This window comes from Sphingobium xenophagum NBRC 107872 (genome assembly GCF_000367345.1).
In the GTDB taxonomy this organism is placed as follows: domain Bacteria; phylum Pseudomonadota; class Alphaproteobacteria; order Sphingomonadales; family Sphingomonadaceae; genus Sphingobium; species Sphingobium xenophagum.
Genome location: NZ_BARE01000032.1, coordinates 1 through 54157 on the forward strand (window position 1 = coordinate 1; position 54157 = coordinate 54157).

General features: G+C 62.5%; 68 protein-coding genes and 1 tRNA gene (1 of these 69 cut by a window edge). 24 read left to right on the forward strand and 45 right to left on the reverse strand.

The genetic code is table 11. The annotated features are described in order from the left end of the window. The 5 genes from SX1_RS14415 to SX1_RS14435 form a co-directional block, all read right to left on the reverse strand. Positions 1–723, reverse strand: a 723-nt coding sequence (locus SX1_RS14415) for a DUF58 domain-containing protein (RefSeq protein WP_019053547.1), incomplete at its 3' end; no start/stop codon positions are given. A gap of 7 nt (positions 724–730) precedes the next feature. Continuing rightward, on the reverse strand, positions 731–1720 hold the full coding sequence (locus tag SX1_RS14420; protein WP_019053548.1) for an AAA family ATPase: 990 nt from the start codon (positions 1718–1720) through the stop codon (positions 731–733). Between the two features lie 138 nt (positions 1721–1858). Beyond that, entirely contained in the window at positions 1859–2554 is a 696-nt protein-coding gene (locus SX1_RS14425; protein WP_043145735.1) for a DUF4159 domain-containing protein, read from the reverse strand. Positions 2555–2570: 16 nt separating this feature from the next. Then, positions 2571–3905 carry a TldD/PmbA family protein gene (locus SX1_RS14430; RefSeq protein WP_019053550.1) on the reverse strand — a complete coding sequence of 445 codons (1335 nt, stop codon included), beginning with the start codon at positions 3903–3905 and terminating at the stop codon, positions 2571–2573. 20 nt (positions 3906–3925) lie between these two features. Beyond that, positions 3926–5560 carry a TldD/PmbA family protein gene (locus SX1_RS14435; RefSeq protein ID WP_026149784.1) on the reverse strand — a complete coding sequence of 545 codons (1635 nt, stop codon included), beginning with the start codon at positions 5558–5560 and terminating at the stop codon, positions 3926–3928. 507 nt (positions 5561–6067) lie between these two features. Between SX1_RS14435 and SX1_RS14445 the strand changes: the two genes are divergently transcribed. From SX1_RS14445 to SX1_RS14480, 8 genes are read left to right on the forward strand one after another with little or no spacing between them, the layout of a single operon-like run. Continuing rightward, complete coding sequence (locus SX1_RS14445) at positions 6068–6559, forward strand: hypothetical protein (RefSeq protein WP_019053552.1); 492 nt, start codon at positions 6068–6070, stop codon at positions 6557–6559. Beyond that, entirely contained in the window at positions 6556–7089 is a 534-nt protein-coding gene (locus tag SX1_RS22690; RefSeq protein ID WP_019053553.1) for an ASCH domain-containing protein, read from the forward strand. The genes SX1_RS14445 and SX1_RS22690 overlap by 4 nt, the downstream gene beginning before the upstream one ends. Then, positions 7086–7325, forward strand: a complete 240-nt coding sequence (locus SX1_RS14455; RefSeq protein WP_157410210.1) for a hypothetical protein — start codon at positions 7086–7088, stop codon at positions 7323–7325. Before SX1_RS22690 ends, SX1_RS14455 begins: the two co-directional genes overlap by 4 nt. Continuing rightward, entirely contained in the window at positions 7318–8430 is a 1113-nt protein-coding gene (locus tag SX1_RS14460; protein WP_026149785.1) for a phage Gp37/Gp68 family protein, read from the forward strand. Before SX1_RS14455 ends, SX1_RS14460 begins: the two co-directional genes overlap by 8 nt. Then, positions 8430–10421 (forward strand): DNA cytosine methyltransferase, encoded by a 1992-nt coding sequence (locus SX1_RS14465; protein ID WP_019053556.1) that lies wholly within the window; start codon positions 8430–8432, stop codon positions 10419–10421. The genes SX1_RS14460 and SX1_RS14465 overlap by 1 nt, the downstream gene beginning before the upstream one ends. After that, positions 10418–11665 (forward strand): phosphoadenosine phosphosulfate reductase domain-containing protein, encoded by a 1248-nt coding sequence (locus SX1_RS22695; RefSeq protein ID WP_255209766.1) that lies wholly within the window; start codon positions 10418–10420, stop codon positions 11663–11665. The genes SX1_RS14465 and SX1_RS22695 overlap by 4 nt, the downstream gene beginning before the upstream one ends. Next, entirely contained in the window at positions 11662–12093 is a 432-nt protein-coding gene (locus tag SX1_RS14475; RefSeq protein WP_019053558.1) for a hypothetical protein, read from the forward strand. The genes SX1_RS22695 and SX1_RS14475 overlap by 4 nt, the downstream gene beginning before the upstream one ends. Next, positions 12090–12668 (forward strand): DUF1643 domain-containing protein, encoded by a 579-nt coding sequence (locus SX1_RS14480; RefSeq protein ID WP_019053559.1) that lies wholly within the window; start codon positions 12090–12092, stop codon positions 12666–12668. The genes SX1_RS14475 and SX1_RS14480 overlap by 4 nt, the downstream gene beginning before the upstream one ends. Before the next feature lie 177 nt (positions 12669–12845). On the opposite strand, the gene SX1_RS14490 is transcribed toward SX1_RS14480, so the two are convergent. Beyond that, entirely contained in the window at positions 12846–13544 is a 699-nt protein-coding gene (locus tag SX1_RS14490) for an SOS response-associated peptidase (protein ID WP_255209767.1), read from the reverse strand. 9 nt (positions 13545–13553) lie between these two features. Here SX1_RS14490 and SX1_RS14495 point away from each other — a divergent pair, with 9 nt between their 5' ends. Then, the gene (locus SX1_RS14495) at positions 13554–13841 is read left to right on the forward strand and encodes a hypothetical protein (RefSeq protein WP_019053562.1); all 288 of its coding nucleotides are present in this window, start codon (positions 13554–13556) and stop codon (positions 13839–13841) included. Here the strand turns inward: SX1_RS14495 and SX1_RS24540 are convergent. From SX1_RS24540 to SX1_RS23515, 11 genes are all read right to left on the reverse strand, one after another. Further along, entirely contained in the window at positions 13838–13999 is a 162-nt protein-coding gene (locus SX1_RS24540) for a hypothetical protein (protein WP_019053563.1), read from the reverse strand. The genes SX1_RS14495 and SX1_RS24540 overlap by 4 nt on opposite strands. 9 nt (positions 14000–14008) lie before the next feature. Next, positions 14009–15337 carry an SGNH/GDSL hydrolase family protein gene (locus SX1_RS14505; RefSeq protein ID WP_019053564.1) on the reverse strand — a complete coding sequence of 443 codons (1329 nt, stop codon included), beginning with the start codon at positions 15335–15337 and terminating at the stop codon, positions 14009–14011. Then, complete coding sequence (locus SX1_RS14510; RefSeq protein ID WP_157410212.1) at positions 15334–15831, reverse strand: hypothetical protein; 498 nt, start codon at positions 15829–15831, stop codon at positions 15334–15336. The genes SX1_RS14505 and SX1_RS14510 overlap by 4 nt, the downstream gene beginning before the upstream one ends. Then, positions 15828–16421 (reverse strand): glycoside hydrolase family 108 protein, encoded by a 594-nt coding sequence (locus SX1_RS14515; RefSeq protein ID WP_019053566.1) that lies wholly within the window; start codon positions 16419–16421, stop codon positions 15828–15830. Before SX1_RS14515 ends, SX1_RS14510 begins: the two co-directional genes overlap by 4 nt. Next, on the reverse strand, positions 16411–16635 hold the full coding sequence (locus SX1_RS14520) for a DUF7940 domain-containing protein (protein ID WP_026149787.1): 225 nt from the start codon (positions 16633–16635) through the stop codon (positions 16411–16413). Before SX1_RS14520 ends, SX1_RS14515 begins: the two co-directional genes overlap by 11 nt. Next, positions 16632–16910 (reverse strand): hypothetical protein, encoded by a 279-nt coding sequence (locus SX1_RS14525; protein ID WP_019053568.1) that lies wholly within the window; start codon positions 16908–16910, stop codon positions 16632–16634. Before SX1_RS14525 ends, SX1_RS14520 begins: the two co-directional genes overlap by 4 nt. Before the next feature lie 84 nt (positions 16911–16994). Further along, positions 16995–18686, reverse strand: a complete 1692-nt coding sequence (locus SX1_RS14530; protein WP_019053569.1) for a hypothetical protein — start codon at positions 18684–18686, stop codon at positions 16995–16997. A 2-nt stretch (positions 18687–18688) separates the two neighbouring features. Further along, the gene (locus SX1_RS14535) at positions 18689–18904 is read right to left on the reverse strand and encodes a hypothetical protein (RefSeq protein ID WP_019053570.1); all 216 of its coding nucleotides are present in this window, start codon (positions 18902–18904) and stop codon (positions 18689–18691) included. Continuing rightward, positions 18904–20556, reverse strand: a complete 1653-nt coding sequence (locus SX1_RS14540) for a hypothetical protein (RefSeq protein ID WP_157410216.1) — start codon at positions 20554–20556, stop codon at positions 18904–18906. Before SX1_RS14540 ends, SX1_RS14535 begins: the two co-directional genes overlap by 1 nt. Positions 20557–20728: 172 nt before the next feature. Next, positions 20729–26803: an LPD22 domain-containing protein gene (locus SX1_RS14545; RefSeq protein ID WP_019053572.1), complete on the reverse strand. Its 6075-nt coding sequence runs from the start codon at positions 26801–26803 to the stop codon at positions 20729–20731. After that, positions 26803–28896 (reverse strand): peptidoglycan DD-metalloendopeptidase family protein, encoded by a 2094-nt coding sequence (locus SX1_RS23515; RefSeq protein WP_019053573.1) that lies wholly within the window; start codon positions 28894–28896, stop codon positions 26803–26805. The genes SX1_RS14545 and SX1_RS23515 overlap by 1 nt, the downstream gene beginning before the upstream one ends. A 38-nt stretch (positions 28897–28934) precedes the next feature. Between SX1_RS23515 and SX1_RS14555 the strand changes: the two genes are divergently transcribed. Beyond that, the gene (locus SX1_RS14555; protein ID WP_019053574.1) at positions 28935–29351 is read left to right on the forward strand and encodes a hypothetical protein; all 417 of its coding nucleotides are present in this window, start codon (positions 28935–28937) and stop codon (positions 29349–29351) included. Between the two features lie 6 nt (positions 29352–29357). Here the strand turns inward: SX1_RS14555 and SX1_RS14560 are convergent, their stop codons facing one another. The 26 genes from SX1_RS14560 to SX1_RS25055 all read right to left on the reverse strand — a co-directional run bounded on the left by SX1_RS14560 (position 29358) and on the right by SX1_RS25055 (position 46861). After that, positions 29358–29906: a virion core protein, T7 gp14 family gene (locus SX1_RS14560; RefSeq protein WP_019053575.1), complete on the reverse strand. Its 549-nt coding sequence runs from the start codon at positions 29904–29906 to the stop codon at positions 29358–29360. Continuing rightward, positions 29899–30363 carry a hypothetical protein gene (locus tag SX1_RS14565; RefSeq protein WP_019053576.1) on the reverse strand — a complete coding sequence of 155 codons (465 nt, stop codon included), beginning with the start codon at positions 30361–30363 and terminating at the stop codon, positions 29899–29901. Before SX1_RS14565 ends, SX1_RS14560 begins: the two co-directional genes overlap by 8 nt. Further along, entirely contained in the window at positions 30353–32176 is a 1824-nt protein-coding gene (locus SX1_RS14570; protein WP_019053577.1) for a phage tail protein, read from the reverse strand. Before SX1_RS14570 ends, SX1_RS14565 begins: the two co-directional genes overlap by 11 nt. Next, positions 32176–32826 carry a hypothetical protein gene (locus tag SX1_RS14575; protein WP_019053578.1) on the reverse strand — a complete coding sequence of 217 codons (651 nt, stop codon included), beginning with the start codon at positions 32824–32826 and terminating at the stop codon, positions 32176–32178. Before SX1_RS14575 ends, SX1_RS14570 begins: the two co-directional genes overlap by 1 nt. Further along, a complete protein-coding gene (locus SX1_RS14580; protein ID WP_019053579.1) occupies positions 32816–33466 on the reverse strand; it encodes a phage connector family protein in 651 nt (216 codons plus the stop codon). The genes SX1_RS14575 and SX1_RS14580 overlap by 11 nt, the downstream gene beginning before the upstream one ends. A 46-nt stretch (positions 33467–33512) precedes the next feature. Next, the gene (locus tag SX1_RS14585; protein ID WP_019053580.1) at positions 33513–33764 is read right to left on the reverse strand and encodes a spike base protein, RCAP_Rcc01079 family; all 252 of its coding nucleotides are present in this window, start codon (positions 33762–33764) and stop codon (positions 33513–33515) included. Positions 33765–33813: 49 nt separating this feature from the next. Next, on the reverse strand, positions 33814–34242 hold the full coding sequence (locus tag SX1_RS14590; protein ID WP_026149789.1) for a hypothetical protein: 429 nt from the start codon (positions 34240–34242) through the stop codon (positions 33814–33816). Beyond that, positions 34242–34691 (reverse strand): Bbp16 family capsid cement protein, encoded by a 450-nt coding sequence (locus SX1_RS14595; protein ID WP_019053582.1) that lies wholly within the window; start codon positions 34689–34691, stop codon positions 34242–34244. Before SX1_RS14595 ends, SX1_RS14590 begins: the two co-directional genes overlap by 1 nt. A 12-nt stretch (positions 34692–34703) precedes the next feature. Then, positions 34704–35720, reverse strand: a complete 1017-nt coding sequence (locus tag SX1_RS14600) for a major capsid protein (protein ID WP_019053583.1) — start codon at positions 35718–35720, stop codon at positions 34704–34706. An 11-nt stretch (positions 35721–35731) separates the two neighbouring features. Next, positions 35732–36550 (reverse strand): hypothetical protein, encoded by an 819-nt coding sequence (locus tag SX1_RS14605; protein WP_026149790.1) that lies wholly within the window; start codon positions 36548–36550, stop codon positions 35732–35734. Further along, positions 36516–36830: a hypothetical protein gene (locus tag SX1_RS14610; protein WP_019053585.1), complete on the reverse strand. Its 315-nt coding sequence runs from the start codon at positions 36828–36830 to the stop codon at positions 36516–36518. Before SX1_RS14610 ends, SX1_RS14605 begins: the two co-directional genes overlap by 35 nt. Then, positions 36827–38482 carry a portal protein gene (locus SX1_RS14615; RefSeq protein ID WP_255209768.1) on the reverse strand — a complete coding sequence of 552 codons (1656 nt, stop codon included), beginning with the start codon at positions 38480–38482 and terminating at the stop codon, positions 36827–36829. Before SX1_RS14615 ends, SX1_RS14610 begins: the two co-directional genes overlap by 4 nt. 317 nt (positions 38483–38799) lie before the next feature. Continuing rightward, positions 38800–39012, reverse strand: a complete 213-nt coding sequence (locus SX1_RS14625) for a hypothetical protein (RefSeq protein ID WP_019053588.1) — start codon at positions 39010–39012, stop codon at positions 38800–38802. Between the two features lie 64 nt (positions 39013–39076). Further along, positions 39077–39844, reverse strand: coding sequence for a hypothetical protein (locus SX1_RS14630; protein ID WP_167539643.1), 768 nt, complete (start codon positions 39842–39844; stop codon positions 39077–39079). Next, entirely contained in the window at positions 39828–40010 is a 183-nt protein-coding gene (locus SX1_RS14635) for a hypothetical protein (RefSeq protein ID WP_019053590.1), read from the reverse strand. Before SX1_RS14635 ends, SX1_RS14630 begins: the two co-directional genes overlap by 17 nt. Next, positions 40007–41608, reverse strand: a complete 1602-nt coding sequence (locus SX1_RS14640; protein WP_019053591.1) for a terminase — start codon at positions 41606–41608, stop codon at positions 40007–40009. Before SX1_RS14640 ends, SX1_RS14635 begins: the two co-directional genes overlap by 4 nt. Next, the gene (locus tag SX1_RS22710) at positions 41595–42107 is read right to left on the reverse strand and encodes a DUF2280 domain-containing protein (RefSeq protein WP_019053592.1); all 513 of its coding nucleotides are present in this window, start codon (positions 42105–42107) and stop codon (positions 41595–41597) included. The genes SX1_RS14640 and SX1_RS22710 overlap by 14 nt, the downstream gene beginning before the upstream one ends. A gap of 12 nt (positions 42108–42119) precedes the next feature. Then, entirely contained in the window at positions 42120–42764 is a 645-nt protein-coding gene (locus SX1_RS14650) for a putative metallopeptidase (protein ID WP_019053593.1), read from the reverse strand. After that, the gene (locus tag SX1_RS14655) at positions 42757–43206 is read right to left on the reverse strand and encodes a helix-turn-helix domain-containing protein (protein ID WP_157410218.1); all 450 of its coding nucleotides are present in this window, start codon (positions 43204–43206) and stop codon (positions 42757–42759) included. Before SX1_RS14655 ends, SX1_RS14650 begins: the two co-directional genes overlap by 8 nt. A 32-nt stretch (positions 43207–43238) precedes the next feature. Continuing rightward, entirely contained in the window at positions 43239–44288 is a 1050-nt protein-coding gene (locus SX1_RS23830; protein ID WP_081609963.1) for a DnaA N-terminal domain-containing protein, read from the reverse strand. Then, positions 44285–44728 carry a hypothetical protein gene (locus SX1_RS14665; protein WP_019053596.1) on the reverse strand — a complete coding sequence of 148 codons (444 nt, stop codon included), beginning with the start codon at positions 44726–44728 and terminating at the stop codon, positions 44285–44287. The genes SX1_RS23830 and SX1_RS14665 overlap by 4 nt, the downstream gene beginning before the upstream one ends. A 92-nt stretch (positions 44729–44820) precedes the next feature. Further along, on the reverse strand, positions 44821–45090 hold the full coding sequence (locus SX1_RS14670; RefSeq protein ID WP_019053597.1) for a hypothetical protein: 270 nt from the start codon (positions 45088–45090) through the stop codon (positions 44821–44823). A gap of 11 nt (positions 45091–45101) precedes the next feature. Beyond that, a complete protein-coding gene (locus tag SX1_RS14675) occupies positions 45102–45338 on the reverse strand; it encodes a hypothetical protein (protein WP_019053598.1) in 237 nt (78 codons plus the stop codon). Between the two features lie 181 nt (positions 45339–45519). Further along, positions 45520–46224 carry a DNA-methyltransferase gene (locus tag SX1_RS14680; RefSeq protein ID WP_019053599.1) on the reverse strand — a complete coding sequence of 235 codons (705 nt, stop codon included), beginning with the start codon at positions 46222–46224 and terminating at the stop codon, positions 45520–45522. Between the two features lie 112 nt (positions 46225–46336). After that, a complete protein-coding gene (locus SX1_RS14690; RefSeq protein WP_019053601.1) occupies positions 46337–46573 on the reverse strand; it encodes a hypothetical protein in 237 nt (78 codons plus the stop codon). Between the two features lie 48 nt (positions 46574–46621). Continuing rightward, positions 46622–46861: a carph-isopro domain-containing protein gene (locus SX1_RS25055; RefSeq protein WP_370670738.1), complete on the reverse strand. Its 240-nt coding sequence runs from the start codon at positions 46859–46861 to the stop codon at positions 46622–46624. A 46-nt stretch (positions 46862–46907) separates the two neighbouring features. On the opposite strand from SX1_RS25055, the gene SX1_RS23835 reads away from it, so the two are divergent. From SX1_RS23835 to SX1_RS14770, 14 genes are all read left to right on the forward strand, one after another. After that, positions 46908–47531: a LexA family protein gene (locus tag SX1_RS23835; protein WP_081609964.1), complete on the forward strand. Its 624-nt coding sequence runs from the start codon at positions 46908–46910 to the stop codon at positions 47529–47531. A gap of 391 nt (positions 47532–47922) precedes the next feature. Next, positions 47923–48333 carry a hypothetical protein gene (locus SX1_RS14710; protein WP_019053605.1) on the forward strand — a complete coding sequence of 137 codons (411 nt, stop codon included), beginning with the start codon at positions 47923–47925 and terminating at the stop codon, positions 48331–48333. Beyond that, positions 48324–48569 carry a hypothetical protein gene (locus tag SX1_RS14715; protein ID WP_019053606.1) on the forward strand — a complete coding sequence of 82 codons (246 nt, stop codon included), beginning with the start codon at positions 48324–48326 and terminating at the stop codon, positions 48567–48569. The genes SX1_RS14710 and SX1_RS14715 overlap by 10 nt, the downstream gene beginning before the upstream one ends. 139 nt (positions 48570–48708) lie before the next feature. Beyond that, positions 48709–49032, forward strand: coding sequence for a hypothetical protein (locus SX1_RS23520; RefSeq protein WP_167539644.1), 324 nt, complete (start codon positions 48709–48711; stop codon positions 49030–49032). An 11-nt stretch (positions 49033–49043) separates the two neighbouring features. Continuing rightward, on the forward strand, positions 49044–49205 hold the full coding sequence (locus SX1_RS24250; protein WP_167539645.1) for a hypothetical protein: 162 nt from the start codon (positions 49044–49046) through the stop codon (positions 49203–49205). Next, complete coding sequence (locus tag SX1_RS24850; RefSeq protein ID WP_019053608.1) at positions 49198–49779, forward strand: J domain-containing protein; 582 nt, start codon at positions 49198–49200, stop codon at positions 49777–49779. The genes SX1_RS24250 and SX1_RS24850 overlap by 8 nt, the downstream gene beginning before the upstream one ends. Continuing rightward, positions 49776–50222 (forward strand): hypothetical protein, encoded by a 447-nt coding sequence (locus SX1_RS14735; protein ID WP_019053609.1) that lies wholly within the window; start codon positions 49776–49778, stop codon positions 50220–50222. Before SX1_RS24850 ends, SX1_RS14735 begins: the two co-directional genes overlap by 4 nt. Continuing rightward, on the forward strand, positions 50215–50514 hold the full coding sequence (locus SX1_RS22720; protein ID WP_019053610.1) for a MarR family transcriptional regulator: 300 nt from the start codon (positions 50215–50217) through the stop codon (positions 50512–50514). The genes SX1_RS14735 and SX1_RS22720 overlap by 8 nt, the downstream gene beginning before the upstream one ends. After that, on the forward strand, positions 50507–50920 hold the full coding sequence (locus SX1_RS14745) for a hypothetical protein (RefSeq protein WP_019053611.1): 414 nt from the start codon (positions 50507–50509) through the stop codon (positions 50918–50920). The genes SX1_RS22720 and SX1_RS14745 overlap by 8 nt, the downstream gene beginning before the upstream one ends. Next, on the forward strand, positions 50913–51152 hold the full coding sequence (locus SX1_RS14750; protein ID WP_019053612.1) for a hypothetical protein: 240 nt from the start codon (positions 50913–50915) through the stop codon (positions 51150–51152). The genes SX1_RS14745 and SX1_RS14750 overlap by 8 nt, the downstream gene beginning before the upstream one ends. After that, the gene (locus SX1_RS14755) at positions 51145–51543 is read left to right on the forward strand and encodes a hypothetical protein (protein ID WP_019053613.1); all 399 of its coding nucleotides are present in this window, start codon (positions 51145–51147) and stop codon (positions 51541–51543) included. The genes SX1_RS14750 and SX1_RS14755 overlap by 8 nt, the downstream gene beginning before the upstream one ends. Further along, positions 51540–51827, forward strand: a complete 288-nt coding sequence (locus tag SX1_RS14760) for a Lar family restriction alleviation protein (RefSeq protein ID WP_019053614.1) — start codon at positions 51540–51542, stop codon at positions 51825–51827. The genes SX1_RS14755 and SX1_RS14760 overlap by 4 nt, the downstream gene beginning before the upstream one ends. Next, the gene (locus SX1_RS24255) at positions 51824–52195 is read left to right on the forward strand and encodes a hypothetical protein (protein ID WP_157410222.1); all 372 of its coding nucleotides are present in this window, start codon (positions 51824–51826) and stop codon (positions 52193–52195) included. Before SX1_RS14760 ends, SX1_RS24255 begins: the two co-directional genes overlap by 4 nt. 151 nt (positions 52196–52346) lie before the next feature. Next, positions 52347–53657 carry a hypothetical protein gene (locus tag SX1_RS14770; RefSeq protein WP_255209769.1) on the forward strand — a complete coding sequence of 437 codons (1311 nt, stop codon included), beginning with the start codon at positions 52347–52349 and terminating at the stop codon, positions 53655–53657. Between the two features lie 6 nt (positions 53658–53663). On the opposite strand, the gene SX1_RS14775 is transcribed toward SX1_RS14770, so the two are convergent. Together SX1_RS14775 and SX1_RS14780 are read right to left on the reverse strand one after the other, a co-directional pair. Beyond that, positions 53664–53740 (reverse strand) — tRNA-Pro (locus SX1_RS14775). A 102-nt stretch (positions 53741–53842) separates the two neighbouring features. Continuing rightward, on the reverse strand, positions 53843–54157 hold the 3' portion of the coding sequence (locus SX1_RS14780; protein ID WP_255209770.1) for a JAB domain-containing protein. 18 nt of this gene lie beyond the right edge of the window; 315 of the gene's 333 nt are visible here — the last part of the coding sequence; the start codon falls outside the window, past its right edge; it ends in the stop codon at positions 53843–53845.

The window sequence follows — 54157 nt, forward strand, 5'->3', positions numbered from 1 at the left end:
AGCCGCCAGCAATTCCTCGCCCGTTTCGGGATCGCGGAATCGATAGCCGCCGTCGAAGGGAAAATCGCGCTCGGCCACCGTCAGCATTTCGATCAGCAATGTCTCGCGACCCGCCGCCGCCAGCTTTTCCGCCAGTTCGACCGCGCCGGGATCGAAACAATCGCTGAGCAGAATGACCAGATCGCGCGCGCCGATCCGCTCCCACACGGGGCCAAGCTGGTCCTCCGGCGCAAAGCCGCCGACCGCGTTCACTCCAATCAGTTCCAGCAGCAGCCGGTCCCGCTGCCGCGCGCCGCTGGCTGGCGGTAACAGCGCCAGACCCTGATCACTCAGCGCCATCCAGCCAAAACGATCGCCCTGCCGCATCGCCAGATCGGCAATGCAGGCCGCCAGTCCTTTTGCGGCGTCGAAGCGGCTATAGTCCGGGCGCGCGGCATCGGCCTGCGTCATCGAAGCGCTGGCGTCCATCAATATCCACACCGCGACCGGGCTTTCGCGCTCCGCTTCGCGCACGAAGAATTTGTCGGACCGCGCGTAGAGTTTCCAGTCGATCTGGCGCAATTCGTCGCCGCGCTCATAGGCGCGATATTGGGCGAATTCGAGGCCCGCGCCCCGGCTGTGGCTCTGGTGCAGGCCGATGCCATGCGATCCCACCGCCCGGCGCGTGACGAGGCGCAGGCTTTTCAGCCTGTTCCGTACGTCTGGGGGGATGAGATCGACCATGCGCGGTTCAGCTAAGCGGTACGGCGCGCAGCAAGGCGGCCACGACATCATCTGCGCTACGCCCCTCTGCCTCCGCCGCGAAGGACAGGAGCAGGCGGTGGCGCATGACCGGCGCGGCGAGCGCAATAATATCCTCCCGCGTGGCGGCAAGCCGCCCATGCAGCAATGCGCGCGCCTTGGCCGTCAGGATCAGCGACTGGCCGGCGCGCGGTCCCGCGCCCCATTTTACATATTTGCGGATGTCGTCGGGCGCGCCATCGCCGGGGCGGCTGGCCCGCACCATGCGGGTGACCCAGCGCAGCAGATCGTCGCTGAAATGTACTTGACGCACCCAGGCCTGGAGGGCCAGCACTTCATCGCCATGCATCACGGCGGGTACGGCGTTCGCCTTCGCGCCTGTGGTCTGGGCCAGAATATCCTGTTCTTCCTGCTCGGTCGGATAATCGACGCGGATGTGCAGCAGGAAGCGGTCCAGCTGCGCTTCGGGCAGGGGATAGGTGCCGGCCTGTTCCAGCGGGTTCTGCGTCGCCAGCACGAAGAAGGGCGCAGGCAGCCGGTGCGTCACACCGGCATAGCTGACGGTCTTTTCCTGCATCGCTTCCAGCAGCGCGGCCTGCGTCTTGGGCGGGGTGCGGTTGAGTTCGTCGGCCAGCAGCAGGTTGGTGAACACCGGACCCTTCTGGAAGCGGAAGCTGCGATGGCCGGTGCCATGATCCTCCTCCAGCAGTTCGGTGCCCAATATGTCGCTGGGCATCAGGTCGGGGGTGAACTGGACGCGGCGGAAGTCCAGCTTCAGCGCTTCGCCCAGCGAGCGGACCAGCAATGTCTTGCCCAGTCCCGGCACGCCCTCCAGCAGGCAATGACCGCCCGCAAGCAGCCCAATCAGCAATTGTTCGACGACTTCACTCTGCCCAACGATCGCCTGGCCGATTGCGGCGCGCAACTCGGTCAAACGGGCAAGCTGGCCCTGAATATCGGCTTCGGTGATGCTGGTCATAGACGGTCCCTTACTGGGCAATTTCATGCTTACCGTTCACCCCGCGCCTGTCGAAGGGGCGTCCTTCTTGAAGGGAAGAACAAGGCTTCGACAGGCGCAGCCCGAACGGGGTTTAATTGGAGGCGTAAAAATTATCGATCACACCGACAGCGCATACATCACGATATTGACGCCGAACCGGGTGTTGTCCTCGGCCAGGAACCGCTTGTTGCGCCAGTCATAGTCCCATTCGCAGCCATAATCCTTGTTGCTGTAGAGCACGCCCAGCCGCCCCTCTATCTCTATCCCTTTCAGATAGTCATGAACCAGATCGTCGCCCCAGCCATTCAGTTCGAAGCCGGTATTGGGCGGGCCGTCAAATTTGAAGAAGGACCGGTAGAGCGGGTGCGTATTGGGCAGTTGCTTGAGCGCCTTGCTGCCGAAAATCTTGGCCATCTGCGCTTCGAACGACCGGGCGAACAGGCCGTCAATATCGTGGTTGCAATCATCGACCAGCACGAACCCGCCATTGCGGACATAACGTTCGAAATTGCGCCGTTCTGCCGCCGAAAACTCCACCAGCTTGTGCCCGGCCAGATAACAGAAGGGCGCGGTCAGCATCCTGGGGTCGGACAGGGCGATGACATGCTCCTTCGGGTCCACCCGCAATGTCGTATAGTCGATCAGCGACGTGATCAGGTTGGACGGCATCCGCTGGTCGACATCCCAGTCGCCCGAATCATATCGCAGTCGCGTGAACCAGAAATCATAGCCCCCCGCGGCCGCGAGCGGTCGGGCCAGCATTGCACTGGCCAGACCGCCCGCCATCAACCGAAGGAACTCGCTCCGCGTCATATCGCGCCAACGGGCCTCACACCGCGTCCGACAGCGACGTGAAGGTGAAATCGCGCAGCTTCATCGGCGGCACGATGATCGGCGTGTCCGCCTCGTCGCCCTTAACGCGGACGGGTTTACCCAGCTCTTCGACATTGTTGAGCATGATGACCGGGGATTCGTTGAAGCGGAAATTCTTGATCGGATATTTGATCTGGCCATTTTCGATATAGAAGGTGCCGTCGCGAGTCAGGCCCGTCAGCAGCACCGTCTGCGGATCGACCATGCGGATATACCAGGTGCGCGACACCAATATGCCCCGCTCGGTCGTGCGGACCAGATCGGCGGTCGATTTGGTGCCGCCGGTCATGATCAGGTTGCCGGGCTGCGCCATGGCGGGCTTGCCCTGCTTTTGCGACCAGTAGCGCGAATATTCCATGTTCACGAGCTTGCCATTCTCGACGATCGGCATTTTCGTGCGCGGCAGGCCTTCCTCATCCCACGGATAGACGGCCGCGCCCGGATAGGCCGGGTCGGCGAAGAAGTTCACCTGCGGCCCGAACACCTGTTCGCCCAGCTTGTTGCCGCCACCCTTTTTCGACAGGAAGCTGCGGCCTTCGTCGGCGGAGCGGGCATCGAAGAAAAAGAACATGAACTGAATGAGGCCAGCGGCAGCCGCCGGTTCCAGAATGACGGTATATTTGCCCGGTTCCAGCGCCTTGGCGTCCGCTGACGCACTGGCCTTGCGCATCGCGATGCGAATATCCTCGCTTGCGTTGAAGTTGGCGACGTCCTGCACATTATGCCCGACCCAACCGGAGCCGCGCCCGTCCTCGGTGCGGACGGTGCAGGTGTAATCGGCGCTCGTGCCGGTCTGATACCCGTAATTGCCCTTGCTGTTGAGGAAGGCGACGAACCCGGCCTGATCCTCAAGATAGCCTGCCGCGACCAGCTTTTCGGCGCGGCAGGGCGCGATCGAATCGCTCGCTACCTTGGCGCGATAGGCGGCGGTAATCCCGGCGGTCGCGGGGCTGAATGTCGGCGTCGGCGTGTAGGTCTGCTTGTCGACGGCGGGCATGAATTCCGGGTTTTCCGGGGCCAGCTTCGCCAGTTCCTCCGCCCGGCGCACCACGCGCTCCAGCGCGGCGTCGTCAAACTGGTTGATGGTCGCGATGCCGACCCGTTTGCCAAAGGCGACCTGCACAGACAGATCGATATTGTCGGTAATGCCTGCGGTCGACACATCGTTGCGGGCAAAGCGTACATTGCCGCGGGTCGAACCGGTCAGCTGCGCGGTGCATTCGTCCGCCTTGGAAAAGCCCACGACCTTGGTCAGGATCGCCTTGGCCTGTGCTTCGGAAAGGATGCTCATATTTTTCTCTCCCTGACCGATCAACCGAGCGAACGGGCGGTGTTGATGACGTTGATGCCGTTGAAACGCGCGGTGCTGGAGCCGTGCGATACGGCCGAAACCTGCGCAGGCTGGCCCTTGCCGTCGAAGAAGGAGCCGCCCAGGCGATAGTCGCTGGCGTCGCATACGCCCGCACAGGCGTTCCAGAATTCCGGCGTGCGGATCTGGTAGGCGACATCCTCGATCTGCTGGGTGATCTTGCCGTTCTTGATCTCGTAAAAGAGCTGACCGCCAAATTGCGCATTATAGCGCTGCTGGTCGATCGAGAAGCTGCCGTCGCCGATGATGTAGACGCCATCTTCGACATTGGCGATCATGTCGGCCACGCTCTGCTTGGCCTTGCCGGGTTCCAGACTGACGTTCGCCATGCGCTGGAACTGGACGTTGGACCAGCTGTCGGCGTAGCAGCAGCCGTCGCTCTCGCTCTTGCCCTCGATATGCGCCTGATCGCGGATCGCCTGATAGCCGACCAGCTTGCCGTCGCGGATCAAGTCCCACTTCTTGGTCTTGACGCCTTCATCGTCATAGGCGACCGCGCCCAGACTGCCGGGCTGGGTCTTGTCCGCGACGATATTCACCTTGTCGCTGCCATATTGGAAATGGCTCTGCATCTTGTCCATCGTGGCAAAGCTGGTGCCCGCATAATTGGCTTCATATCCCAGCACCCGGTCAAGTTCGAGCGGATGGCCGACCGATTCGTGGATGGTGAGCCAGGTGTGCGAAGGATCGAGCACCAGATCATATTTGCCGGGCTTGACCGAGGGGGCCTTGATCTTCGCGCGCGCCTGCTTGGCGGCGGCGATCGCATCCTCCTTCATGTCATAGCTGTTGCCATAGACGGTGACGCCATTGGGCAGCACGGTCTTGCCGGACGCTGCGCCGTCCAGATATTCAAAGCCCAGCCCCATCGGCGCGGACAGGCCTTCGCGGACGCGGAACTTGCCCGTCGTCTTGTCGACGGCGGTGACCTCCATCGGCGCCCAGATGCGGTGAACATCCTGGTCGATATAGCTGCCGTCGGTGCTGGCGAAATATTTCTGCTCATTGACCAGGAACAGGATGGAGCGGATGAAGTCCGCGCCCGCGTCCATGGCGGCGGCGTTCACGCCCATCAACAGGTCGACCTTGTCCTTGATCGGCACGGTCATGCTGTTCTTGACGATCGGCGTGCGCCAGCTGACTTCACCCGCGCCCTTGACCGGGGCAAGCTGAACCGGGGCGGACTGGGTGGGCGCATTGGCCTTTGCGATGGCGACGGCCTCGGCCGCTGCCTTGGCCACGGCTTCCCTTGTCATATCGTTGGTGGCGGCAAAGCCCCAGGCGCCGTTTGCGATCACGCGGATGCCAACGCCGGTCGATTCGGTGTTGACGACATTTTCGACATTGCGTTCGCGGGTGATGACGAACTGGCGCAGGTAACGGCCCACGCGCACGTCGCAATAGGTCGCGCCAGCGCTCTTGGCGGCATTCAACGCCGCGTCGGCCAGTGCCTTCTTCACGGTGACGTCGATGGCGCTGTTCAGTTCCTCCGCGGCAATTACCTTGCCGAACATCGAAGGCAGGATCAGGCCGCCTATGCCCATGGTGCCAAAGGCCAGGAAATCTCTTCTGTGCAAGGTTCGTCTCCACCTGCAAATGCCCGCGTCAAGCGGGTCGGATTGTGCTTGGGATGCGGCCGGTTGGCCGTACCGATGGGTTGGATCATCGCGGCAGGGCAGGGCTGGGTCAAACATCTTTTACGACTGCACAACTTTGCCTTGCCCGCTTTCGACATATGACATCTGTCGAAAGATGCTGGCCATGGCAGGGCAGGCCGCACGTTGCGTGGACGCAACAAATCGGGCCGCGCACGGCCTTTTCCCCTGACGGGGTGGATCATATCCGGATGCTGTGAAGAAATGTGGTCGGGGAAAGAGGATTCGAACCTCCGGCCCCTGCCTCCCGAAGGCAACGCCTAGCGCCGCAGGGCGCGGAAATCCTCATCTAGACCGCGATAACCGCGCGGACCATAGGGGGAACGACTCGGCAATGGGCCGGGTTTTCACCGGAGCTACACCGGAGAAGGAAACGGCGCAATCGCGTGGTTTCTGCACCTGCGCCCAGCCGCGCACCGGGGGTGCGGCATGAGCTACAACCGTATGGATCATGCCGGCTGGGTCGAAGAAAACAACAAGGCGTATAATCAGATCAACGCGAAACGCCGCGCGTGGAAGCCGGTGCCGGAGAAGCTGAACCGGTTCCAGTCGAAGGTGATGGACATCCTCGGGATGGTCGGCGGCGGCATCTACAACGCACCTATCAATTGGGAGAAAGTTGCCTGGAGCTTCGGAGGGCGAGGCCTGTCCGTGCCTTGGCGCGACGGGCGCATGGCGACGTTCGACTTTTACGCGCTGACCAACCTCGTACTGCTCTGCCATGAGTCTCGCATCCGTTGCGAAGTGCGTGCGAAAGCGACCGGCCACTTCGAGCTGACCTTCTTCCAGCGCTCGCATGAGGGCGGCATCGCCAGCCGTCACCCGAACATCGACGAAGCGGTGGCAGCATTTCGGGAATATCTGCCTGCTGATCATCCGATCATCTACCAGCCCGGCGACGCGCAGGAGTTGGCAGCATGAAGGCGCTCACCCTCTGGCAACCATGGGCCTCGCTAATCGTCGTCGGCGCCAAGCCGTTCGAGTTTCGCGGCTGGAAGGCCCCGCGCTCAGCGATCGGCCAGCGCCTCGTCATCCATGCGTCAGCCCGGCCGATGCGCGCCAGCGAGATCCGCGACATCGTGGACCATCTGAAATTCGGTGGCGCGAACGCGGCGGCGACCTGCCTGCATGTGGACGCGGCGCTCGATCTGCTGATGCCGCTCTACCACTTCAAGAAGCCGGTGGGCCTGCCGCTGTCGGCTGGCCTTGGCACCGCCATCCTTGGCGAACCCCGCAACGGCATCGAGATCGCGGTGCAGGAATTCGGCTTCCCTCAAGAGGCGGAGGACGAACTTCCCGGCCTGCCCGGCTTCGATAGCGATCGGAGCGAGCACGCCAATTGGGGCTGGCCGATGCTCGACATCGAGAAGTGGGACGAACCCCAGCCGATGCGCGGCGCGCAAGGCCTGTGGAATTGGCCCGGCGCTGCTCAATTTGCGGAGAAACTATGATGGCCCTTCTGAACAAGCCCAAATACGCCCAGCGCCAGGTCGATAACTGGAACAAGCACTATCCGGTCGGGCAGGCGGTCACCGTCCGCCGCGATAATGGCTCGACCATCACGACAAAGACCCGCTCGCCAGCCGAGCTGCTGTCAGGACATTCCGCAGTCGTCTGGCTAGACGGGATCAGCGGTTGCTACCTGCTCAACCGGGTCACGCCGGTGACGGAGGGCGCTCATGGGTGAGACCGCGATCGAATGGACTGAGCGGACATGGAACCCTATCGTCGGCTGCTCGCTCCAGTCCCCCGGCTGCACCCGTTGCTACGCGATGAAGATGGCCGGTCGGCTGGAGGCAATGGGCGTCCCCTATTGTCAGGGCACGACGCAGAAAACGAAGAACGGCTTTGTCTGGACCGGCAAGATTGCCGCCAACGACAATGCGCTGATGGAACCACTGCGCCGCCGTGCGCCTACCATGTGGTTCGTCAACAGCATGTCGGACCTGTTCCATGAGGATGTTTCGGAACAGGCCATTGACCGCGTCTTCGTGGTGATGGCGCTTAACCCGCAGCACACCTTCCAGGTGCTGACCAAGCGTGCGGACCGTATGCGTGCCTATGTCGAGGGGTTCAACTGGGAGCGCGCTGTCGAAAATTGCCGGGGCGCGGACGGCTCATCCATGATCCTGAAGCACAACATCGCCGAGTTGCGCCGCCTGTTCGGCCTCGCGCCTCGGTTCAGCTATGATCGCGATCTCAGCGCATGGCCTCTCCCTAACGCTTGGAAGGGCGTGTCGGTCGAGGATCAGAAGCGCGCAGATCTGCGCATCCCCGATCTGCTTGCCACACCTGCGGCCATCCGCTGGCTGTCCTGCGAGCCGCTGTTGGGGCCGGTCGATCTCCGCAATATCCCGGTTGCCGAAGGCGTCACGCTAGATGCTATGACCGGCTACCACACCGGATCCGGGCATAGGCCAGTGCGGAAGCTGCCCGCTGCTCTGAACAGCCTAGACTGGGTTGTGGTCGGCGGAGAAAGCGGCCCCGACGCCCGGCCGATGCACCCGGCATGGGCGCGCAGCATCCGAGAGCAGTGCAGCTTCCTCGTCGCCTTTTTCTTCAAGCAGTGGGGCAACTGGATCTCGATCTACGATCGTGACCGAGACGATCCTGATTGGCGCGACGTGCCGAAGCCGGGGGATTGGAATCGGAAGCGCTGGCTTAACCGTGCCGGTGGGCAGGGCTTCCACGGCGACAATCTCCACATGATGCGCAACGTCGGGAAGAAAGCAGCCGGGCGCGAGCTCGACGGACGCACGCACGACGACATGCCTAGTAGGAGCGCCGCATAATGTTTCAGGGTCTCTTCATCGATGGCTTCGCCGGCGGCGGCGGAGCAAGCACTGGCATTGCTCAGGCGATCGGCCGCGAGGTGGATATCGCCGTCAATCACAGCGAGACGGCTATCGCCATCCACAAGGCGAACCATCCCGGCACCGAACATTTCTGTCAGGACATCAAAGCGCTCTGGCCGTTGGCCGCCACGAAGATGCGGCCGGTTTCTGGCGCGTGGTTCAGTCCTGATTGCAAGGAATTCAGCAAGGCGAAGGGCGGGCCGGTCAAGGATCGATCGATCCGGGCGCTGTGTTGGGAAGTCGTCGCCTGGCTCAAAGAGGTCCGGCCGACCGTCGGCTATCTGGAGAACGTCGAAGAGTTTGAATATGCCGCGCCGCTCGACGATGAGGGCTTTCCAATCAAGGGGCAGGAGGGGCGCGAGTTCAAGCGCTTCGTGAAGGCGATCCGGGCGCTGGGCTATAAGGTGGCCCACAAGATCCTGCGCGCGTGCGACTATGGCGCGCCGACCAGCCGGAAGCGGCTCTACATGATCATGCGCTGCGATGGTCTGCCCATCATCTGGCCGAAGCCCACGCATGGGCGAGCGGATTCGCCGGGAGTGAAGAGCGGCAAGCTGCTGCCCTATCGCACGGCGGCTGAGTGCATCGACTGGTCTATTCCTTGCCCCTCGATCTTTGGGCGCAAGAAGGATTTGGCTGACAGCACCATGCGGCGGATCGCGCATGGCGTGATGCGCTATGTCGTGAACGCGGCCAAGCCCTTCATTGTCGGAACCGCTTTCACCAATACGCGCGCGGCGCGGGTCTTTGACCCGCAGGATCCAGTGCGGACAGTCACGACGCAGCCTGAGTATGGTGTGGTTGATGCTGTCTTGGCTCCGCACGTCACCAAATTCTACAGCACTGGCATTGGCTCGCCGATGGATGAGGCGATGCCGACCGTCACGGCCAATGGCCAATCTGCGCGACCGGCCGGGGCAACACCGCTTGGTCGGGCGGAGGCGGTGCTGGTCCCGCACATCATGACCAATCGCAACGCGCAAAAGCCTTTCACGGCAGCCGACGAGCCGACCCACACTATCACGGCGGGCGGAGCGCATCAGAACGTCGTGCAAGCTGCGCTGGTGACCTATGGCCAGCACGGCGGCCACAATCGCCCGGTGGATGAGCCTCACCACACCGTTGCCGCATCAAAGAAGGATACGAATGGTGTCATTGGCGCGACATTGATTGGTGTCGGGGGGCGGCGCGGCCAAAGCCCGCCAATGTCGTTGGTTGGCCCGTATCCGACCACGACGGCAAAAGCCGATGCCGCCGTTGCCACGGCTTTCCTCTCGCATTTCTATTCCAGCGGTGGAGGGGAGGGCCGACCCGACACCCCAGCCAAGACGATCACAGCCGATGGTCAGCACCACGCCATCGTCACCGCCCATATCGAGCAGGCAAATGGCGGGCCACGCAACACCCACTCTGCCGGGCGAGATGCACGACGGCCGCTATCGACTGCCACGACGACAGGATCGCAGCAGCGCATTGTTGAGACGATGCTGGTCGAGGAGGGGGATTTACCGCCTGAGTTGATGGCCAGCGCGGTCAAGGTCGCGTCGTTCCTCGTGAAATATTACGCGACGGATGGCGAGAACGAAGCATCTCAAAGCCAGCCTGTCGACCGGCCACTCGACACGATCACGACAAAGGCCCGCTTTGCCGTCGTCACGGTGACGATCGACGCGGTCACCTACATCATCGTCGATATCGGCCTGCGGATGCTCAAGCCGCGCGAGCTGGCCCGCGCCCAAGGCTTTCCCGACAGCTACGTCCTCAATCCTGAGTGCTGGTACACGACGGAGAAGGGCAACCGGAAGTTTGGGGCGCTGCCGATCGCCATGCAGATCAGCGCGATCGGGAATAGCGTCTGCCCGCCAGTGGCGAGGGCATTGGTGGCGGCGAACCAGCCGGGGCTTCCGGTGATGGAGATGGCGGCGTGATCCAGCTCGATCGCCTTTACTCTCTCGGTGCCGGCGAGCCGTCCCGATCCCAGCCCACCCTTTTCACCGGCGACCACCGCGCGGCCGTTGGTGAATGCGTGGAGCGGACTGTTGCCAACCTCCTCGCCCATGCCACCAGCTACGACCATTGGATCCTTGCCTATTCCGGCGGGAAGGATAGCAGTTGCGTTGTTACCGTCATCGTGACGCTGATCCAGTGCGGCGCGATCCCGGCGCCAAAGACGCTCACCGTCATGTATGCTGACACCCGCATGGAACTGCCGCCGCTCCAGGCCGCGGCCCGTGTGATGATGGGCCGGCTGCGCGCCATGGGTATCACCGTAATGGAAGTGGTCGCGCCGATGGACGATCGATTCTACGTCTATATGTTCGGCCGTGGCGTTCCACCGCCCAGCAACACATTCCGCTGGTGCACGCCGCAGATCAAGGTCGAGCCGATGACGGTTGCGATCGCCGACACCGTTGGCAGGCTGGACGGCAAATGCCTCACCATCACCGGCGTTCGGCGCGGGGAGAGTGATGCGCGCGACGCGCGGATATCGCTCTCCTGCACCCGCAATGGCGCAGAATGTGGGCAGGGGTGGTTGCAGACAGACCTGCCCGGCACGCTGACCGACACGTTTGCACCGATCGACCATTGGACCCTGTGCAATGTTTGGGACTGGCTGAGCGTCTTTGCCCCGTGGGGGGAATTCGGCGCTTGGCCGACGCGGATGATTGCAGAAGGCTATGGCGGCGTCGAGGACATGCGGACCGGCTGCACCGGCTGCAATCTGATCGCAACTGACGGCGCGTTAGGCGCGGTGCTGAAGCTGGAAGCATGGGATCATCTGTCACCGCTGCTTGGTTTGAAGCGCCTGTATCTGGAGTTGAAAAAGCCGAAATGGCGGAAGCGCCAGCCGGGCTTCCAGTATCGGAAGGATGGTACGCTCCAATCCAATCAGCAGCGCATGGGGCCGCTGACATTCGAGGCGCGGCTTATGGGGCTCGATACCGTGCTGCGCATTCAGGACGCCGTGAACAACGCGGCTGAGCGGCTGGGTCGGCCCGGGATGGTGCTGATCGACGCGGAGGAGGAGGCGCGCATCCGCGAGCTGATAGCCGCCAAAACATGGCCGAACGGCTGGAGCGGTGATGAACCAAACGCTGACGTCTGGCTGGATACCGTGAATAATGACGGATCTGTCCAGCCGATCCTATTCCGGGAGCTTGTCGGGCAATGATTCCCCACATCTGCACATTCAGCGAGCCAGAGGACTATCGCATCACAGACGGCACGACGGTCTGGCATTTCGATTGGAGCGAGCGGTTCGGACCGAGCCTGACCAATGGCAAAGGCGATATTCTATCCCGTCCGTGGCCGGGCCAGCGATCGCCCTTCTGGCGTTGCTTCGGTCTCTGGTCCAACCAGGGCAAGCGCTGGGAGCCATCAGGAACGAAAGGCGTCCGCCTCGCGATCTGGACCGAACCGCCAGCCGCACGGTACGTGATGGATGTGCGCGGCGTCATCATTGAGACGCACGAGCCCGAGTTTTTCGACGATCGGTATTCGCCGCGCATCTATGTCGACCAGGCAGGCCAACCTTACGACTTTCCGAAGAAGCGCAAGCGGGATGCGCAGATCATCAAACTGCTTCGAGGTTCGCAATGAACGCACCGCTTCCCCTCGACCTGTTCGGCCATGAAACCATGCAACGCGACGCGATATTCGTGAGCGGCGACCGCATCGAGCTAAGCCGCCGCTGGGGACCAGGCCCGATCGCGTGCGTGATCGGCTGCAATCCCTCGATGGCGGACGCCCTGAAGGACGATCCGACCTCGCTATGGTGGAACGCCTGGTTCCAGCTGTTCGGCTTTGGCGGCTATCGTGCAGTCAACCTCTACCCCTTCTGTACGTCCAGCCCGGCCGAGTGCCGCAAGCGCGCCGAATGGCACAAGACGGACGACTGGTTCGCGCGCGATCAGATGATCATGACCAACCTTCCGCACGTCGCGAAGGTGGCCAAGGAAGCAGACCAGGTCTTCGTCTGCTGGGGCAACATCGCGTGGGACGACATGTGGATCGAGCATGTCATCGAGGCGATACAGGGCGACGAAGAGCCGTATCCCGACTTGTGGTGCTGGGGCAAGACGAAGAGCGGAGCGCCCACGCACCCGATGGCGCGGGGCAAGCACCGCATCCCGCGCGATCAGAAGCCGATCCTTTGGAGGGCTACTAGCCCTTGACCGAATCACCCTCCCACGCGACGATCACGCTATGGAAGACCGCGAAATTGAAGCTGAATTGTCTACGTTGAGTGATGATGACCTGACGAAGGTCTGGCTCAGTGCAACTGATCCAGAACATCCGACCCGGCGTGAGGAACTCGCTTTGAGGATGATGGAGCTTCGAAACATAGATTTCTAAGGCATCCCCTTAGGCCGGAACCAGGGTGCGTCAGTCGCGTCAACAATCATGCGGTCTGCCGAATAGGGCCGGTCGAATTGATAGAGCGCTTCGAGTGGCGCAGTCAGCCAAGCGTTCCAATCCTGTGGATCGAGGATGACCGGCGACCGGTCGTGGATGTCAGCCAGCTCTGGCGCATTGTGGGTCATCACGCCGGTATAGACCGGGCCCCATTCGTCGCTCTGCGTCCAAAGCCCCGCCCAGGCAAAAATCGGCTGATCCTTCACGCTGAGCCATGTTTCGGTCATGCGGCCCGGCTCGCCCACAGCCTCCGCGAATCGCGCAGTCGGGATCAGGCAGCGCTGGCGCGGTTCGGCGGCCCATCGCTTCCAGAATGACCCCAGCTTGTCGAAGCGCGCATTATTGACCGGCTTGGGCTTGAGCGGCTGCCCGCTCTTGCCGCGCAGCGAGACCGGGAAGCCCCATGTCATCTGCTCCAATACCAGGCCGTCGCCATCCATGCGCACGACGCTGCCCGGCGATTTGGGATGGACCTCCAATGGCCCCTCATTGAACCGCGCGCCGATCCGCGCGCCGAACAGTTGCAGCACCTTCTGCGTATCGCCACGTTCAGCCCGATTGCACATGGTCGGGAAGGTGGTTTGCGACAGGCCGCCTGTCAACGCGCTTGACCCGACTCGCGCCGATGTTCTCATTACGTTCTCATGAGCAAGGCCACCATCACCTACGACCCGTTCGTCGTGCGCCAATGGACGCTTCCCACCGAAGCCTATTCTATTGCGCACCTTTTCAGGGAAGGATTGCTTGGCGAAGCCTATCCCGAAGAGCGCGGGATTTTGCGCATCGATCTGGAACCGGACGTTCCCGTCGTCCTGCCCGTCGATTGGGTCGACCGGTTGCTGAAGATTGCGCTCGACCGCGGCGCGAAGGATTTTACGGAGCGCCGCCTGTTCGAGTATATCGCGCATGAAATCGGCAGGATGAAAGCTTAGGCCTCCACCCAGCTTTCAAATTCCACGACCGAACACTGCCCCTGCTGGGGATCTTCGCCCGTCTGTTCCAGATAGTCGACCATATCGCCAGCCACCGCCAGCACCTCGCGCACATCGCCGCGCGCATTGGTGTAAAGCTGTCCATATTCGATTGTCATGCCGCGCTCCTATGCTGCCATGTCCAGCTGCACCGGCTCTTTCATGAGCAGATACATCGCCGATGTCGGATGCAGCCCGTCCACGCTGCCGGGCGATCCGCCGATCTGGGCGATCCGATCGGTCAATGTTGCGTCCGCCATGACGTTGGTCGAGGTATCGACGACGGAAACGATGCCATGCGTCCCGATCGCCGCGACCAGGCCGTTGTTGACGTCAGTCCGGCCGCCCACATCGTTCACCGCGTAATTGCCCACCGGCACCTGCGATGCCGGCGCATTGGCATAGCTGCCGGCCGACACGCGCGGCGTCATCTTGATCGGGTGGATTTTGGCGTTCGGGTTCACGGCCAGTATCTGGTCGTACATGGTCATGCGATCGGCAAGGATTTGCGCGGCCGTCCGCGCGCTGCCGGTCGACGTGTTGGTGTTGCCCAGATCATTGGTGCCATAGTCGTCATAATAATCGGAAAAATAGGGGTAGAGCAGCACGCGCTTGGCGTTACGCGGCACACCGCTGTCCGACATGATGTAGGTCGATACCGACGTCGCAGGGCGCGCGACGGACGTCCATGGCAGGCCGAGCGCAAAGGCCGCCTTGCGCAGCATGCCGCCCTGGAACTCGCCATCATTCGCGCCAAGCAGTCCTTCGCCCTGCGCATAAGCGATGCTGTTACCGATGAAGAACGGGGTCTTGCCGTGCGTGTTGGACAGGCCCTTGATAAGGATAGGCATGAAAAGATTGCTGTTGGCCCCGCCGCCCGTGGGCAGGGTAAGCGGTCCTGTTCCCATATGCTGGTCGGTGCCAGCACCGCTGGTCGGGGAGGTATAGGCACCCTCTCCAGCCACGCTACCAACAGTGCCGTTGAACACGCGAATATCGCCGGTGATATTGTCGCGGTTCGCGCGAAGCCAGAACATCGTTCCCGCCGGGAAAATGAGCAGGCCAAAATGCGAAGGCAGGATCACGTCGCTTTCGACCCACGCTGCGCCGCCCGCCATGATGACACTGCCCGCGCCGGACCATTTGACCTCGACTGTCTGTGTCGGCGCGCCGGGGATTTCCATGCTCACGACCAGCGTCGCGGCGGCGACCGCGCCCGTCTCGCTGTTGGATGTGCCGACGAAATAGTTGGCATAGACCAGCGTGAGGCCGAAATAAGTACCTTGCCCCATGACATGACGGCTGCGGCACATGAAGCGCGGGTTTGCCCCGGTTGATCCGGTCGATGTGGCAACCTCACCGCGCGTCGCGGCGGCCATCCATGTCGCGGCAGGTTCAGGCGTGGACGTCCCGGCGAGAAGCGAACTCACAAACAGCCCGATTCCATACCCGATCATGGCGCGGCCTCCAGCGCCTGCGCCAGGCTGTCATATTGCGCGTAGCAGGCCTTTACTTCGGCGCGGATTTCGTCGGCTCTGGCAGCTTCCCCGACAAGAAATTCCGCATCGTCGGCAAAAAGGGCCGATCCAGTACAGCCGGGTCCATCTTCCGGAACGGCTGCGCCTTGGGTGGCGGAGGCGGTGGGGCGACGCGGACGCGTGTGCAGCTCGGCAAGAGCAGCATCGCGATCAGCGCGCATATCGGCAATTTCATCGGCCTTGTCCTTCTCGATCCGTTGGGTGTCCTGCAAGTGGCGCTGTTCAAGCGACCGATAGCGGCCATTGGCGGCGGCGGATTCGGCATTCATCCGCTTGACGATTTCGCGCTCATCCTTCAGCGCACGCTGGCTACTGCTCAGGCGGAATGTCTGGATGGTGGCGAAGATCGCCAGCGCGGCGATCACAACCCCGGCGCCGATGATCGCGGCCTGCTGGATGCGGGAGAGGATCACGGCTTTGCCGCCTTGCACTTGGCACGATCGACATTGCCGACCCGGTGCGCCTTCCACCCTTTCAGGAACACGCGGAGGCGCGGATTGACGCGGGCAAGACGATCATACTCTGCTGACTGCTGCGCATCGAGACGATCGAGCGTCGCAACGCACAGGGGGGCCGCCCCGAAGGTGGCCTGACAGTCGCCATAAGCCTTGATCGTCGCAGGGCCGACGCGACCATCTGCGACCAGCCGGGTTCCGCAAAGGGCGTTGATCGACTGCTGAAACCATCGGGAGGGGCGCGCCCGTCCCATGTTCACCGTGGTATCGAACAATTCTTCCGTCACGGCGGCATCGATCGAGATCAGCGGGGCATAGCCCGGCCCAACGAGGTAGCGATGATAATAGACATTCTCGGCCACGCTCCGTGGCAGCGTCCGCATCGGGCCGGAATAGCCTTCTTGCCGGGCCACCTGTTCAGTGATCCCCATGTTGGTCTTTCCGCCGGGGTCGTTGGGATGATCGACATAGCCGCCCTCTACAGCGATGACAGAGGCGATCATGGCAATGGCGGCGGCGGCAATGCCACCCTGCTTTTTACTCGCCATCCTGTTTCTCCTGATTGATGATCCGGCCAAGGATCACGGCGGCGAAGATCGCGGCGGCAATCCAGCGCTGCCCCGGTATCTGTTCGCGGATTTCCTGCGGGATGGATGGCCAGGCCGACATGACGGCCAGCCCCATGGCCGACAGGCGCACGGACCAGAGACGATAGGCCTTGCGCCAGTCCGCAATCAGCCGCGCCTTGAAACGCTCCATCATAGTCCCACCACCTTTGCTACTGCCGCGAATCCCGCCCCAAGCGCCGCGAACGGCACCACGCGGATTGCCCATTCGGTAAGCTTGACCGCACCCTTGCGCTGGTTTTCGGACGCCTCCAGCGCCGTCACGCGGACTTCGAGCGCGACGGTTGCGGCCCTATTTTCGGCAACGGCGGCAGGAATGTGCGATGTCTTGTCCACCGCGCGGGCCACATCCTCGAACTTCTGCGCCAGATTGTTGACCGTGTGCACGACTTCTCGGAGTTGGCCTTCCATGCGCCCCACTGCTAGCGTCATTGATTGATCGTCAGGCATTGGCCATCTCCCTAAGCCAGTGCGCGCTGGTTGGTTCATCGACCATCACACCGCACCCCATTCGGTCGATGAGAGCGCCTTGAATATCCTGCTTGCACCGGCCGGAATTGTATAAGCCGCCGACGCCGCCAGCCCCTGGTGGTTGTCCGCTCCGGTGGGGAAAACGCTGATCGTCACCGTGCCGATATTGCCCACCGTCAGTTCGAGGCCCGCCGCCGCCTTGGGCAAGAGCGTCGCATCGTTCGACGATGAGGTCGTGTAGACGCGGTTGACGGTGTGCCGCAGCAGGGCCGCGCCCGCCTGTGTCGTGCCAACGGGCGTGATCGACCCGCCAGAGCCAGCCTTTTTCGAATAGCTGGCCTGTTCGGTGGGGGAGGCGCCATCGGCCGTGATATCGACCCTATCCGTGGATCGCACGGTCCCGGTGTAGAACGCGCCGCCAGTCGGACGGTAGATCTCCCCGGTGACCTTGTTAAGGCCGCCTGAATTGGCGAAGTCCAGCAGCCCGCCAGAATGGCCGGTCATCGCGACATGCACTTCATTGCTCGACACCGCGATCACGTCGCCCAGCTTGACGCCGAAAGCGGTCGTGGCCTCGCCAGTTACGCCACCAGCCTGCACGATCATGTCGAGCGTGTTGCTGTTTCCATCCACGATTGCATGATACAGCGCACCGATCAGCATATTGTAGCTGACTAGACCGGTGATCGAGTTGCGATTGCTGCCGAGGCGGAGGTTTGCCGTTTTCGCGGTTTCAAGGTTGAGGCCGTGGATAGTCGATGCGCCGCCTTCGATATTCAGGCTGTAGCGATGCGTAGTCGATGCCCCGCCGCCGCCCCGCCAGACGTTCAGATTGACGCCGCGAACGCCGCCAGAAGCGCCGAGATAGATCGCGTCAAAGCTGTTGTCCGTATTCTGCCCCGCCGACCGGATGTTGACGCTGTCAAGATGAAGGTCCGATACCTTGTTGTACCAGCCATCCTCGCCAGCGGTGTTGATGGTGACGCCGCGCAAGCGCGCGTTGAAGGGACTGACCCCGACGGCGCCGGTGCCATATTCCGTATGGAGGCCACGACGCCGCGCGTCTTTCAACAGCAAGTCCTGCAACAGGAAGTCGCGACCGAACAGGGCAACGCAATGCCCCTCGTTCGCGCCCGCGCCGGTATTGTTGGCGCGATTGGCATCCAGGATCATGTCGCGGATCGACACATTCGAGACACCCAGACCACTGTTGGTCCCTGAAAGGGCGAGGAAGTTTTCGCTCTCGATCAGCGATTTGTTGACCCCATTTGCCAGGCGGATGGTCGGCCGCCCGAAGCCAAACAGATGCGCGCCCGTTTTCGGCACGATACTGCCGGTCGCAGCATACACCGCACCTTTGTTGACAAGCATGACCGCCCCGCCGCCGAGGGCAGAAGCAGCGGCGATCGCGCGGTTGATCGCCTGCTGTATGCCGCTGTCTGTGGGCTGATAGTGGTGCATGGCATCAATGATGCCACCCAGCGCCGACCAGTCGGGCAGGTCATCGATCGATGAACCGCCGTCTTTGACATAGCTGACCATGCCGTCATGTGCGACGACGCCGGACGGGAGCAAAGCCGCTCCTGCGAGCAGACTGGCTCGCGTGGCAAACCAGATTGCTCGCTTGCCGATCTCCTCATTCGTCTCGAGGAGCAGATCATCAGTGCTTACGAGTCCGCCGCCAAGGGTCAAAAGCTTGCTTTTGTCGACAGTCATGGTCAGCCTTCCCCCTCGACTGACACGAGGGTGACCAGCGCCCCCGCGACTGGTATTTCCTTGCTGAAATGCAGGTCGGCCGGATCAAGATAGACATTGTCACCGTCAATGCGCACGACCTCTGCGCGGCCTTGCGAAAAGCCGCGACCAATGCTGATCCGCCAATCCACGACATCACCCACCGCGATATGCTGTCCAAGCTTGTCTGTAGCCATCATCAAGCTCCGATCAGGCCGTGGGCGGTGAGATCATCGATCAGCGCTTTAAGCCGTTCGGCCAACTGCGCGGTCGTGACGGTCGAAGTCGCGAATGTTGTCCGGGTGGCCGTGCCTGTCGCCGCTGCCCAACCCGTGCGACGCGAAGTGACAACCCTGTCCCCCAAAATCTTGAATTCGCCGACAATGTTGAAATCGCCATTGTCGGCCATGTCGAAGGTTTTGCCGCCGGGCGCTTCGTACCGCATTGCGGCGGCGAGAGATTCATATCGCGAGGTCCGGGTGCCATCGCCACCCCAGTCGAGCCGCTCGTTCGCCAGCCGAAGCGCGGCGACGCTACAGTCGGCATAAGTGAAGTCGATCCCCACGGTGAACTGCGTCAGTGCGCCGAAGCGCCCGAAGCCTATGCCATTCACGAAGCGGTTGTTCGCTGCATCGTCGGGCTGTCGCGCAAACACGATGCCGTAGCCCGCTACACATGCATCACCCGTCCAGCCGGCCAGGCCACCTGCACGCCTGACGATGTATGTCGTGCCATAGCGAACAAGGTTGGTGTCGTCGCCGGTACCCTGGATATCGACTTCCTGCGCGCCGCAACCCTCGGTCGGGTTTGCGGCTCCCTTGTCCACCGCTTCGAGCACCTGACAAAAACCGGGCGCAGTGCCGTAGCGGTTGTGCTGGATGACCATCCCGTGGTGCTGCGGCGTCGTCTCGAAATCGCCGGTCGTGTCGGCATAATTGTCCTGCACGAGGACGACGCCTGCCTCAAAGGACTCCGACTGGCCGGTGATGACAGAATTGATTCTCAGGACGCTGTTGAGAAACCCGAATGTCCCGCCGTCGAAATCGGCGCGCCTGTCGATGCGCATAGAAAACTGATCGTCGGCCGCCGTCGTCCCTTCGCCATGGAAGAAGAACATGCGGTCGTTGATGTCGGCTGTCGGGAAGCCAAAGAAATCCTTGAATTTTAGTCCTTTATCAGGTGTGACGGTAGTGTCGAATTGATCGCCGATGGCCTGGGTAAGGCCGATGACTTTTCCAGCTGCTACAACGCCCTGGTCAATGGCATATCCCAGGATGACCTTGATGAAGTCGTCATCGTCCGGCGTAACATTGAGGTGCAGCTGCCCGTCCTCGATCGTCGCGGCGCCCTCGGGAAGGACGCTGCCATTGCGAAAAACGGCGGCGACTGTGAATTCTGCTTGCGGCAGATCGATGACGGTCTGCCCCTCAGACGTGGTCGCATCGACCATCGCGGTCAGGCCGCCGCTACCGACGCCTAGCGTATCGATGCCTATGAGGCCGCCGTCCGGACCAAACACAACAACCTTGCCAGCGCGCTGAGTGAGTGGGGGCAGCGTTGGGCTGGCTTCGCCGATCGGAACACGAATAGAGCGGGACAGGCCATCGCGCAGGACGAGATCGCGAGCGGCCGACCGGTCGTTTACATTATTCACGACCGAGGGAAGAAATGGCTGGCCGCTCGCAAACTCCACCGATTGCAGGAACGATGGCTCGGATATGACGTAGAGTTCGCCCACACCGACCGCAGGAGGGGTGCCGAACGTCACCGTCCCACCGGAAGTGGCGAGCGAAACTGAATAGGCGTTTTCCGCGACGATCGTCTCGTCGCCGAGCGCATCGCGCAGGATCACGGCGACATCGTCGGCGCTGACTGCCTTAAAACCGAAAGGAAATTCAACCGTTACGCCATTGGGGGTATAGGGCCCGGAATAGGTGTCGGTTGTGGAAACTGCCATGCGCTTGCCTCCGGAGCGGATGGCAACCGATTAAGGTGGCGCAGGTCCATCTTGAATCGACCGGGCGTCAGTCTTCCTTGATTTTGCCCTTGGTCAGACCTTCATACCACTGGTTGAACGTCTCCGGATCCTGATCCCCTGTTCCGACGTCGACTAGAAACTGAGCGGATGTGGCGACCTGCCCCGGCACTAGACCGGTCCAGTAGCCGACCGTCTCGAGCGCATTGCGCACCGGCCGTTTCGCATCCTTGCCGTCGAATATCTTGCGCGCATCTTCCGCCGTGTCGACCACCACCTGGAACGCGCGCTGCATGGGTGTGAACTGGTAGTCGAAGGGTCGATCGCCGGCGATCGCCTGCCATACCGGTGGCGCGAGATCGCGCAGGCCGGGGATCGGACCGAGCATCTGAAACAGCATCTGCCTGAAGCTCCAGGCGCCCCAGTCCTCCTCGTCTTCAGGGCCCCGCCCGGCGAGCAGCTGCGACAGGACGGGCGGAACGACGATCAACCACCAGGCGCGGGCGAGCAGCGCAGGTACGTCACGCCCTCTGGCTGCCATAACATCGCGGCCTAGCGTTCTTTCCCGCTGATAGAAGGCGCTCATATAGCTGTAGAACATCGTCATCAGCTTGAGCGCCTCGCCCCATTTGCCTGTGCCGCGGGCGATCGCCGCCAGATCCTTTGGTGCACCTGCGCCCTGTGACAGGCGAACGGCCTTGTCGGCGGCATAGATGGATGCAGCTTCGTCCATGCCAGTCGCCTGAGCCTTGTTGTAGGCGCCGATCCATGTCGGCACTACGACCATGCGGTCCATGTAGCCAATGCCGTGGAAGGCAAACCGCTTCGCGGCCGTGATGAACTGCTTGCGGCCCTGCATCTCCGCAAGCGTCAGGCGAATGTCGCGATCCAGCGTGTCCATGCGGTTGCGGATCTCGTCCGACTTTTCCATGACGAAGTTGAACGTTTCGATCGGATGCGCCGTCGTCTGCGCGATTCCGCCCGACACCCACTTCGCGCCTACATATTCGAAGCTGTTGGAATAGCCGGCGAGCTGGGTGAGCATCGTCGTGAAGCGGAAGCCCATGCCGACAACCGTCGTGTTCGATCGCAGCTTCTGCATGAACGCGCCCACGCCCTCGTTGCCCGCGCGCTCCATCGCCCAGCTGTTGGCGATATATTTGAGCCACGGGCGAAACTGCTTGCGCATCTCCGGCCCCAGCGTTTCGTCGACTGCCTTCATGATCCGCTCGGCCTGAAGGAACTTGTCCGCCTGCATCACGGCTTCGCGGTGTGTGATATCGTGGATCACTTCCCCCAGATGGCGATTGATGACGCCCAACTGTAGGAGGATGGGGCGCTTCACCTGCTCACTGCGCTCTCGCGTCGATGAGGCGCGCGTCGTCGCGCGGGTGTAGATCGCGTCGAGCAGGTCCGCTCCCTGGCCCGCATGTTGCTCGGCCGCGTAGCTTTTCGAACTGTCGTAGATGGCGGGATAATAGCCGCCCCGATAGGTGCCATGCGGGGTCTCGACCTGGCGAGGCTCGACCTTGTCCGGCTCCACGCCGTTCACCCGGCGCTCCATCGCCGCGATGCTCGGCCACAGCGTATCGATAATGTCCCAGATATTCTGGACGAACTGCCAGTCGGCTGCCGTCATTTCGCGATCGAGCACGCGGCGGACAGAATCTTCCGGCCAGCCATAGCCGTCGGTCAGGCGCTGGATATTGCCCTCATTGCCCATGTTGAGCGCGATTGCGATCAGCTGCTCGCGCTTCATCTTGTAAGGCTGGCCTGTTTCCCTGTTGATCAGCTCGTCCGCGACGAACCGTTCCGACCAGCGGCGCAGCTGCTTTGCATCGACTTTGCCGAACTCCGCGCGGATGCGCGCATAATAATCCTCCAGCATGGTCGCCTCGCGCGCCTGGGCGTTGGCAAGTGGCTGGAACACCACACGGTTGAACACGCCGTCGCTGCGCCCGCCATCGAGCCAGTCGAAGACCTGTTCCATTTTGAGCAGGCTCGCGTCGAACGCGGCGACCATGCCCTTTATGCTATCCCATCGCGACGGCTCCATCAGGTCCGAAGGCGGGCGGTGCTTCATGCCGTCCATCCCGGTCAGGGCCTCATGCACGACCGCCTCGAATTCGCGCTCTTCCTGCCCATCGAGCAGGGACTGCTTGTGTCGGCCGAGGTGGATGATCTGCATCACTGCATCATTGAGCGCCAGCAGCTGGCCGACCTTGAGCCGCGTCCAGTGCGTCCGGCCGATGGATTCGGCGAAGGAGGGGGGCACAACGACATCATACCCCTCTGCCTGGCGCTGGGCGGCCCATGCCTCGAAACTTTCCTGCCGGTTGAGCGAACGCTGGGTCCGCTGTTTCATCTCGATTTGCTCGAGCAGCAACTGCGCGCGCTCCAGATAGTCCTGATCGACACCCTTTACGGTCCGGCGCTTGGCCCATTTTTCCAGCCGCTTGACCGCTTCTTCGACCTGATCGGCCCCGCGCCGCGCCGCGGCGACGAGTGCATTGTTGAGCATCTGGCTCTGCTTCTGCCGGAAAGCCTCGTCATGATCCTTGGCAATGACGGCTTCCATTGCGGCCCTGCCAGCCTTCGCCGCCGCGCGCTCATAGCGGATGATGGCAGATCGGCTGGCGACGTCGCGTACGCGGCCGTCCGTGATCTGGCGCTCCGCCCAGCTTTTCGCCACGCCATAGGGCGTGACACGCTGGCCGGTCATTCTGCCCAGCACACGCAATTCAGCACCCATAACCGCGCCCAGCTCATCCGACTGGACGGCGGCCAGGGCCTCCTGTTCGATACTGCCATCGGTAAACGGATCGCCAAAGCGCTCGAGCATCAGGGCCTCGACTTCCTGATCGATCATCGCCTTGCGCGGCGATCGCTTGTCACCCTTCTCGCGCATCTCCCGCCGGCGGATCTCAATGCCCATCAATGCGCGGACCATCTCGTCGCCGGTCCTGAACCCGGCCAGTTCCGCCACCTCGTCGGGATTGGCACCGCCGTCCTTGTGCAGCCGCTTGAAGTCCTTGGGCAACAAAGCCGTTGCATCATCGCCCAGCACGTCCCTGATCCACTGGCTATCGAGCGGCGTCTCGCGCGCCAGCCGCAGCGCACGAAATTCCGGGAGGGCGTCTATGCGCTCGGTGACGTCCTGGCGCACATCCTCCTCGCGTTCCCGCCATTCCTTGGTAACGCGCCGCTTAACCGCGTTCATCGTCTTGGCGAGCATGTGGCTTTGTGCCTGTTCCCGCGCTGTCGCGGTCAGCGTCCGGTAGGCTGCATATTCGGCCTCTGTCATGGACGCGGGCTTTTCCGGAAACAGGGCCTCAAGATGCTGGGCAGCGATCGCGTCGGCGAGCTCCTCGTCGGATGCGATGAGCCGGTCCATCACCCCGCGGACCTCGTCGCTGATCGGCGTGTCGAGACGGGACACGCTGTTATAGAGCGAGATCATCCAGGCCTTGAAGGTCTGGAACAGCCGCTGAAGGCCGGGCGAGGGTGCCTTGCCCTCCATGAGGTATCGCTCAACACCCCGCGCCCACAGCTCATGCGCATCGACGGGGATCTTTCCATCGTCCAGAGGATGTCCGCTGGCTGCGAACCAGTCCTGTACGATCTGCCAGTCGTCGCGGACCTGTTGCGGCGCGTCCGGATCGGCAGCATCTTCCCGCAATTCTTCCAGCCACAGATGCCCGGACTCGTGCAGGAAGGTCGACGCGTTCTGCGTCTGGTAAAGCTCTATGATCGCACTGGCGCTCTGGCCGCCGGGAAAGAGGATACGGCCGCGCGGAATGAGGTCGCCCTGCATATAGCCATCGCCAGCCGCTTCCTGCGCTGCATAATCCTCGATCGCCTTGCGGATATCGCTCCGGCTGGTCTTGTCAGGATCAATGCCGCGATTTTCCAGCAACGCGCGCAATTCCTCGGCGGCATCACGGATAGACTTCTCACGCGCGATCAGCGTGCGGTCCCGGCCGGCGACGCCCTCCGCGACGGCGTCCAGCAGATCGTTGGCCGAGGGGCGCTGGTCGCCAAACTCGGGAAAGTACCCCGCCTCCCACGCGCGCTGCGCCCAGGCGTCGGGCCCATATTCATTCTCACCGAAACCGCCATCCTCGATCAACTCGCCCTGATCGCGGATGAAGCGGCGCTTGCCGGGTTTGCCCTTGTGCCAGCTATCCGCGCCCATGGCCTTCAGGTCGCCCCCGGTGTCGACCATGCCGCCGCCCTTGGCGATGAACTCCATCAGCGAAGGCCCGAGATTCTGGGCGGGGTCCAGCTGGCGCTTCATGACGTCTATGGCGACATCGATCTGATCGGCCATCTGCACGGCAGCGATATTCTCTGGCAGGATCTGGCGCACCTGGAGCGCGTCATATTCGGCGCCGGTCAGGTCGCGGCCCATGCGCAACGAGCGGGTAACGGCACGCTGGGTCAGAAACTCGGCATTCTGGCGTGCCATCGACGGCGAGAAGCCAGCCTTTGCCAGCTTCTCGGTGATGGATTGTAGCAGCTGCTCGCGCGGTGCGTCGGCGGCCCGGGCCTGTTCGGCTTCCTGAGCCACGCTGTCGGACAGCTCCTCCATGGCATCGGTCCAGGCTTGATTGAAAGCCTCCGCCTCGCGGAGCGACATCCCGCCAGCCGACAGGCGCATCTCGCTCTTGAGCGCTTCCCAGCCGGGCGTGGCGGCAAGGCGCGTCAGCTCGCCGACCGGCAGGACCAGGTCGCCTCCGGTCGCATCCGCCTCGTCGATCCGGGCCCGCCATGCGTCAAGGTCGCCGGCATAGCTGTCCGACTGCATGTACGACATCACGGCTTCAGCTGGCAGATAGACCTGCTCTACGCCATTATCCTCGCCCAGTTTCTGCACGAGATCCGCGATTGCATCGGGCGAACGCCGCGCGGTTTTGGATTCGGCCGTCGCCGCGGCAATTTCATCGAGAAACCGTCCATCGTTGATGGCGCGGTTCGCATCGGAAATGCGCGTCACCATCGCCTTGATCGGCCGCACCGCGGGGCGGGCGATCTCGCCCGAGGTTCGAAGGCCTCCGCCCATCAGGCCGCCGGCAACCATGCCCGAAAATGCCTGATCCAGCATCTCGTCCGTGTTGAAGGTGGTGCCGGTCTGCGAGTGCCCACCGATATATTCGACCATGCTCTGCGCAAACTCGGTCGACGCCTCGGTCGCGCTGGCCTGGGCAATGCGACCGACAGCCGTGCGGGCGCCCGCGCCGAATATGCCATGGATGCCGATGCGCTCGAGCGTCGCGCTCAGTATGGCGGCAGGGGTCGCCTCGGCGACATCCTGCGCGGTAGCATCTTCACGGCCCTGCACCTGAGCCCGCGTCTGTCCGATATTGCCGGCCTGCCCTGCCACGTAGAGGGGAACCGCCAGCGCGGCCTGCGCCATGCCGGGGAGGCTTTTCACGCCCTGATCCAGCCCGAAGGACAATATGTTGCCCACCGTTGGGCGAGCCTTCAGAGTGCGCCAGTCGGTTTCGCCCGCTACCGTTGTGGCGGCGACATCACCATAGATGCGCGCCCGTGCGCGCGCCGAGGCAGCGCCCGCGCGATTTCGGTCGATCGTTTCCCTGCTGGTCCATGGCAGGGGATTTCTGGCTGACCAGTCCTGCAACGCTCCTCTGAAGGAAGATGCGCCCTGTTCAAGACTGTAGAGTCCCGATTTGAACAGGTCGCCCATGCGATCCAGGAAGCCGCCGTCCGTCACGATATCGAGCTTGTCGAGCGCGACACGGTTCATGAACGCCGTGCCGAGCCGATCGAGCGTAGGATAATCGTCTGCAGCAATCGCGACATTGCTGGCGCTGGCCGACCAGCGGCCGATCGCGGGATGGCGTTGAATCGCCGCTCGCGCCCGCGAAGCCTGCGCCTCCTTTTCAAACGCGCCAAGATTGGCTTCCACGGCAGCAGTCGGAAGTCCTCGCGCCTGCGCGATCGACTGCGCCCGTGCCGCTTCGTCAGGTTTGGCGACCTTCAGGCGGAAGGCGAGCTCATCGTCGCGCTGGCGGGCAAGATCAGCGACAAATGGGTCAGCGGTTTCAGGCTGCGCCTGGCGCTCGCGCATCCGATCGAGATAACGATAGGGATCGGTTGCCATTACCAGTAGCGCCCCTTGCCGTTGCGGTAGATTTCACCGACCTGCTCGTCAGTCGGTACGCGGCCGTAGGTCGACTGATAGCCGTTCGCGATCCGCTGCCGGACATTGTCTGGCACGTCGCCTGCCTCCAGCTCGAAGCGCCGCCTGGTGCGCTGGGACTGGCCCGTTGGGATGCCCGCAAAGCTGGTATTGACGGTGAACGTCACTTCCTTGGTCGCGGAAAGAAACGCGCGGTAGAGCTCATCTTCTGTCGGCTTACGCTTCCCGCCGGTAAGGTCGCGGATCTCGGCTTCCATCACCTTCTGCACACGCACGCGCTTGACCTTGTCGTTTTCATCGGAACCGGTCAGGCCTGCCTCGACGCCGAACGTCGATATCGTTGACGACACCTTGCCGCGTACATCGGCATCAGGATCGCCAGCGATGATCTTGGCCTGTTCTTTCATTAGCCCCTGCATTTCCGCGGGGGTGACCTGGCCGACGAATTTGCCCAGACCCTGTTTTGCAAACTCCTCCGGCTGAAGGATGCGCATCAGCTCCAGCGCTGTGGCCGTGCTGCCATTGGCGGCAATGCTCTTGGGTTTGGCATTCGATTTGGCGACGCCGATGTAAGACCGCGCCGCATCAGGCGACAGGCCGTTGCGGATGTTCGCCGGCATCTGCGAGATATCGGTGAATCCGTCGCCACGCCTGAGCACCCATTCGCTCGCCTGGCGGTCCGCATCCGCTTCCTCGCGTGCCTTCAATCCGTCGCTGAGAGACACGCGGCGGCGGATTTCATCCTTGGCTCTTTCGCGCCGTTCGAACGACCAGCCGGTCTGCGCGTCCACCTTGGCAAGCAGACCATCGAGATCGTAGCGCGTCGCAGACTGCTGCGCCGCTCCTATGACCTTGGTCGGATCGACTGTCTTTCCGTTTTTGCGCACGACCATGTGCAGATGCGGTCCGGTGGAGCGGCCGGTCGATCCGACGCCGCCGAGCTGGGTATCGGGGGTGACCATGTCTCCGGGCTTCAAGGCGGAGGGTGCCTTCATGTGCGAATAGCTCGACGTCGTGCCGTCGCCATGATCCACGATCACGAAATTGCCGCTCGCCGCGTCATGCCCGGCCTTGATGACCTTGCCCGCGGCCGTTGCAAAAATTGGCGTACCGGCCGGAGCAGGGAAGTCGACGCCGTTATGGATATGGCCGCCCGCCCTGACCTCACCATATTGGCCGGAGATGCCGCGCCCCATGCCGCGCAGCGGGTCAGCATAGTTGACGGCGCGATCAGTGCCATCGGCGGACGCAATGCCCATGAACGCATTGGCGTCGCTCGCGGCCTCGCGCGCCTGAAGCGGCGCTTTGAGGTCGTTCCAGCGCGAGGTGCTGTCCTTGGACAGCATGTCATTTTCGTGCGCGCCCAGATAGGCCTGCGCCATCTCGATATCGCCATCGGCCATGTAGCGGTCAAAGATCTGGGCGTGCGCTCCCGATACCGCGCTGCGTTCATCGGCCTTGATCACTTCCGGGTCGGAAAGGCCGGATAGTTCCGCATTGGCGCGCGCCTGGGCCCGTATCTGCGCGAAGAAGGAATCGCGCTCGGCTGGATCGTCGGCCCGCACGGCACTCTCGATATAGTTGCCCAGCTTCGCCTTGCCGGTTTCCTGCTGATAGACGCGGCTCTGCTGGATCGCATAGGCCGACATTTCATTGTCCGCCGACGCGCGCAGCCGCGCCAGTTGCGGCTGGAGATAACGTCGTGTGCGGGGATCTGCCTGCGCCAGAGTGGCATTGAGCGCCTCTTCCACCGCCTTGCCCGCGGCCGGGCGGTGATCGAGCGCGCCTTTGCCCATTCGGGACTTCAGGTCCGACACCGCGCCGTTCGCGGCGGTGCTGGCGGTCAGATACAGATTGTCAGCATTTGTGCGGGCGAGATCATCTTCGATCTGCGCCTGCACCATCGCGGCATCGGTGCCGACCTTGCCCAGCGCTTCCAGCCCGCGGGCGACTGCACCGCCCACACCGCCGTCATTGTCGGCGGGTCTGAACCGGGCACTGGTTGTCTGGACCGGTCCCACAGTGGGACTGCCATATTGCGGGATACGCGGCATCTCTTGCCCTCAAAGCGGATGCTAGATAGCTATGGGGCATGACACAGGGATTGAATCGACGGGATGAACCCGTGAAAGCGAAGGCAGGAAGCAACCGGATCAGATATATAACCTGGCCGATGATGCTTTATATTCTCGCTTACGCAATGCCGATCCGAAACATGAACGGCATCGACACACCTGTCGACGCGGTGCTCGCAGCAAGCATTATTGCTATTCCGAGTTTCGTCGTTGGGTTTCTGCTCGTGGCATTGGTGAACATCTTCAGGAAGCGGGAAAGCAGGACTTGGATACCAAACTTCCAGACTTCGCGCGGGTTGGTCTTCATGGCCTTGCTGGTAGGCGTAGTGGCGCTAAAGTCGGTATGGCCGGACGGCATGTTGCCGCTTTTGCCGGGCTTCGCAGCTATGGGATTGCTAGCAGGGAAATGGCGCTCCGCACTGCCGACGAACTGACGCAGGTCAGTAGATCTCGCCAGCCTTAATCCCGAAGCTGTTGCGCCGTCCGGCGCCAAACCCCTCCGCCTTCAGCTTGCTATACTGCGAAGCGCCGCCCAGCGCCGTTCCAGCCATTTCAAATGCACCGCCGATCAAGGCTCCTTTCGCCGCCTGCCTTGAGGCTTTGGCCTGCGAACGGAAGTTCGATCCCTCAATATCGAACCCGCGGACATTCTCCGCGCCCTGCCGATAGATCCGGCCAGCATCTTCACGCGCCAGCATCTCCGTGTCCGCGGTCAGATCGGCCGAATTGCCGAAGTTGACGTCCAGTCCGCCGCCCGCCATCGCGACCCGCTGCTGCCCCTTCAGCTGGGCGACCTTGCGATAATGCTGAAGCGCCGCCTCGCGCGCATTGTCCGCTTCCTGCCGCGCCGATTCCGCCGACAGCCGGGCGTTCTGGTCTGCAACACGCGCCTGATAGGTGTTCTGTGCATTGGCCTGGAGCGCGGAATAGCCGGCACCGATCGTCGAGACAGCCGTGCCCGCTATAAGGAGCGTAGCAGGATCACACATCGCGGATCATCCAGAACTGACGGAAGGGAACGCCGCTCACCATTTGCTCCTCAGGCTCGACGGTAAAACCCCAGGCCTGCAACAGCCGGATTGCCTTCCCGTTGGCGCTGGACACTAGGTTCCCCGCCCACCAGCGTGAATCGACCGCGCGATGGATCAACGACTGGCCCCACGAACGCAACAGCCGACCATGGCGATAGACCTCGTCTGTCCCGAGAAACCATACAGTCGCTCGGCGATCGATCGCGGAGACAGTGACGGCCCCGAACATCGCCTCCGGTCGACCGTCGACGAGCGCGGTCCAGCAGCGATCGGAGAGCATGAACCCTTGCCGCAACGCCTGTTTAGCTGAATGACCCATCGCTTCGCATTCGGTGCGGTCGATGTCGCGGATCCGGCTGGCGATCGGCCCGACATGGGTGGCGCGGGCCGGAACGACCTGGACGTCACCCCCCAATGATCGGGTCCAGATAGACGCCAAGCAATGTCAGCGGGAGCGGATCGGTCTGCTTCACATAGACCGACGCTTGCCCGCTAACGACATTGGGCGAGTCCATCAGATATTTGCCGTCTTTCAGGGTATCGACCGCGCCCCACGGTTCATCGCCGCGCGACTTGATTTCGAACAGCTGGAGCGGCTCTTCGCCATCCTCCCGTCCCGCGCCCGCAAGGATGTTGCGGCTTTGGCGTACATGCAGGACGATCTCGCCCGGCTGCTGCTTTCGCGCCGCGTTCGAACCGCTTCCGCCATTGAACATGACCGGCATCGTCTGGATATCGACATCGTAGGGCAAGCCAAATGTCGCCTTGCGCGCCGTCCCGGCGCTAGGCGGAAGGGCGACGCGGCCGTTCGCGACAAGCAGATCCTTGACGACGAAGCCGTCGACCAGGCCCCAGATCGTGCAGCCCTCCAGATGCCACAGATTGCCGAAGATGCTGCGCGGCTCCTCATAGTCGTAGGATACCGCACAGTCGAGGAAGCAGCAGTCCGCGACGTCGCTCCAGCGGGACGCAGCCATGCGCTCGATGAACGTGCGCTCCACGCCATCGATCATGCGGCGAACGACGAGATAGACGCGATCCTCTCCATTTTCCGGCACAGAGCAGCAGGAGAGCACGAACCCATCTGTCTCGCACAGCGTCCAGCCCCAGACCTGCTGCGCCTGCTCCCACGTGAAGGCGAGAAGCTTGCCGTCAGAGCGGACCGCCCAGACGATCGACCGCGGTTCCTGCGCATAGCACCAGCTGGTGATGTGCATGTCTTCGAAGAAGTGAGGCGAGAAGATCGTGACATCATCAGACGTGAGTCCATCAACCTCGAACTTGTAGTTGAGCGACCGGACGCCACTGCCTACCGACGGAGAATAGAACACGACATTGTCGATCACGAGCGGGTTGAGGCGCGAGGAGCCGCGACCGATCTGTCGGCGCACGGTGGCGGGTGGCGTTGCGGTCAGGTAGCCAGCTTCGGCGCCACTGTCGATCCGGAACAGACTGTCGGAGGTAAGGGCAAGCAGACTCGTGGTCGACGCCAACTGGTTGATCGCATTGACCTGCCCGGCGTTGGCGGCAAGAGCGATGCTGTCGTCGGGTCGAAGCGGAATGGACTGGTCGAAATTCTCGAACTCGGCCGAACGGCTGCCCCATATCGCATTGGGACTGTTTCGGCTTCTGCCGAAAAACAGCCGTTGCTCGAAAAAGGTTACGGTTGAGGGATAGTCGCCGGCCGCGGAGAAGGGGTTGTAAGCTTCTGGGGGCGCGGTGCTCAGGTCCGGCCCGATATTGGCATCGACGAACTCGAGCACGTCCGTGCTGCCGATATAGCCATAAAAAGAGCTGTTATCTGCTTTGTACACCTTGTAGCTGGCGGCTCCGGCGACAGCCCCCCACTCGATGAAGTTATAATTCCGTTTAAGGCTGAGATCGTTGTACGCCGCGATGCCCGAACCAGTCCATCGGCTCTCATACCCATCACCGTCGACCGACGTGACGGCGTAGCGAGCGTTTTGCGGGAAATAGGCGGCGCCGCCATTTTCGGAATCGGTATTGGGCATATGCACTTCCACCGTGACGGACGATGGCGGCGATAGTTTTGGGCCAAACGCGACGTCAGCAAAAGCCCACGCGTCATGCGCCGTGCGGGTCAGCTTACCTGGCACATGATCGATATGGGCCAGATACATCGTATCAGCCTGCTGCTCGAAATCGAGCTCCTCCAATTCCACCCCATTATAGGGTGAGCCGACGCGGAAGACGCGGGAAACGCCCATCAGGGAATCTGCTCATAAGGGTTGCCGGGACGTCCTCCGCCGCCCGTGGGTGGTGGTGGAGCCGGTTCTACGGGATCTGGTACGATTGGATCTATCGGATCGGGATCAGGTTCCTCTGCGCGCGTAACACCGCCGACCGATCCGGAAAACACAGCCATGTCGGACGTGTTCGCGTTGATCCGGAAGACATTGCCATCAACGACGTCGACGATCTCAAACAATCGAAAGTTCAATTCCTCGCCGAGCGCGCCATCGATACCGGACAGAAACACATGTTGCCCGACCGAATAGCCATGAAAAGCAGCTGTCACCCGCGCCTGCGCTTCATTGGTGACGCCCGTGATGGCCAGTTCCTCGTTCAGAACGAGGCCGCCCGCGGCTGCGACGCGCATGTATCCGTGGCCGAGCTCGAGCGCATACGCCTGCTCGATCGAGAATTTGAACGGCACCAGTCGGACCGGCTGGGAACCGTCATAGACCTCTGCAACCAGCCGGGTGCCGGGACGCTTGGTGACCCCGCCATATTTCAGCACCACGACGTTGCGCGCCTTGCGGAGGCTCTGGGGATAAGCGTCGACATCGAACCGGCCATAAAGGTCCGGCGCCAGTTCGCCTTTGCTGAAGGAGGGTTGCGCGAACCTATAGTCCATCGGACATCAGCCCCATGCGCGCATATTCAGCATCGCTGACATAATCGACAGTCCGCCGCGGCGCGCGATTCTCGCTCTCGGCGATCGCGCGTTGCCTCGCCACCTCCGCCAGCTTCACCATATCGCCCTTGAGAGTGCGGCTTTTCTTGAGCGGCATCGCCAGCCGGGATGCCAGTTCCAGAGAGGCAGCGCGGGCGGTGAGGCTGTCAATGACGGCCGGATCGACAGCGTTGACCTGATATTCCAGAATAGCGCTCGCGACATTGGTATAGATCGAACCTGAAGCCACCGCGAAGGGTAGCCTGCCCAGCGCGTCCCAGGCCGGGAACGGATAGGGCCCAACGACAGGCAAGCTTTCCACCTGCTGATCGATTGAGGGAAGGACGCGAATAGCGTCGGCCATGTCGGAGGGGCGGCCGTAGCGGTAGAGCCATTCCCCCTTGCGGTCGTTCGTCTGCGCGGCCAGCGTGACGCGCCGGATCGCCCAGTCCCAATCCGTCCATGTCAGCAGCTCGGCGATCACGCCGTCATAGTGCATCTTGCAGTAGAAAGCGCTGGAAGATCGCTCATCGATCGAGTTGATGGGATCGGCCGCTATTTCAGAGAGCGCCGCGTTGCAGATGCCGACCGGGGTTGCCATGGCCCCGCTCTATGGCGACGCCGGGCCGTGTTGAATCGACTGAGCGTCAGGGGTAACCGATCAGCTTGGTCGCGGTCGACGACACGACGCGCGTGACGACGCATTTGATGATATAGCCGGCAGGCAGGCCAGTCATCGCGACCAGGCTCCCGCGGCCGTCGCGAAAGGTCACATCGCCACCGCCGATTACGTCGATCAACCGCACGGGGACAGGGAGATCATTGTCGGCATCGGGTGTGATGTCGGGCAAGGCGGTATAGGAAACACCAGTCGAATAGGCGCTGTTGAACGGGGGCATATGCGCTCCTCCTTAAAATTGGCGGGAGCCTGAACCCCCGCCAGATCGCTTACTTCTTTGCGCCGGTCGCCGGGGCCTTCAGCTTCTCGACTTCGGCCTTCAGGGCGTCGCGCTCCTTCTCGACCGCCTCCGCCCGCTGCGTCGCCTTGTCAGCCGCTTCGTCCGCGCCCGCCAGCTGCTTTTCGGCAGCATCGGCCCGCTCGGTCTCGGCCTTCAGCTTGGCGTCGAAGTCCTTGCGCATGTCGTCGATGATGGCCTTCGCCTTCTCCGTCAGCTCACGACGCACGGTTTCGATGGCCTCGGCACTGGCATCGACCGGCGGCGCCGGCTCAGGGTCGGGCAGCTCGTTGCCCTTGTCATCGAGCAGCGCCATCCACTTGCCTTTGGGAGCAGTGGTCGTGAAGACATCATACTCCTCGACCATCCGATCATCGACATAGCCGCGTTCACGCGCCCGGTAAGTCCGCATCTCGCTCATTACTGGCCTCCGATGAAGTTGGTCTGCCGATCCGCGACGACACCCGCGGTAAGTTTGCCGGTGGTTGGGGCCGTGCCGGTGATGTCGTAGAACAGGCGGAAATACCGCTCATTCGCACCCTGCGGCACATAGTCTGGATAGTCGATGGCTTTGCCGGCCGTCAGATCCGCCAATGCGATAGCACCCGACCGCGACACGGTCCTGGGGGAACCAAAGGCGCTGTTATCATCGACCTGGAGCAGGATTTCCAGACTGGTGAGGTTGTTGAAGGTCTCGGTCACCGACACCCACAGCGGCACCTTGGGGGAGCCTTTGCCAATGTCGCGAACGAGTGCGCGGGTGTCGCCATAGGGCGTACCGGTCGCTCCCAGATCGACGACGTTGGTCGACGCGGCATCTGCCGTGATCGCCTGCGCGTCGCTGAAGAGCAGCGTGTTATCGAAAATCATCGCACTATCTCCTTATGCGACCAGCGATTCGGTGTTGAGGAGGGCGTCCGTCTCGCGGATCGGCATGCCGCGCCACGACTGGACCTCCTCGCCCTGAAGCTCCATCGGCTTCAGGCGAACGAAGTTGTCGACACCCGGCCGCGCGTTGGTGCCCTCCGCGTCCAGCGCCTCCATCAGCGTCTTGTTCATGTAGATGGCGGTGCGGCCCGGGCTGACCTGGCCTTCGCGCTCCATCTTGTACGAACGCCGCCCGTGCATGCGGTAATAGGCTTTCCGCATGAACGAGTTGATCGATACGGTCCCGGCGATCACGTCGGACACGTCGATGTTGCAGACGCGGGAATTGAAGCGCCAGTCCTTGACGGTAATACCGACATGCTGGGTGAACTTCTCTTCCTTCACATAATATGGGTTGTTGTTCGCATCGAGCACACGCTGGCGACCCATATCCTCGCGCTTCACGCCAGCCGCGATATTCTCCGGCGTGATCACCGACGTCTGCATGTCGCCATGGGTGACGAACCAGATCGACGTGTTATCGCCACCGACACCGCCGGCATTGACCACGTTCGGATTCGACAGCGAATTGTACCGCGGCGCGAGGCCGTGGAAGCGCTTGCCGTTGATCGCGACGTTCGAATACCAGATGGCGCTGTCGATCGTCTGCGCGATGGCCTCCAGGAAGCCCTGGCCTTCCATCATGCGCAGCTTGCCCGCCTCGGCTGGCTTGAGCTCCAGCAGGCGCTCGTCGACGCTCGACAGGCCTTCGACGAAGCCGGTCGTGTCCTCGACCTGGGTATAGTTGCCCTTGCTCTGGGCAATGCCCTGGTAGAGCGCACCCCAGGACACCTGCGGCAGGCCGGTGCGGATCGAGTTGCGGTGCTTCGTCCCGTCATTGCAGGTGATGACGTTCGCATCCTGCATGAACGGGGTGAGTTGAACCAGCGCCTCGACGACGTCGCCGATATTATCGCCGCCCGCTTTCATGACGTCGATAAGGTTCCAGTAAGTCGTGCCGAGAACGGCCATTCCAAGTCTCCTTAATCGTTAGGATAGAGGCGCTTCCAGGCAGGCTCGTTCACTGGCGCGCCTGCATCCGCGCGAACGAAATCACCATCCTCGCCGACCATCCCGCCAAACCGCGCAAAGATGCGGATCATCTCGGGATGGTTGCCGAAGCCGGTTTCATTGAGGGCCGTCCGGAAATCGGACCCCTCGGGATAGCCGAGCGCATCGAGTGCCTTTGCAGCGCTGCCCAGGCTCGCATCCCATTTGTTTCCGCCGATCTGCTCGTCGGCCTTCGCCGCATCCAGCCAGGCCTTGCGCTGCTGGTTGCCGGCATCGATGACGCCCTGGATGGTCGACTGCTGGGTCTTTTCAACGAGGGACTTGGCCGCGGGCAGGATCGCCTGCGCCTGGTCGTTGGACAGACCCGCTTCCTTGAAGATCGGCGTCGCCTCGGCGAGAAGATCGGCATCGATCGTCATGCCTTCAGGGGCCGTGAGCTCGTAGGCTTCAGGAATCACATGCGCCGGCGGCTCATCCGGGGCGGCCGGGTCAGGATCGGCTGGCGCGTCGGGCTTCTTCCCGCCCAGCGCTGTATCGTCGACGTCGTCGGGATCGGCAGGCGGCGTGGCCGGATCAGCGGGTGCTGGATCGGCAGGCTTTGGGTCTGGAGTGGGATCAGCAGGTGCGGGATCAGCAGGCGGCGCTGGGTCTGGCGCGGGCGCAGCCGGTGCCGGATCGGCAGGCGGATGGTCCGGCGCGCGCATGAAGCGACCGGCACGCCGCTCCGCCGCCGTCATCGCGACGCCAGCCAGCAGGCTATTCCGGAAGTTCGTCATACCGACCAGTTGCACTCTTCTTCTCCTTCGGGGCTGGGTTCGCTTCCTCGCGCAGCACGGCGATCAGCGTCATGATGCTGTTGGGATGGCGCAGCGTTTCGGGCTGGCCGGTCTCGACGTCGCTCAGGATCGCGAACATGTGGCTGCGCCGCCCCTCTGCGAATGAGAGATCGCGACCATCAGCCCCATTCGTCGATTGAGCGAAAATTCCGCTCGATTGAATCGACCGCCACAGAAAGCGGCGAAATTCCGGCAGCGCCATCAGGGCGGCCATGTCCTTTTCCTGCTGGGTCATCCTGCCCCCAGCAGCGTGTCCAGCATCGGCTGGCCGTTGACGTCGGTTTCGGAGAGCAGTCGGGCCGCGTCCGCGCCTTGCTGCATAGCGGGCATCATCTCCGCCATGCGCGCCTGGTTCTGTTGCTGCGCGCGCTGCTGGCGGAGCTTGCCCACCTGCTCGGCCGTGCGGATCAGCTTGGGCGGCGTGCCGGCGCGATCGGCATATTCGTCGATCATCTCGTCCGTGTTGAGCTTGTCAGCCGCATCGGGGAACGCGCCGGCCAGGTTGCCGACGAAGGACGCCGTGCGCTCGATCTGGCCCAGGCCGACCATGCGCTGCATTTGCGTGAGGATCGAGACGAACTCGACCTTGATCTCGCTTTGGCCCTGCATCGCCTCCGGGATCGGAGGCAGCATCTGGCCGCGCATCATGATTCCGAAAACACGATCGATCGCGACGGCGAGCTTCTCGTTGTTTACACGCTCGATGGTCGGGCCCAGCTGGGTCAGTTTCTCCTCGTTGCGCGCGGCGATCTCCTCGATATTGCGCGGCTGGATGCCCTGCATGTTCGTGATCGCCATGAACAGGTCGGCATAGGACGTGGCATCGATGCGCTGATAGAGCCGCCCGATCTTGTTCGAGATCTGCTCGATCGCCTGCCACGGCATCTGGTACGGCACCATCACCGCATCCTTGTCGACGTCGGCGGCGGAAACGATGTTGCCCGGCTGGCCGGTCAGCTTAAGGCCGGGCTTGGTGACCTTCTCGGGCTTGACGATGCCGTCGATGGCCTCATTCTCGCGCTTGTTCTGCATTTGCAGCTCGCGGATCGAGGCAAGCCCTTCCATGGCCGGGCTGTAGCCATAGATATCGGAGCCGGTCAGATCCCAGCGCGGGGCGTAGAAGGGCTGGTCGTGATGGCCCGAGATGCGCAGCACCCGGTCCTTCTGATCCTTCTCGTCCCAATAGACGGAGCGGAATCGGTGCGAGAAGGGATTACCCGGCTGCCATTGCGGGTTGGGCTCGATCGCCTGGAACACATCGACCAGCTGCTCGTGGTTCGACGTGTCGTACGCCTGAAGCACGGCGCTGCTGACACGATCCTTGCCGAACGACTGCACCGCCTGGCGCGCGGTCATCGGGCAGCGGCGGTAAAGCGTATCCGGCACCATCGCGTCGGACATGGAAATCCAGTATTCGCCCGCGGTCAGGGGGTGGCACACCATGCCCACCTGATCATGTTCCATCATGACGCAGGCCTCGGTGCCGAACAGGCCGAGCTCGTGATAACCCGTCTTTGCCGCGCCGTAGAAATTGGTGCGGGCGAAGAAGGCGTCCATCAGCCGGTCGACCTCGGACAGCCAGAAGCGCACGTCGGGCTCGTCCAGCAAGCCGTCATCGAAGGTGGAGAGCTTCTTCCAGGGCCGCGAGGGCGAGGACAGGCCCGACGTCATGCCATTGGCGAGCGTGCGGTAGCTGCCGATCGCATATTCATCGTACAGCCGGGCGTTGCGCGCGCGTCGAGCCGTCTTGTTCGTGTCACCGTTCAGGAAGCGGGACCGGGCAGGCTGGCAGAAGCGCGCAATCTCCTTCCATTCCGCCTCATAGTCCGAGCGGATGGATTTCATGCCGGTGAGACGTGTCTCACAATCCTGCCGGATCGACGCCATCAGCCGAGCGTGCTCGACGTCGCGGACGTGTTTGCGGTGCCGAGCGCACCCGAGGGGCTGGTCATCATGCCCGCGATCGTGGCGCGACGGCGACGGCGGGCGTCGCGATCCTTTACCGGATCAGCGCCCTGGTCGGGAAGCTGCACCGACTGGCGTTCCGGGACGGTCGGAACGTCGGGGGCTGATGTGCAAATGGCCTGTCTCCCGCTGGATTGCGGGGGCAGGGATATGGCGCGGCGCTATTGGGTTGAATCGACGGCGCGGAACGAAAAAGGGCGGCCATCGCTGACCGCCCCTCTATTGTATCGGCGCTGACCTCAGGCCAGGCTGGCACGCATCGATGCCAGTGGCGAACGCGGATGGCCGTTGTCCATGATGAAGGATGCCTTGGTGCTGCGCATATCGGGCAGCAGGTTGAAGGCGAAGTCCATCGCTCGATCGACGGCGGCGACAGCGCTGGAGGCGAAGGATATGACGCCCAGACAGGCGGACACGGCGAGCAGTGCGAAGGTGGTGAAGAAGCGCTTCATGGGGTTCTCCCTATCCGTGGGTGAGCTGTGAACGATCACGGTGAAGCTGATTTTGTACTAAGATCTACTTCGTTGAATCGACCAGCAACTTATTGCCGCGCAGCTCTATTGGAGTGGACAGCGGAGGAATCAACATACCAATACCGCCACCTCTGCGGATCTTGATCCCTCGGGCTTCAAGAAAGTCACCGAGCTTTTGCATATCGGCACGCGACTGCGGTGTGCCGATCCAATCAACCTCAATTTCATCAAGCCCCCCCAAATGCGTCGCAACCTCTTCCATGACAGATTGTGTCATCTGAAACGGCTGTTTCCCATAATGATTATGGGTTGGGCCCATGTTACCATGGACGGTGCCATTGTTCTCGTAATGATCACCCATATGCAAATCCTTATCAGATTTCGGGATGTCAGCGCGCTCCTGTTCATAGAGCGCTTGAGCCCGGCCAGTTGCACGAAGATCCTGAAGCTTTCGAGCAATTTCCCGCTCTATGGTATCGCCTTCATAAGCGATACGGGTTCGGTGAAACCAGTTAAATAGATAGATCATGAGCAGAGCGAAACAGATGCTTTGCCGCCATACCGTTGGCAAAACCAAATGCGGATCGGCCATCACGCCCAGCGCAACAAGCCATTTCGTTGGATCGGTGATCATTGCTATCGCGAGCGCGAGTGCTGGAATCATCTGGCGCATAAAGAGGCCAACTGATTTGACGAATCGGTACATGCCGTTTGAATAACACGGCCATTGAATGCGACAGGACTCATTAGTTTCGATGCCGGGACGATCATTGCAAAAAAGATAGCTTTGAACATCAATCCAACTCCCCATAGCGATCGCTTTGCACCGGCACCGCCTCAACTTCAGGCAGCTTCACCACGCCATTGCGCAGATACGCCGCCTTGAGCGCCCCATAATTGCGCCGCACATAATCGTGATCGGTGTCCGGCTTGGCGATGCCGCGCAGATACATCTGAAATTCGTCATCCTCGTTCACAGGTCCAGCTCCTTGTAGCGATCCACGGTGCGCACGTTGCTCAGCATTTGCTCGAACGTCTGTGCCTTCATGGTGGTGATGTTCGCCATGCAGCAGCCGTCGCCATCGTCGGGCGATCGGCCGAGCAGCTTCTTCTGTTCATCCTTGGGCTGGATGAAGATGCCGCCAGGGCGCAGCTCCCAGCGATAGGAGCACAGGTCCGCCTTCAGCAGCGGATCGGGGGGCAACGCTACCGGGCCGTCCGGGCTTTCCGGGTCGAGCGCCTCGCGCATCCGCCAAATCACCTCTGCCCGCAGGTTGAAAAACGACAGGTTTCCGTCGCGCGTCCTTCCATTCGATCCCTTGGCGAAGTTGATCGGGATCGTCTGGACATCGTTGGCAGTGAGGAAGTTGCAACAGGACAGGCCCCAGCCGACGACGTCGGCATGCACCGGCGCGCGATCCTTGCGGTTCATGATGATATGGCCAGCCGCGATCGGCCCGCCACGCTCCTGCGGAATCTCGCGGCCGGGAATACGTATTGGCTTGTCGAACCACAGCCCGTGACGGCAGTAGATCGTCATATTGTCGTCGCCGCCCGCCGCAACGTCGGCGCCGATGCTGTCCATCTCGCCCTTGACCTCGCGGGGCTTCCACCTCGCCATGGCCGTCTCTACCCAGGCGGACGGGATAACCTGCCAGGGATCATCCTCGACGCCGGCATTGAAATCGCCGCTCAGCATCTGCGATCGCAGGGGCTCGGGCAGCGATTGCAGCGTTTCGATATAGCCCGAGCGGACATAGAAGTAATTGTCCGTCACGCGGCTGGGCACGAAGGTCCGCGACTTGGGCGTGATGATCTTCTCTGGCCGGAAGTCGGTCGGATCGAAGTCATAGAGCGGCTCACCCTTGAACATGACGAACCGCTCGCCGTTGGGGCACTCGAAGTCCTTGCCGTTGATTGTGCTGTAATAGCGGATTTCGCCGGGCTTGGCCGGGTTGGGATGGTTCTTTTCCAGCCATGGAGCGAAATAGCCAATCACCCAGCGGCCCTCTGCCGTCGTGGGCGGGTTGAAGGTCTTCAGAACGCGACACCGCTGCTTGGGGTCGCTCGATCGCGTCCAGCCCTGGGTGAAGCGCACCTGCGCCTCGCGCATTTCGGTCACTTCGTCATAGGCCTTCAGATCGTGCGGGCGCCCCTGCCACTTCTGGTGGTCGGTCGGATTGTCGAGACCGCCAAACTCGATGAGGCGCGCGACATCCGCCGTCGTGGTGCGCCATATCGATTTCTGACTGCTATAGCCGTTCGTGTTGCCCAGGATCTCGGTCATGCGCTGGACGATGCCTTCCGTCTGCGCCTTCTCGCGCCGGAAGATGCAGGTGCGTTGATGCTCGGTTAGCGCCAGGCCTGCGATCAGGTCCGACTTGCCACCACCCGCAGAGCCGCCATAGCCGATAATGAAGGCGCGGCTGTCCGCCGCCTCGCTCTGTCGGCCGACCTGCGCACGCCAGATATGTTTCGCCAGATCCTGATCCAGCAGCCACATGAGCTCGTCGCGCTGTTCCTGTGTCGCCGCTTCCCAGAACGCATCCCAATAGGCGGGATCAACCGGCAGCATCGTCACCGCCCTGCGCTTTGTTGAACGCTGCCGCCAGGGCCGCGAGGCGCGCCGCGCGCGACACCTCGTCCAGACCGTTGTTATCGCGCAGGCTACCGTCCGGGTTTGTCACCTCGACCTTGTTCGTGAAGCCGCCGCCCACCTCTCGCGCCGCCTGTTCGATCAGCTTGGCGGCGAGGGGATAGTTGCCGCGCGTTTCAGCGGCCCGCGCCATACGGTCGAGCGCGCGCAACCTCGTTGCCCGGTGCGATATGGCGATCTCCGACATATCCTCTTTGAAACGGGCGCGAGTCTCCTCGAATATCTCCCGCCAGCGCTTGGCGAGGCGACGGCCCGCGCGCTTGGTTGGGTCATGTGCCTCGATCGCCTGCAGGCTGATCGTCAGGCCGAAATCCGTCTTGATGGCCGCTGCAACGGTCGAGGGCGTGTCGAAGCAGGCGAGCGCCTGTATGATCGCCACTTTCACCGGTTCCGGAATGGGTTTGCCAGCGCGGGCCATTATCTAGTCCAATCAAGCCACAAGGCGCAGGCAGGTGCCGCAAACGCCGGCGATCGACGCGGCGCCGATGAGGGGGGCGCGCTGCGCGGCCTCGACCATTGGCATGACGCCGGCGGCGGATGCACCGTAGCGGGCGACCACGCCGACAAACTCCTCGACGTCATGGCCACGAATGCCGAAGGATGGTGTGCCGTCATTCTTGAACTTGGGCATCCCGTACACGTCGACATTCTGCGCGCAGTGATACAGCTCGTGCTCGACCAGCGCACAAAAGGAAGCATCGTCCATGCCGGCGGCGGCGGGCGCGGAGAAGGTCAACAGGAAGTCAGGCATGCTTCCGAACCATTCCTCGATCTGCTGGCAGGCTCGCGCACGCGCCCATTTGCCCATCGCCATGGGCGGCATTAACTCCGCCTGGCCCAGCACCACGCGCATGTTCCGCACGTTGTCGCTGTTGGTCCAGACTATACCCAGCTCCGCGTCCATCAGGTGACGATGGTCAGGGTTGTGGAGCGGCGCATCGTCATACAGAAAGGCATTCTCGATCCATTCGCGCACGTCGGGCGCAGGGACGAAGCGATCCGGCATCGCAAGGCTGTTCAGATCGACCAGATCAGCCGGCGGTATCGGGCGCTGGAGGGTGGCAGGCTTAGCCACGGCTCTTCTCAACCTCCCAGCCAACGAATACCAGGTCCGCCAGATATTCGACGGCCGGCTTCCCAAGGCGCGCGGCCTCAGTGAATATCTCGGCGGCTATGTCCGGGCGACGCGCGCGAACAGTGACTGGCGCGGGCGCTGGCACGCTCTTGGGGCGGTTGCGCCAATGCGGAGCGGCGTTGAGCGGCAGCGCCGACCATTTGCCGGTTTCCACGAGGCACACGCGGCGGCCGCGCTGGAAGGACTCGTTGATGATGAGACCCATGTCGTGCAGCCGCCGGAATATCTCCGGCACAGTGCCTCCATTGGCAACGCCAAGCCGGTCGGCAATGTCATCGATCGTCGGGATCGGCGCACTCGCGTCCGTGCATTTCCGGATGATCCCCATCAGGATCGTCTCGCGATTGGTAAGTACCCGCCCCGGTACAGGCTCCCTGATCATGCTACTGCGCCCCTTCTCTTCACTTTGCCCCATCACGCCGGCGGCGCTTCATGCGTGAAGCGCAGATCCGCATCAGGGCCGAGCACCGTGTGCATCGCCTGCCCGATCTCATTGCCGAAATTGTCCCGCAGATAATTGCTCGCAAAGCTGCTGACCGCGACGGCCGTCACCGTTCCGGCGTCGATGTCCAAGCGGCATGGTGCGACCCACTGACCATAGACCTGATCGCCGACACGCACCTTGACCAGCGCCCTGATCTTCGCAGCGGCTGCATTCTCCCGGCTGGTGTCGTGGGCCTTGGCTGGCTGCACCGGACTGGTAGCAGGCGCGCTATGCCGAACGCCGGACCGGGCATCCCGCAACACCCTTCCGGTGATCTCGTTGATCCGGTTGCACCAGGTGCGGGTCCAGTCGAGCTTGCGCGACCCGGCGCGCCCCTCGCCCCGCCAGAAGTTCAGAAAGGCCTCGGCCTCGGCCTCATACGCACCAGCCGGCCACTGCCGTGCCTTGGCCTTGGCGGCTGGCGGCAATGCGGTGATGGCAGGCGGCTTCCAATCCTCTGGTATCCTTGTTCCCCGATTGCGCTTTCCAGCATCATCATCCCCCCTTGGGGGGCTATGGGGGGTTTTATTATCCTTATCAGATCCTTCCCCCGACATAGCTGTGTCACCCTCCCCATGACAATCTGACGCGGGGGAGGGTGACAATCTGTCATGGGGGGGCGTCAATTTGTCACCCTCCCCCCCTGTCAATTTGTCATGGGGGTCAGATGCCTTTCCAGGCGGTGCGACGTGCGACACTTTGGGTGGCCGGTAGCCGGGAAATCGAAAGCTGTTCCAGCCTTGTCCGCCGTCGCTGCGCACCGCGCCTGACTTCTCGACAAACCCCATTTCCTCCAGGCGCTGCACATGGCGCTGCGCCGTCCGGATCGATATCTCAACCTCGTCCGCCAGCCGACGCATCGACACCTGGCACTGGTCGCCCTTGGGGTTCATCCAGTTGGCAATGCCTACGAGCACAGCCTTGGTGACCGGATCGCCGGTCCGCTGCTGGCGTGCCCAGTTCTCAGCCTCCCAGCTCATCTGCCGACATCCTCATGGGTCCAGCCGCCGCTCTCCGGATAAGCAAATTGAAAGCGGAACGGATAGGCCTCCGCGGCCACTTTCATTTTCACGCGCGCGTCATCCTGGATGACGGCGTGCCCACCCTTGACGTCTACCATTGTCAGGATGCCATCGGTCGGTAGCACCGCATAGTCGACCGTGAGGAACGTGCTATCGGCGATGCGTAGCTTCACGCCTTCGAAGCGATACCAGAGTACGCCACCGGTCATTATCCCAACGCGCAGCACCTCATCCTCATAGCGCTGCTCTGTCTTGTTCTTCTCGCCTGTCTTGAGCCGGCCAAGCGCGAACAGCCGATCCTTGCCCTTGAGCGGGGCAGGGGCGGCATCGCGGGGCAACAGCTTCCCTTCCGCGATCAGGCGCGCTTCCAGCCGCGCGCGCGGCGTCATGCGCGACATGATGCGCGCTCCTGGCAATAGGGCAGTTCGATAATCATGATGCACCCGCTGATCTCAGCCTCGCCCCGTCGCATGGCCGGGGTCCGGTCAGATCAGCCTTCGCTGTCAGCAATCGGCGCCGCGTCAGTGGCCACAAGCACAGCGTCCTTGGAGTATAGCCCCTCCGCATCTGCTGCCAGTTCGCGCACGCTGATCTGAGTGTCCTGGCTGATATGGAAGTCAGCCTTCGACCCCTTCTCAACGAACACGGTTGATGTGTGATAACCGTGCGATTGCTGGCGTTCGTCGCTGTGGTTGTGCTCGCTCGAAGTCGTAACGGCGACGGGCCAGCCGTGCGTGACGACGGTGATGGTGGTTGTCATGTCTTTTCCTTTCAGTTGACGTTGGCGCGGACAGCCGCGTCCTTGGCCTCGAGCAGCTTGCGCAGCGCGACGGTACGCTCCGGGTTGCGGGGCAGGGTTTCGACAATGTGCCGGGCGAGCTCGCAGAAGGGGCGCGAAGCCGCCTGAAGGACGGTCGGCAGGTGCGAATAGTGGAAGTAGCGCAGGATCGCGTCGGCGGCGATCTGGTCGGCCGAGAACTCTGCCGGCGCGGGGTGGATGTCGCTCACGGTAATCTCCTCAAAAATTGTGCGTCGGTGGTCACGATTTGCGGCGTATGCCTCCCCCCTATCGAACCGCTTGGCCCCTGATCTTTAGACCGCCGGAAACCGGCCAGGAGGGACATCGTGTCCTTGTTTGCGCGCGGGCCGACGCGGCGTCCGCACCTGAACATCGAAAGGGGGTAGCTCGTCAGGGTGGCACGCGATCCTCGTGCGCTTGGGCCAACCGCTCGACAGCGGTTGCAAAATGCTTGTGATTGCGTTCGATCCCGATGAACGTCCGGCCGGCCTTCACCGCCGCGACGCCAGTGGAGCCGGTGCCCATGAACGGATCGCAGATGATCTGTCCCGCCACGTTGCGGATGATCTTGTCCATCACCGCATCCGGCTTGACCGTGGGATGGCCGAATTTCGCATCGCCCCTCGGTGACATCGCGATGATCTCGCGATCTAAATCCATCAGGGTACCACGCGGGTAGAACTCGCGGTTCCATGCGTGGATGTAGATTTCCATCACAGGCCGGTAATGCCTGTTCGCGACCGGCTGGGGATTCTTCTTCCGCCAGATGCACAGAGCCTGCCGTTCGAAGCTTCCATCAAGATAGGGAAGCAGCTTGGGCAACTGGTCGTTGTGGCAGAACACGACAGCAGACCCGCAGAGCAGTGGGTTGATGATCGTGTGATCGAAGCCGTCCGCCAAACCCTCGGCTAGAATCTGGTCCATGCCTTGCCGCTCAGATCGATAATGGCCGCCGCCTTCCGCCCGAAACTCATAGGGAGGGTCGGTAACGATCGCGTCGACCCAGCCGAGACGATGCAGCAGCTCGTTCGCGTCACCCAGATACAGGGTGGCGTGTTCCATCGTGACGACAGTGGTGAACGGCGCGTCGCTCATTCTCCGGGCGTCTCTCCGTTCGCGACGGCGCATCCGCGCATCCAGCGGGCGGCCAGAAGGGAGGCCGGAACGGCGATAGCCACCCAGGCGGCGAGGAGGGTGACGGCGTTCATCATGCCCCGATCACCTCGAATATCGTCATCTGCGGTGCAGGATTGGCCTTGATCCACTCGCGCAAGCGCAACTGCGCTGCCTCGCGATCGTCCAGCGCCTCGTCCATATCGCGCTCGGCAGCGCGCTTTTTGACAGCGGCACGCGTAATGCGCTTCTCGGTGATGGCTATCAGTGTCTCCAGCCGTTCACGTTCCGGGTGCGGCTCGAGCGATTCAGAAATGCATTGTTCAGACATGCGGACCCCGCTGTGCGAAAATGGAACATTTGAAGAACGTAAAGATGGTTAATCCGTTGGAAATGCGCGCGCAGCTTCGTTAGGCGGGGAGGCAGCTGTCGGAGAGAAGCCGTTATCGGACAGGGAGACAGCGCATTTTTCGGCCAACGCCCTGATCACTGGCATCCGCCATGAGGGTATGCGGCCGGCTGTTTTCCAGCTCGATACCGTGGTCGGGGCTATGTCTAGTGCTTTGGCGACGGCAACCGTCCCACCAAGCGCTTCCACTATTTCGGCTGCGTTCTGCATTTCGCCATATTACGATTACCGTAATTTTTCGCAAGGATAGATTACGATGTCCGTTATCGACCGCTCATTACGATTTTCGCAATGTGAAGCCGTGCCGAATCATGATGACATTGTTGAAGAGCTGCGCCGTCAGGTCGCGGGGAAGCAGTTCACCCAAAAGGCTCTTGCCGATCACCTCGGCCTGGCGCCCGCCCGTATCACCGAAATCTTGAAAGGTGAGCGCCGGGTGCAGCCGCATGAGATGCCGGCATTGTCGGATTGGCTGGGTATGCTGGACGAGGCACCGCCAGCCGCAAAGCCTATTCCGCTTCTAGGTAGGGTGCCGGGCGGCAACTGGCGCGAAGCCATCAGTAACGCCAGCCGATCCATTCCATCGCCGGACCCATCGATGCCACCGAGCGCATACGCATTGACTGTCGAGGGTGATTCTATGGATCTCGTCGTGCCCGACAGTTCGACAATCATCATCGACCCGATGGATGTCGATCTTTGGCCGGGGCGCTACTACGTCATCGAAAATGGCGAGCGGGAGACCACATTCAAACAATATAAGGAAAGCCCTGCGCGGCTGGTGCCTTGCTCCAGCAATCCGGATCATAAAGAAATCCCGATCAGTGGCGGGGGCTTCCGCGTCGTCGGCCGGGTCATCTGGCGCGCATCCCGCATGTGAATTCATGCGGCTCTCCGAATAACATTCCGCCACGCTCGCTCGATATCGCCGGGCACGGTGATGTAGAACGCGCGTCCATGCTCGCTGTAATTTCCCAGACCTTCATCCATAAGATCCTTGCGGGCGAGATTGATAGTGCTGCGCCACGGACCAATCGGCTTCCCGAAACATACCGCCCTGTAAACTATCTCCGCGTTCATGCCGCCCTGCGAATCTGCGTTTGTTCTTTATATGTTCTATATGTCCAATATCGGATTGAAAGAGCGCGGGCTGGTTGTGAAGGCGAAACCTGTGGATAACTGATATTGGAAAATTACGAGAAACGTAATTTGCAGGCTTGACTGGAATTACGATAAACGTAATATCGCTCCCGTAATCACCGGGAGGTCATATGTCTGCACTCTCCATCACCTCGACGCGGCCCGCCATCGACATTGAGCATGATGTCGTCGCGTTAGAACTCGACTGGCTCGAATCCGTCCTGTGCGATGCGGTCGCGCCGCGCAGCCTGTCTGACCGCGCCGCCGATGACGCATGGCTGCGGCTGGAGCGCATGACTCTTGCGCTTGGCATGCCTGAAAACAGCGCGGACGACGCGGCGGCCTGGGCGAAGGATTTTCTCCGCCGGCACGGTCGCCACCCGGCCGCGCTGACCGTCGGCACGCCTGAATATCGCCAGCGGCGCGTCGCCATGCTCTGGCAGGCGAACCTGTGGCACGAGGCCACCATGATCCTGTTCGTGGTGACTGGCCTCGGCCTGCTCTTCTACGCGATCGCGCAGGGGGTGCAGCCATGGATGTGATCGCCTTCCCGGTGCAGACGCGGCTTCTCGGCACGACGGCGCCCATCTCGCCCGGTCCGGTCGCGGGAGACGTCGCCATGCTGCTGGCCCGTGCGCTCAATCGCCTTCTGTCCGCGACCGTCGACGCCGACCTTGCGGACGGCATCGGTTTGTCGATCGGCGCGGCTGGAGCGCGGGAGCAGTCGCTCGAGGCGCTGGCCGCGTATGAGGCCAGCCGCACCGGCGCGCCGTCGTGACTCTCCGCTTCAAATCCAACGGCCGTGATCCGCTCACGGCCACACCCCGCACGCAATGGCAGGCGCAGCGCACACGCGGCCCGATCCTGCCGATGGAACAACCGCGCCGCCCTTGGTGGCAATTCTGGAAGGCCAGCCGATGACCCGCCCCATGATCCCGATCGAAACCAGGATGACGACGATCGACATGACCACCGGCGAGGAAACGCCGGGCACCACGACCATGTACATGATGCCAGCCGCGCGGGGGAAGTGCGAGATGTGCGGGTCCGAGCATGAACCGGAACTGCCGCACAATGCGCAGAGCCTCTTCTACGCGGTCCGGTTCAACCAGTTGTACGGGCGGGCGCCGACCTGGCTCGATGCGATGGAGCATTGCACGCCCGAGATGCGTGACCTCTGGATCGAGGCGCTGATCGACAAGGGTGTGAACGTGCATGCTGGCGAGGTGAACCCGTCATGAGTAACGAGCGCGTGTTGACAAAAACTATCACCGCCCGGTGTGGTGACGAGCTGTGCAGTCATGTCTGGATCGTCGCACACCTCCCGATGTCGATCGACAAGGTGGCGCTGCTTATGAAGCGGGCCGCCTGTCCCAAGTGCGGCAACGACAGCGCGGTGCTGGCCCATGGCTGACCCCATCATCCCCGCCTTTCCGCTCCATTGGCCCGAAACGCTGCCTCGCACTCCCGCACCCAGTAAGGCGACTTCCCAGTTCAAGACATCACTCCCTGCCGCCCTGAAAAACGTGAAGGGTGCCCTCCAGCTCTTCGCGCGCGATAGCGGCAAGGCTGTAACCAACATCGTCCTGTCATCCAACGTCGGCGGCCTCGATGTCTCGCCGGTCAAGGACACAGGCGTCGCTGCCTGGTTCGTCTGGGATGGCGAGCAGCGCTGCATAGCAGTCGATCGCTATCCAAAGCCCGAGGATAATCTTCAGGCGATCTACCACATCCTGGAGGCGCGCCGGACCGAAATGCGGCACGGCGGGCTGCATATCGTGCGCCAGACCTTCAAAGGGTTCGTCGCGCTGCCTGCGCCGGAGGCGTGGCATGCTGTGCTGGGCGTGAGCGCAGACGCCAGTCGCGGCGAAATTGATGCCGCATACAAGCGACTGGCCTCGACGGCGCATCCGGACAAGGGTGGATCGCAGGATGCCATGGCCCGGCTCAATGCTGCGCGCGATGCCGGACTGGCGGGCAAGCCATGAAGGGCGCCGATCAATGCCCCCGCTGCGCCTCGCGCCGGACGATCGACATCGACGCGCCCAGCCCCAACGGCTTCTATGCCCGCGTGATCCGAGGTTGCCGGAATTGCGAGACGATCTGGGAGCCTTTCGACCCAGCCGACACCATCGATCCGGACGAACGGTATGCGTCCTTCATCGAGCCGTGCAACAATTGCGCGTTCCGTCCGGGCTCCCCCGAGCAGGGTGACACCGCAGAGTGGAAGAAGACGATGGCATCGCTGAAGGCCGGCGGACAATTCTACTGCCACAAGGGCGTGCCGATCGAACCCAAGAACGAAAACGGGTTCGCCTATCCAGCCGACGGCAAGAACACGGCCAAGATGCGCCTGTGTCGCGGCTTCCTCAATATGTGGGGTCAGAACATGCTCAAGCAGTCGCTCGAAGGAGAGGTCACTCATGCCTAACCTCATCGACCAGGCAATGACCTTCGTCAGGTCACCGGCCTATATCGACCTCACGCTGCGCCAGCTCGCCATCATCGGCGTTGCGGCCGACGCCGTCGAGCCTTTGCGCGTGAAGGACATGGCCGCCGCGATCAAGGTGGAGAAGCCCGTCATCACGCGCGCGCTCAACCGCATGGAGCGGGACGGCCTGCTGGAGCGCAAGCGGGGCAGCGATCGCCGCGACTGCTTCATTCACGTGACCGAGGCGGGCAGGGCGTTCCGCTTATCGCTGGAGGCAGGGCGCAATGGCTGATCGCGATTTGCCTGTGGCGTGGATGCTCCGCGCCGCTCGAGCAGCCCATACGCGCTCGGCTCGCCAATATGGGGAGTTCCGCGTCCTGTGTGGGCAGGTCTTTATGTCCGAGGCAACGGCGGCGGCAGCAGCTGAGCGACAGAGCAACAGCTGGCGCAAGGCTGAGGCCTTCCCTGTCTTCGCCACGCCGTCGTTGCCGGCGGATGTGGTTGCGCTGGTCGTTGCCGCTCGGGAAGCTTGGGAGTTTCTGCAAGAGTCTTACCCCACGTACGCCGTCACCGGAGCGCTCGACAAGAGCCTCGAGGCCTTCGCCAGCCGCGTTTGTTACGATGATGAGGACGGCGAGCTGCAAGATGCACATGCGGACCCCTGCACGTGCGGGAATCGGGAGGCATCTAATGCCTGACATCGCCCAGACGATCGCCGCCATCATCGACGCGCCCGCTTGGGGCGAGCGCAACACGATGCACCTCGTCGGCCGCAAGGTGCTCCGCGATTCCGCCCGGATGCGCAAGCAGGACAAGCACCGGCGCGCCGCGTCGATGAAGAAGGCTGTCCGCATCCTCGAAGCGATGGCGGGCCATTTCACCGAAGCCGCGCAGTTGGCGCTCACGTTCGAGGAACCAGCCGATGTCTGACCATGTCCGTATCCGCCGCGACTGGATCGACGTGCGGCACGAGTTCCGCCAGAACGACGGTCGCTGGATGGCTGGCGCGTGCGCCAAGCCGGGCTTCTGCCGCGAATGCAACCGCGACGGCGAGCGCCAGCCGATGGAGTTCATCGCCAGCGCCTGGGAGGCAGGCGTCGATCCGGCGCACGCGGCGCGTATCGTCATTGCGGCGCATCTATACATCCCGGTCAAGCTGGCCGACGACGACGCGATCCTGCGCGCGACCGATTTCCGGCGGATCTCGATCGCCTATCATCTGGAGATCCTGCGCGGCCTGCCCGTCGCGGACGCCGATGCACTGGCGGCCCGGACGATCGGCGACCTGATCGCACTGGTAGCTATGGAGGAGGCGGCATGACCAAAGACACTGAGGCGCGGGTGGCCTGCCCGTTCTGTGGCGGCGAGGCATCAACAGAAGTTGACGATGAAGATTTCGATGTCGCGAGGGGTATTTGCAAAGATTGCGGCGCTTGCGGCCCGTTTGTTGACTTGTCGGACTATCCTACCACCGCAGCAGCAAGGGACGCAGCAGGAACAGCATGGGACAGCCGCGCCGCCCCAGCCACCACCCTCGACACCATCGGCTCGCAGTTCGGCAACGGCGGCGGGTTTGATCCCGGGGCGGACGGGGAGGCGGCATGACTGACCGCGTGACGCTACTCGCCCTTGTTGAGCGCGTTGTGGCCCTAAAAGGCCCTGACCGGAATGTAGACCGAGCGATCGACCCAATTGTTGGAATCCGCGTGGTTGATGAAGGGCATCCTCTCGGAACATGTTACTATGATGAGAACCATCATGGGGTGCTGCTTCCGCGCTTCTCCGCCTCACTGGATGCGGCATTGGCCCTTGTGCCGGATGGCTGCAATTTCGAGGTAACGAACACTGGCTACCGGCCGGGCGCGACCGTTTGCGGTCAAGGGGTGATGGGCATCCATGAGGGAGCCTATGCCTCGACGCCAGCGCTTGCGTTATGCGCCGCCGCGCTTCGTGCAAGGGCTGAACTCGAATGAGCGCCGCCCTCCCGGAAATCGCGGAGCGCATGCAGCGCGCCATCCTCAATGGACGGGGCATCCGCCTGGAAGCCGATGACGTCGTCCTGTTGGCGGCGATCGGCGTCAATGACCTCGTCCAGACCGAAAACGCCAAGATGTTGAGAGAGCAATGCGTAACCCGAACGATGAAGAACCGCTCTATTCAAGGGGGACAACCCGCCTTGGAGGGCCAAAATACTGGCTCGGCCGAGACCGCCGCTCCGACGGTACGCTCCGTTCCCCCAACCTCTACATCTTCTGGTACGACGCGGAACGCGGACACGTCCGGTCTCGCTCGACGCGCACAACGGATATCGGGCAGGCCGAAGAGAGACTCGACGCCCTCTTCCTAGAGCGGGAGCGGGGGCAGCGCATCTGCGACGAGTGCGGTCAGCTGATCGTCGGCGCCCCGCCGCATCCGCTGGTCGACGCCATGTCCAACTATCTCATCTCGGTTCGCAAGAAGCCCTCGCTCACCTCCATCAAGGCGCGGCTGGCGCACGTTTCGAACTATCTGATCGAGACGGACCGACTCGACACCACCTGCGACCAGGTCAACGAGGAGTGGATCGACGATTTCCGCGACTGGGCGTTCGAGGTGCCGGTCGTGTCGACAGCAGGCAAGGTGCTGGGCGATCGCAGCGCCGGCACGGTGGAAGGATCGGTCCGCGCACTCAGCGCCGCGATCAACCACGCCAACGGGCGCGGCGACACACCCTATGCCGCTGCGTTCCAGGCCAGGAAGCCGGACGAGGTGAGCGAGACCCCGGCCTATCGTGCCGACATCGCCAAACTGGCCGAGATGTTCAACTACTGCCTGCGCCCGCCGCGCAGCGCTGGCATGAGCGACAAGGCCTATGATCGCCAGCTGGCCTACCGCGAGGCGCTGCTGCGCTTCCTGCGCGTCAGCGTCGCGACCTGGTGCCGGCCGGACGCTGCCTATGACGTGTCGACCGCGCCGGAGCGCCGCCAGTGGTACCCCGACATCCGGGCGCTGGCATTGAACCAGCGCGGCCGACCGCAGACGAAGAAATATCGTCCTGTCGTGCCGGTCGCCCACCAGTTCGCCGAGCAGCTGAAGGCGGCACCCGTCGGCTTCTACGTCGGGCCCAAGTCGATTCGCACCGCGTTCGAAGCGATGCAGCACGAGCTGTCCCTGCCGCGCGATGGTGAGACCGGGCAGAAACTGATTCGCCGCTCGATCGCCAAGCTGGCGCGCAGCCGCCTGGGCGAAGCGCTCTGGGTGGAAGGGCAGATGATGCTGGGTCACCGCGTCCACTCGAAGACGTCCGACATCTATGCGGCGTTCGAGGCGGGCTATCTGACCAATGCGCTCGCAGTCACCGAGCAGATTATCGACGAGATCGAGGCGAAGGCGCCGGGTGCCTTTCGCCGGAATGTCACCGGACTCAAGATCATCCATGGAGGACGAAATGCTTAGAAAAGTTGGTCGGGGAAAGAGGATTCGAACCTCCGGCCCCTGCCTCCCGAAGACAGTGCTCTACCAGGCTGAGCTATTCCCCGACCGATGCCGAAGCCGCGATGAGGCGACCCCGTAAGGCAGGCCGCAGCCTATAGAGACGGCTTTTCAGGCTGGCAAGCGGCCAGAGCGGCTTTTTTTGCGTCTCACAAAAGCCCGGCCGCGCGGAAGCTGAAGCGGCTTTCCCCGGCCTCTATCATATGGTCGGCCAGCCGCATGTCGAGCGGGCGGAGCCGCCGGGCGAGGGTGCGGGTCAGGGCGATGTCGGCCGGACGGGGCAGGGCAGCGGTGCCGCCGGGCCGTCGCTGGTGAAGCGCCAGCCACTGCCCGTCCAGCGCCAGCAACTGGCTGACGACGGCGCGCCAGTCGTCCGCCAGCGGCACACGGTCGCGCGGTCGCCAGGCGGCGTCAAGGATGATGAGGTCCAGTCCGGCCATGCGGGAAGTGTGACGCGGGCCGGT

Excerpts from the sequence above, each read along its gene's own strand:
- SX1_RS14420 (WP_019053548.1), bottom strand. The coding sequence starts at position 1,720 with ATGACCAGCATCACCGAAGCCGATATTCAGGGCCAGCTTGCCCGTTTG.
- SX1_RS14425 (WP_043145735.1), bottom strand. The coding sequence starts at position 2,554 with ATGACGCGGAGCGAGTTCCTTCGGTTGATGGCGGGCGGTCTGGCCAGT.
- SX1_RS14430 (WP_019053550.1), bottom strand. The coding sequence starts at position 3,905 with ATGAGCATCCTTTCCGAAGCACAGGCCAAGGCGATCCTGACCAAGGTC.
- SX1_RS14445 (WP_019053552.1), top strand. The coding sequence starts at position 6,068 with ATGAGCTACAACCGTATGGATCATGCCGGCTGGGTCGAAGAAAACAAC.
- SX1_RS22690 (WP_019053553.1), top strand. The coding sequence starts at position 6,556 with ATGAAGGCGCTCACCCTCTGGCAACCATGGGCCTCGCTAATCGTCGTC.
- SX1_RS14455 (WP_157410210.1), top strand. The coding sequence starts at position 7,086 with ATGATGGCCCTTCTGAACAAGCCCAAATACGCCCAGCGCCAGGTCGAT.
- SX1_RS14460 (WP_026149785.1), top strand. The coding sequence starts at position 7,318 with ATGGGTGAGACCGCGATCGAATGGACTGAGCGGACATGGAACCCTATC.
- SX1_RS14465 (WP_019053556.1), top strand. The coding sequence starts at position 8,430 with ATGTTTCAGGGTCTCTTCATCGATGGCTTCGCCGGCGGCGGCGGAGCA.
- SX1_RS14475 (WP_019053558.1), top strand. The coding sequence starts at position 11,662 with ATGATTCCCCACATCTGCACATTCAGCGAGCCAGAGGACTATCGCATC.
- SX1_RS14480 (WP_019053559.1), top strand. The coding sequence starts at position 12,090 with ATGAACGCACCGCTTCCCCTCGACCTGTTCGGCCATGAAACCATGCAA.
- SX1_RS14490 (WP_255209767.1), bottom strand. The coding sequence starts at position 13,544 with ATGAGAACATCGGCGCGAGTCGGGTCAAGCGCGTTGACAGGCGGCCTG.
- SX1_RS14495 (WP_019053562.1), top strand. The coding sequence starts at position 13,554 with ATGAGCAAGGCCACCATCACCTACGACCCGTTCGTCGTGCGCCAATGG.
- SX1_RS24540 (WP_019053563.1), bottom strand. The coding sequence starts at position 13,999 with ATGACAATCGAATATGGACAGCTTTACACCAATGCGCGCGGCGATGTG.
- SX1_RS14505 (WP_019053564.1), bottom strand. The coding sequence starts at position 15,337 with ATGATCGGGTATGGAATCGGGCTGTTTGTGAGTTCGCTTCTCGCCGGG.
- SX1_RS14515 (WP_019053566.1), bottom strand. The coding sequence starts at position 16,421 with ATGGCGAGTAAAAAGCAGGGTGGCATTGCCGCCGCCGCCATTGCCATG.
- SX1_RS14520 (WP_026149787.1), bottom strand. The coding sequence starts at position 16,635 with ATGATGGAGCGTTTCAAGGCGCGGCTGATTGCGGACTGGCGCAAGGCC.
- SX1_RS14525 (WP_019053568.1), bottom strand. The coding sequence starts at position 16,910 with ATGGAAGGCCAACTCCGAGAAGTCGTGCACACGGTCAACAATCTGGCG.
- SX1_RS14530 (WP_019053569.1), bottom strand. The coding sequence starts at position 18,686 with ATGACTGTCGACAAAAGCAAGCTTTTGACCCTTGGCGGCGGACTCGTA.
- SX1_RS14535 (WP_019053570.1), bottom strand. The coding sequence starts at position 18,904 with ATGATGGCTACAGACAAGCTTGGACAGCATATCGCGGTGGGTGATGTC.
- SX1_RS14545 (WP_019053572.1), bottom strand. The coding sequence starts at position 26,803 with ATGGCAACCGATCCCTATCGTTATCTCGATCGGATGCGCGAGCGCCAG.
- SX1_RS23515 (WP_019053573.1), bottom strand. The coding sequence starts at position 28,896 with ATGCCGCGTATCCCGCAATATGGCAGTCCCACTGTGGGACCGGTCCAG.
- SX1_RS14555 (WP_019053574.1), top strand. The coding sequence starts at position 28,935 with ATGACACAGGGATTGAATCGACGGGATGAACCCGTGAAAGCGAAGGCA.
- SX1_RS14560 (WP_019053575.1), bottom strand. The coding sequence starts at position 29,906 with ATGTGTGATCCTGCTACGCTCCTTATAGCGGGCACGGCTGTCTCGACG.
- SX1_RS14570 (WP_019053577.1), bottom strand. The coding sequence starts at position 32,176 with ATGGGCGTTTCCCGCGTCTTCCGCGTCGGCTCACCCTATAATGGGGTG.
- SX1_RS14575 (WP_019053578.1), bottom strand. The coding sequence starts at position 32,826 with ATGGACTATAGGTTCGCGCAACCCTCCTTCAGCAAAGGCGAACTGGCG.
- SX1_RS14580 (WP_019053579.1), bottom strand. The coding sequence starts at position 33,466 with ATGGCAACCCCGGTCGGCATCTGCAACGCGGCGCTCTCTGAAATAGCG.
- SX1_RS14585 (WP_019053580.1), bottom strand. The coding sequence starts at position 33,764 with ATGCCCCCGTTCAACAGCGCCTATTCGACTGGTGTTTCCTATACCGCC.
- SX1_RS14590 (WP_026149789.1), bottom strand. The coding sequence starts at position 34,242 with ATGAGCGAGATGCGGACTTACCGGGCGCGTGAACGCGGCTATGTCGAT.
- SX1_RS14595 (WP_019053582.1), bottom strand. The coding sequence starts at position 34,691 with ATGATTTTCGATAACACGCTGCTCTTCAGCGACGCGCAGGCGATCACG.
- SX1_RS14600 (WP_019053583.1), bottom strand. The coding sequence starts at position 35,720 with ATGGCCGTTCTCGGCACGACTTACTGGAACCTTATCGACGTCATGAAA.
- SX1_RS14610 (WP_019053585.1), bottom strand. The coding sequence starts at position 36,830 with ATGACCCAGCAGGAAAAGGACATGGCCGCCCTGATGGCGCTGCCGGAA.
- SX1_RS14615 (WP_255209768.1), bottom strand. The coding sequence starts at position 38,482 with ATGGCGTCGATCCGGCAGGATTGTGAGACACGTCTCACCGGCATGAAA.
- SX1_RS14625 (WP_019053588.1), bottom strand. The coding sequence starts at position 39,012 with ATGAAGCGCTTCTTCACCACCTTCGCACTGCTCGCCGTGTCCGCCTGT.
- SX1_RS14630 (WP_167539643.1), bottom strand. The coding sequence starts at position 39,844 with ATGGGGAGTTGGATTGATGTTCAAAGCTATCTTTTTTGCAATGATCGT.
- SX1_RS14640 (WP_019053591.1), bottom strand. The coding sequence starts at position 41,608 with ATGCTGCCGGTTGATCCCGCCTATTGGGATGCGTTCTGGGAAGCGGCG.
- SX1_RS22710 (WP_019053592.1), bottom strand. The coding sequence starts at position 42,107 with ATGGCCCGCGCTGGCAAACCCATTCCGGAACCGGTGAAAGTGGCGATC.
- SX1_RS14655 (WP_157410218.1), bottom strand. The coding sequence starts at position 43,206 with ATGATCAGGGAGCCTGTACCGGGGCGGGTACTTACCAATCGCGAGACG.
- SX1_RS23830 (WP_081609963.1), bottom strand. The coding sequence starts at position 44,288 with ATGAGCTGGGAGGCTGAGAACTGGGCACGCCAGCAGCGGACCGGCGAT.
- SX1_RS14665 (WP_019053596.1), bottom strand. The coding sequence starts at position 44,728 with ATGTCGCGCATGACGCCGCGCGCGCGGCTGGAAGCGCGCCTGATCGCG.
- SX1_RS14670 (WP_019053597.1), bottom strand. The coding sequence starts at position 45,090 with ATGACAACCACCATCACCGTCGTCACGCACGGCTGGCCCGTCGCCGTT.
- SX1_RS14680 (WP_019053599.1), bottom strand. The coding sequence starts at position 46,224 with ATGAGCGACGCGCCGTTCACCACTGTCGTCACGATGGAACACGCCACC.
- SX1_RS14690 (WP_019053601.1), bottom strand. The coding sequence starts at position 46,573 with ATGTCTGAACAATGCATTTCTGAATCGCTCGAGCCGCACCCGGAACGT.
- SX1_RS25055 (WP_370670738.1), bottom strand. The coding sequence starts at position 46,861 with ATGCAGAACGCAGCCGAAATAGTGGAAGCGCTTGGTGGGACGGTTGCC.
- SX1_RS23835 (WP_081609964.1), top strand. The coding sequence starts at position 46,908 with ATGTCCGTTATCGACCGCTCATTACGATTTTCGCAATGTGAAGCCGTG.
- SX1_RS14710 (WP_019053605.1), top strand. The coding sequence starts at position 47,923 with ATGTCTGCACTCTCCATCACCTCGACGCGGCCCGCCATCGACATTGAG.
- SX1_RS14715 (WP_019053606.1), top strand. The coding sequence starts at position 48,324 with ATGGATGTGATCGCCTTCCCGGTGCAGACGCGGCTTCTCGGCACGACG.
- SX1_RS23520 (WP_167539644.1), top strand. The coding sequence starts at position 48,709 with ATGACCCGCCCCATGATCCCGATCGAAACCAGGATGACGACGATCGAC.
- SX1_RS24850 (WP_019053608.1), top strand. The coding sequence starts at position 49,198 with ATGGCTGACCCCATCATCCCCGCCTTTCCGCTCCATTGGCCCGAAACG.
- SX1_RS14735 (WP_019053609.1), top strand. The coding sequence starts at position 49,776 with ATGAAGGGCGCCGATCAATGCCCCCGCTGCGCCTCGCGCCGGACGATC.
- SX1_RS22720 (WP_019053610.1), top strand. The coding sequence starts at position 50,215 with ATGCCTAACCTCATCGACCAGGCAATGACCTTCGTCAGGTCACCGGCC.
- SX1_RS14745 (WP_019053611.1), top strand. The coding sequence starts at position 50,507 with ATGGCTGATCGCGATTTGCCTGTGGCGTGGATGCTCCGCGCCGCTCGA.
- SX1_RS14750 (WP_019053612.1), top strand. The coding sequence starts at position 50,913 with ATGCCTGACATCGCCCAGACGATCGCCGCCATCATCGACGCGCCCGCT.
- SX1_RS14755 (WP_019053613.1), top strand. The coding sequence starts at position 51,145 with ATGTCTGACCATGTCCGTATCCGCCGCGACTGGATCGACGTGCGGCAC.
- SX1_RS14760 (WP_019053614.1), top strand. The coding sequence starts at position 51,540 with ATGACCAAAGACACTGAGGCGCGGGTGGCCTGCCCGTTCTGTGGCGGC.
- SX1_RS24255 (WP_157410222.1), top strand. The coding sequence starts at position 51,824 with ATGACTGACCGCGTGACGCTACTCGCCCTTGTTGAGCGCGTTGTGGCC.
- SX1_RS14770 (WP_255209769.1), top strand. The coding sequence starts at position 52,347 with ATGCGTAACCCGAACGATGAAGAACCGCTCTATTCAAGGGGGACAACC.